This window comes from Cognaticolwellia aestuarii (genome assembly GCF_002000025.1).
GTDB classification, from domain to species: Bacteria; Pseudomonadota; Gammaproteobacteria; order Enterobacterales; family Alteromonadaceae; genus Cognaticolwellia; species Cognaticolwellia aestuarii.
On the sequence record NZ_MUZV01000004.1, the window covers coordinates 230,686 to 288,356 of the forward strand.

General features: G+C 39.3%; 52 protein-coding genes (2 of these 52 only partly in view). 9 read left to right on the top strand and 43 right to left on the bottom strand.

The genetic code is table 11. The features are described 5' to 3' along the window. The 19 genes from acpS to rpoE all read right to left on the bottom strand — a co-directional run. Positions 1-170, bottom strand: the beginning of a protein-coding gene (gene acpS / locus B0169_RS07990) for a holo-ACP synthase (protein ID WP_077285430.1). It extends 211 nt beyond the left edge of the window; 170 of the gene's 381 nt are visible here — the first part of the coding sequence; the start codon lies at positions 168-170; the stop codon falls past the left edge of the window. Between the two features lie 24 nt (positions 171-194). Next, entirely contained in the window at positions 195-932 is a 738-nt protein-coding gene (gene pdxJ, locus B0169_RS07995; protein ID WP_077285431.1) for a pyridoxine 5'-phosphate synthase, read from the bottom strand. 211 nt (positions 933-1,143) lie between these two features. Beyond that, positions 1,144-1,830: a DNA repair protein RecO gene (recO, locus tag B0169_RS08000; RefSeq protein WP_077285432.1), complete on the bottom strand. Its 687-nt coding sequence runs from the start codon at positions 1,828-1,830 to the stop codon at positions 1,144-1,146. Between the two features lie 87 nt (positions 1,831-1,917). Continuing rightward, a complete protein-coding gene (gene era, locus B0169_RS08005; protein ID WP_077285433.1) occupies positions 1,918-2,829 on the bottom strand; it encodes a GTPase Era in 912 nt (303 codons plus the stop codon). A 31-nt stretch (positions 2,830-2,860) separates the two neighbouring features. Next, on the bottom strand, positions 2,861-3,550 hold the full coding sequence (rnc, locus tag B0169_RS08010; RefSeq protein WP_235838516.1) for a ribonuclease III: 690 nt from the start codon (positions 3,548-3,550) through the stop codon (positions 2,861-2,863). 2 nt (positions 3,551-3,552) lie between these two features. Beyond that, positions 3,553-4,491, bottom strand: coding sequence for a signal peptidase I (gene lepB / locus B0169_RS08015; protein WP_077285434.1), 939 nt, complete (start codon positions 4,489-4,491; stop codon positions 3,553-3,555). Positions 4,492-4,707: 216 nt separating this feature from the next. Further along, complete coding sequence (lepA, locus tag B0169_RS08020) at positions 4,708-6,498, bottom strand: translation elongation factor 4 (RefSeq protein ID WP_077285435.1); 1,791 nt, start codon at positions 6,496-6,498, stop codon at positions 4,708-4,710. Between the two features lie 238 nt (positions 6,499-6,736). Continuing rightward, entirely contained in the window at positions 6,737-7,480 is a 744-nt protein-coding gene (locus B0169_RS08025; protein WP_077285580.1) for a sterol desaturase family protein, read from the bottom strand. Positions 7,481-7,534: 54 nt separating this feature from the next. Continuing rightward, entirely contained in the window at positions 7,535-8,227 is a 693-nt protein-coding gene (locus B0169_RS08030; protein WP_077285436.1) for a CDP-alcohol phosphatidyltransferase family protein, read from the bottom strand. Between the two features lie 8 nt (positions 8,228-8,235). Then, positions 8,236-8,883 carry an ATP-binding cassette domain-containing protein gene (locus tag B0169_RS08035; protein ID WP_077285437.1) on the bottom strand — a complete coding sequence of 216 codons (648 nt, stop codon included), beginning with the start codon at positions 8,881-8,883 and terminating at the stop codon, positions 8,236-8,238. Positions 8,884-8,950: 67 nt separating this feature from the next. Continuing rightward, on the bottom strand, positions 8,951-10,645 hold the full coding sequence (locus B0169_RS08040; RefSeq protein ID WP_235838517.1) for an ABC transporter permease: 1,695 nt from the start codon (positions 10,643-10,645) through the stop codon (positions 8,951-8,953). Positions 10,646-10,649: 4 nt separating this feature from the next. Continuing rightward, a complete protein-coding gene (locus B0169_RS08045) occupies positions 10,650-12,047 on the bottom strand; it encodes an ABC transporter substrate-binding protein (RefSeq protein ID WP_235838518.1) in 1,398 nt (465 codons plus the stop codon). Beyond that, the gene (locus B0169_RS08050) at positions 12,034-12,807 is read right to left on the bottom strand and encodes a DUF547 domain-containing protein (RefSeq protein ID WP_235838525.1); all 774 of its coding nucleotides are present in this window, start codon (positions 12,805-12,807) and stop codon (positions 12,034-12,036) included. The genes B0169_RS08045 and B0169_RS08050 overlap by 14 nt, the downstream gene beginning before the upstream one ends. 86 nt (positions 12,808-12,893) lie before the next feature. After that, positions 12,894-15,071, bottom strand: coding sequence for an FAD-dependent oxidoreductase (locus B0169_RS08055; RefSeq protein WP_077285440.1), 2,178 nt, complete (start codon positions 15,069-15,071; stop codon positions 12,894-12,896). Between the two features lie 11 nt (positions 15,072-15,082). Beyond that, positions 15,083-17,392, bottom strand: a complete 2,310-nt coding sequence (locus tag B0169_RS08060; RefSeq protein ID WP_077285582.1) for a TonB-dependent receptor — start codon at positions 17,390-17,392, stop codon at positions 15,083-15,085. A gap of 333 nt (positions 17,393-17,725) precedes the next feature. Further along, positions 17,726-18,199 carry a SoxR reducing system RseC family protein gene (locus B0169_RS08065; protein ID WP_077285441.1) on the bottom strand — a complete coding sequence of 158 codons (474 nt, stop codon included), beginning with the start codon at positions 18,197-18,199 and terminating at the stop codon, positions 17,726-17,728. Continuing rightward, on the bottom strand, positions 18,196-19,158 hold the full coding sequence (locus B0169_RS08070; RefSeq protein ID WP_077285442.1) for a MucB/RseB C-terminal domain-containing protein: 963 nt from the start codon (positions 19,156-19,158) through the stop codon (positions 18,196-18,198). The genes B0169_RS08065 and B0169_RS08070 overlap by 4 nt, the downstream gene beginning before the upstream one ends. Further along, positions 19,155-19,748: a sigma-E factor negative regulatory protein gene (locus B0169_RS08075; protein ID WP_077285443.1), complete on the bottom strand. Its 594-nt coding sequence runs from the start codon at positions 19,746-19,748 to the stop codon at positions 19,155-19,157. The genes B0169_RS08070 and B0169_RS08075 overlap by 4 nt, the downstream gene beginning before the upstream one ends. A gap of 73 nt (positions 19,749-19,821) precedes the next feature. Further along, positions 19,822-20,400, bottom strand: coding sequence for an RNA polymerase sigma factor RpoE (gene rpoE, locus B0169_RS08080; RefSeq protein ID WP_077285444.1), 579 nt, complete (start codon positions 20,398-20,400; stop codon positions 19,822-19,824). Positions 20,401-20,620: 220 nt separating this feature from the next. Here rpoE and nadB point away from each other — a divergent pair, with 220 nt between their 5' ends. After that, positions 20,621-22,216, top strand: a complete 1,596-nt coding sequence (gene nadB, locus B0169_RS08085; RefSeq protein WP_077285445.1) for an L-aspartate oxidase — start codon at positions 20,621-20,623, stop codon at positions 22,214-22,216. Here the strand turns inward: nadB and B0169_RS19730 are convergent. Together B0169_RS19730 and B0169_RS08095 are read right to left on the bottom strand one after the other, a co-directional pair. Beyond that, positions 22,206-22,715: a protein YgfX gene (locus B0169_RS19730; RefSeq protein WP_412842117.1), complete on the bottom strand. Its 510-nt coding sequence runs from the start codon at positions 22,713-22,715 to the stop codon at positions 22,206-22,208. The two genes, nadB and B0169_RS19730, sit on opposite strands and share 11 nt — an antisense overlap. Beyond that, positions 22,648-22,899, bottom strand: coding sequence for an FAD assembly factor SdhE (locus B0169_RS08095; protein ID WP_077285447.1), 252 nt, complete (start codon positions 22,897-22,899; stop codon positions 22,648-22,650). Before B0169_RS08095 ends, B0169_RS19730 begins: the two co-directional genes overlap by 68 nt. A gap of 196 nt (positions 22,900-23,095) precedes the next feature. On the opposite strand from B0169_RS08095, the gene ygfZ reads away from it, so the two are divergent. Beyond that, the gene (ygfZ, locus tag B0169_RS08100; RefSeq protein ID WP_077285448.1) at positions 23,096-24,064 is read left to right on the top strand and encodes a tRNA-modifying protein YgfZ; all 969 of its coding nucleotides are present in this window, start codon (positions 23,096-23,098) and stop codon (positions 24,062-24,064) included. Between the two features lie 8 nt (positions 24,065-24,072). After that, a complete protein-coding gene (locus B0169_RS08105) occupies positions 24,073-24,561 on the top strand; it encodes an FKBP-type peptidyl-prolyl cis-trans isomerase (protein WP_077285449.1) in 489 nt (162 codons plus the stop codon). A gap of 165 nt (positions 24,562-24,726) precedes the next feature. Here the strand turns inward: B0169_RS08105 and B0169_RS08110 are convergent, their stop codons facing one another. The 6 genes from B0169_RS08110 to guaB form a co-directional block, all read right to left on the bottom strand. Beyond that, positions 24,727-26,697, bottom strand: coding sequence for a RecQ family ATP-dependent DNA helicase (locus tag B0169_RS08110; RefSeq protein ID WP_077285450.1), 1,971 nt, complete (start codon positions 26,695-26,697; stop codon positions 24,727-24,729). Between the two features lie 119 nt (positions 26,698-26,816). Continuing rightward, positions 26,817-27,653 carry a nidogen-like domain-containing protein gene (locus B0169_RS08115; RefSeq protein WP_077285451.1) on the bottom strand — a complete coding sequence of 279 codons (837 nt, stop codon included), beginning with the start codon at positions 27,651-27,653 and terminating at the stop codon, positions 26,817-26,819. Between the two features lie 556 nt (positions 27,654-28,209). Continuing rightward, a complete protein-coding gene (locus B0169_RS08120; RefSeq protein WP_077285452.1) occupies positions 28,210-29,721 on the bottom strand; it encodes a protein adenylyltransferase SelO in 1,512 nt (503 codons plus the stop codon). A gap of 73 nt (positions 29,722-29,794) precedes the next feature. After that, on the bottom strand, positions 29,795-30,145 hold the full coding sequence (locus tag B0169_RS08125) for a RidA family protein (RefSeq protein ID WP_077285453.1): 351 nt from the start codon (positions 30,143-30,145) through the stop codon (positions 29,795-29,797). A 191-nt stretch (positions 30,146-30,336) separates the two neighbouring features. Beyond that, on the bottom strand, positions 30,337-31,914 hold the full coding sequence (gene guaA / locus B0169_RS08130) for a glutamine-hydrolyzing GMP synthase (RefSeq protein ID WP_077285454.1): 1,578 nt from the start codon (positions 31,912-31,914) through the stop codon (positions 30,337-30,339). Between the two features lie 240 nt (positions 31,915-32,154). Next, a complete protein-coding gene (guaB, locus tag B0169_RS08135; RefSeq protein WP_077285455.1) occupies positions 32,155-33,627 on the bottom strand; it encodes an IMP dehydrogenase in 1,473 nt (490 codons plus the stop codon). 189 nt (positions 33,628-33,816) lie between these two features. On the opposite strand from guaB, the gene xseA reads away from it, so the two are divergent. Beyond that, positions 33,817-35,166 carry an exodeoxyribonuclease VII large subunit gene (gene xseA, locus B0169_RS08140; RefSeq protein ID WP_077285456.1) on the top strand — a complete coding sequence of 450 codons (1,350 nt, stop codon included), beginning with the start codon at positions 33,817-33,819 and terminating at the stop codon, positions 35,164-35,166. Here the strand turns inward: xseA and B0169_RS08145 are convergent. From B0169_RS08145 to B0169_RS19620, 13 genes are all read right to left on the bottom strand, one after another. Beyond that, positions 35,150-35,833: a PilZ domain-containing protein gene (locus B0169_RS08145; protein ID WP_077285457.1), complete on the bottom strand. Its 684-nt coding sequence runs from the start codon at positions 35,831-35,833 to the stop codon at positions 35,150-35,152. The genes xseA and B0169_RS08145 overlap by 17 nt on opposite strands. 180 nt (positions 35,834-36,013) lie before the next feature. Continuing rightward, positions 36,014-37,489 carry a ribosome biogenesis GTPase Der gene (gene der, locus B0169_RS08150; RefSeq protein WP_077285458.1) on the bottom strand — a complete coding sequence of 492 codons (1,476 nt, stop codon included), beginning with the start codon at positions 37,487-37,489 and terminating at the stop codon, positions 36,014-36,016. Between the two features lie 158 nt (positions 37,490-37,647). Continuing rightward, positions 37,648-38,850, bottom strand: a complete 1,203-nt coding sequence (bamB, locus tag B0169_RS08155) for an outer membrane protein assembly factor BamB (RefSeq protein ID WP_235838519.1) — start codon at positions 38,848-38,850, stop codon at positions 37,648-37,650. Positions 38,851-38,870: 20 nt separating this feature from the next. Further along, positions 38,871-39,509, bottom strand: coding sequence for a YfgM family protein (locus B0169_RS08160; RefSeq protein ID WP_077285460.1), 639 nt, complete (start codon positions 39,507-39,509; stop codon positions 38,871-38,873). 9 nt (positions 39,510-39,518) lie between these two features. Continuing rightward, entirely contained in the window at positions 39,519-40,793 is a 1,275-nt protein-coding gene (gene hisS / locus B0169_RS08165) for a histidine--tRNA ligase (RefSeq protein WP_077285461.1), read from the bottom strand. Positions 40,794-40,942: 149 nt separating this feature from the next. Further along, positions 40,943-42,061, bottom strand: coding sequence for a flavodoxin-dependent (E)-4-hydroxy-3-methylbut-2-enyl-diphosphate synthase (ispG, locus tag B0169_RS08170; RefSeq protein WP_077285462.1), 1,119 nt, complete (start codon positions 42,059-42,061; stop codon positions 40,943-40,945). A 47-nt stretch (positions 42,062-42,108) separates the two neighbouring features. Further along, positions 42,109-43,140 (bottom strand): RodZ domain-containing protein, encoded by a 1,032-nt coding sequence (locus tag B0169_RS08175; RefSeq protein WP_077285463.1) that lies wholly within the window; start codon positions 43,138-43,140, stop codon positions 42,109-42,111. A gap of 12 nt (positions 43,141-43,152) precedes the next feature. Beyond that, positions 43,153-44,337: a type IV pilus biogenesis/stability protein PilW gene (pilW, locus tag B0169_RS08180; protein WP_077285464.1), complete on the bottom strand. Its 1,185-nt coding sequence runs from the start codon at positions 44,335-44,337 to the stop codon at positions 43,153-43,155. Between the two features lie 41 nt (positions 44,338-44,378). Further along, positions 44,379-45,524: a dual-specificity RNA methyltransferase RlmN gene (gene rlmN, locus B0169_RS08185; protein ID WP_077285465.1), complete on the bottom strand. Its 1,146-nt coding sequence runs from the start codon at positions 45,522-45,524 to the stop codon at positions 44,379-44,381. A gap of 278 nt (positions 45,525-45,802) precedes the next feature. Beyond that, on the bottom strand, positions 45,803-46,234 hold the full coding sequence (gene ndk, locus B0169_RS08190) for a nucleoside-diphosphate kinase (RefSeq protein WP_077285466.1): 432 nt from the start codon (positions 46,232-46,234) through the stop codon (positions 45,803-45,805). Between the two features lie 209 nt (positions 46,235-46,443). Further along, positions 46,444-48,138 (bottom strand): NAD-dependent malic enzyme, encoded by a 1,695-nt coding sequence (locus tag B0169_RS08195; RefSeq protein ID WP_077285467.1) that lies wholly within the window; start codon positions 48,136-48,138, stop codon positions 46,444-46,446. Positions 48,139-48,287: 149 nt separating this feature from the next. Further along, on the bottom strand, positions 48,288-48,488 hold the full coding sequence (gene iscX / locus B0169_RS08200; RefSeq protein WP_077285468.1) for a Fe-S cluster assembly protein IscX: 201 nt from the start codon (positions 48,486-48,488) through the stop codon (positions 48,288-48,290). 24 nt (positions 48,489-48,512) lie between these two features. Next, the gene (locus tag B0169_RS19620) at positions 48,513-48,644 is read right to left on the bottom strand and encodes a hypothetical protein (RefSeq protein WP_268875713.1); all 132 of its coding nucleotides are present in this window, start codon (positions 48,642-48,644) and stop codon (positions 48,513-48,515) included. Positions 48,645-48,842: 198 nt separating this feature from the next. Between B0169_RS19620 and B0169_RS08205 the strand changes: the two genes are divergently transcribed. The 3 genes from B0169_RS08205 to B0169_RS08215 all read left to right on the top strand — a co-directional run bounded on the left by B0169_RS08205 (position 48,843) and on the right by B0169_RS08215 (position 51,527). Beyond that, positions 48,843-49,088, top strand: coding sequence for a DUF2164 domain-containing protein (locus tag B0169_RS08205; protein ID WP_077285469.1), 246 nt, complete (start codon positions 48,843-48,845; stop codon positions 49,086-49,088). A 112-nt stretch (positions 49,089-49,200) separates the two neighbouring features. Further along, positions 49,201-50,406 carry an NnrS family protein gene (locus B0169_RS08210; RefSeq protein ID WP_077285470.1) on the top strand — a complete coding sequence of 402 codons (1,206 nt, stop codon included), beginning with the start codon at positions 49,201-49,203 and terminating at the stop codon, positions 50,404-50,406. A 167-nt stretch (positions 50,407-50,573) separates the two neighbouring features. Beyond that, on the top strand, positions 50,574-51,527 hold the full coding sequence (locus B0169_RS08215) for a D-2-hydroxyacid dehydrogenase (RefSeq protein ID WP_077285471.1): 954 nt from the start codon (positions 50,574-50,576) through the stop codon (positions 51,525-51,527). A gap of 20 nt (positions 51,528-51,547) precedes the next feature. Here B0169_RS08215 and B0169_RS08220 read toward each other — a convergent pair whose 3' ends face one another. Next, positions 51,548-52,885, bottom strand: coding sequence for an NAD(P)/FAD-dependent oxidoreductase (locus B0169_RS08220; protein ID WP_077285472.1), 1,338 nt, complete (start codon positions 52,883-52,885; stop codon positions 51,548-51,550). 103 nt (positions 52,886-52,988) lie between these two features. Here B0169_RS08220 and B0169_RS08225 point away from each other — a divergent pair, with 103 nt between their 5' ends. Beyond that, the gene (locus B0169_RS08225; protein ID WP_077285473.1) at positions 52,989-53,555 is read left to right on the top strand and encodes a GNAT family N-acetyltransferase; all 567 of its coding nucleotides are present in this window, start codon (positions 52,989-52,991) and stop codon (positions 53,553-53,555) included. A 62-nt stretch (positions 53,556-53,617) separates the two neighbouring features. Here B0169_RS08225 and B0169_RS08230 read toward each other — a convergent pair whose 3' ends face one another. Then, positions 53,618-55,165, bottom strand: coding sequence for an aminotransferase class V-fold PLP-dependent enzyme (locus B0169_RS08230; RefSeq protein WP_077285474.1), 1,548 nt, complete (start codon positions 55,163-55,165; stop codon positions 53,618-53,620). 1,355 nt (positions 55,166-56,520) lie between these two features. Next, positions 56,521-56,967: a hypothetical protein gene (locus B0169_RS08240; protein WP_077285476.1), complete on the bottom strand. Its 447-nt coding sequence runs from the start codon at positions 56,965-56,967 to the stop codon at positions 56,521-56,523. 567 nt (positions 56,968-57,534) lie between these two features. Between B0169_RS08240 and B0169_RS08245 the strand changes: the two genes are divergently transcribed. After that, positions 57,535-57,671, top strand: the start of a protein-coding gene (locus B0169_RS08245) for a transposase (RefSeq protein WP_077285477.1). The gene runs 880 nt beyond the window's last position; only the first 137 of its 1,017 coding nucleotides appear in the window; the start codon lies at positions 57,535-57,537; its stop codon lies off the right edge, out of view.

Genomic DNA, 57,671 nt, shown 5'->3' on the forward strand with positions numbered 1-57,671 from the left:
TTACCAGCCCATCGTTTCGCGAGGAAACGTTCGGGCTGCTTTAAAGTAATATAATGTTGGTACTCACGCGCGGTTAAGATGCGTTTTGCTAAGCGCTGCTGAGCATTATCAGACATTTTTGCAATGCGCCTAATATCAACAATATCGTTTCCTATACCTACAACAGACAAACGTGAATCCTTAATATAATTAATTTACGCTAAACCACGCGCTTCAAGCATTAAACGTTTCATATCTCGAATGGCTTTATCTAAACCATCAATTACCGCTCGAGCAATAATTGCATGACCTATGTTAAGCTCGATAATTTCAGGTATCGCAGCAATAGGCTTGACATTAAAGTAGTTTAGCCCGTGCCCTGCATTAACCTTCAAGCCAAGAGAGTGAGCATATTCAATACCTTCAATTAAGCGTGCAAGTTCTTCCTGTTGCTCTGTCTCATTTTTGGCTTCTGCATACTGGCCGGTATGAATTTCGATGTAGGTAGCTTTACTAAGCACTGCAGCATCAATTTGCTTTTTATCTGCATCAATAAATAAGCTAGTTTGTATACCCGCCTCAGCAAGACGAGCTACAGCAGCATTAATCTTATCCTGCTGCCCCGCAACATCTAACCCGCCTTCAGTAGTTAATTCTTCTCGCTTTTCAGGTACTAAACAACAAAAGACTGGTTTTACTTCGCAGGCTATAGCTAACATTTCCTCAGTCACAGCCATTTCAAAATTCATCCGGGTATGCAAAGTCTGCTTTAGTACATAAATATCTCTATCTTGAATATGACGACGGTCTTCACGTAAATGAACAGTAATACCGTCTGCACCGGCATGCTCTGCTACAGAAGCGGCATAAACGGGATCAGGATAGTTTGTGCCGCGTGCTTGTCGCAATGTGGCAATATGGTCTACATTTACGCCTAATAAAATATCTTTCATACTCTCAATCTCTCATCTTGTTAACTACCCTGCTGACGATAATAATCTAGGCTTAAGGTAGTCAATACTCTTTTTGCAGCGACTTTCCTGATGTTTATGCGGAACGCACTGGCAGTAGATTCACTATTTTAAATAGTGATTTATTTTATAATAACAATGCTAAAACGAGTTCAGGTTATCATAATTATTTAAAACATCGGCATTAACAAAACTACACTTTCTTGCTAAATAGTTTGCGACTATTTAACGGTACCCCACCAAGTAAGTGATTGATAACTTGTCTCATTAAGCTCTTAAAAGTCATTAAAACCACAGCCTGAGATAAATCTCGTTCTGCAATAGCTTGTAAATGCCAACGACTATAACAAGGTTGTTTTAACTTAGTGTAAGCAGGAATAAAGCCTTCATCGGGTAAATAATAAAAGCTCTCTGCACTATGCTCAAAAACTAGTGTAAAATCAAAAGAAACACCCAGTTCTTCCATTAACATCAGCTCAAACTCTCGCAAGCATACTTCAATGTTACTCGCTTGTGTTAACAATTCTAAACTGCTTTGATATTGTTGGAAAAGCTCGCCGCAAGCAATATTTTCTCCCAGTAATTTCACTAAGAGTTCATTAATATAAAAACCACTAAAAAGCGCATTCTGTTTTAATAGAAAGGATTTCCCTATTGGCTCTACTCGGGTTAAATTTTTTAAACTGTAATTGCCTTTCAGCGTCACTTTAATTGGTAAGAAGGGTTGTAATAGTGCTTTTCGACTCGACTTAGTTGAATGACCAATATAACTTAAGGCCGCGAGTTTGCCGTCATGCTCTGTTAATAAATCAATGAGCAACTGATTCTCTCGATAAGGTCGAGTATGAAGAACAAAGGCAGATTGCGTATTTTCTTGCATGTTAGTTACATTTTAACCTGGAAGTTAAAGCGTTAAGGGCAAAAGCAAGAGCTAACATCTAGAGAAAGCTCCAACTTTTTATCGTAACTAACCAGAGTAGTCATCGCCATAGCCTAAGCTTCGTAGCGCTCTTTCGTCGTCTGCCCAACCTGATTTAACTTTCACCCAAGTTTCTAAAAAAACTTTACGATCGAATAGGCTTTCCATATCGCGTCTTGCTTCTTGGCCAATGACTTTTAGTTTTTCGCCTTTATTGCCAATAACCATACGTTTTTGGCTACTTCTTTCAACGAGTACTAAGGCATTAATATGTAAAATACCTTTTTCATCAATTTTAAATTGTTCAATTTCAACGGTAGTTGAGTAAGGTAACTCATCACCGGTAAAACGAATAAGTTTCTCGCGAACAATTTCAGAAGCCATAAAGCGGCTAGAACGATCGGTGATGTAATCTTCAGGAAACCAAAAGTCCCCTTCAGGTAGTGCGTTAAAACATATTTTTTTAATTGTCTCTACGTTTTCACCTTTGCTAGCTGAAATTGGCACAATGTCAGCAAAGTTATGCATAGCACCAAGTTTCTGTAGGTGTGGCAGCAAACTATCTCTATCTTGTATGTTGTCAATTTTATTGACCACTAGTACACAAGGCGCTCCGCTACTTTTAATTTTAGTCAGCACCATTTCATCATCACTAGTCCAGTGGGTACCTTCTACAAGAAATACAATAGTCTCTACTTCTGCCAGAGTACTACTTGCTGCACGGTTCATTAAACGATTAATAGCGCGTTTTTCTTCCGAATGTAAGCCGGGAGTATCCACTAAAACCGCTTGGTGATTAGCTTCCGTTAAAATCCCTAAAATACGATGACGTGTTGTTTGTGGCTTGCGAGAAGTAATACTCACTTTTTGCCCAAGCAAACTATTTAAGAGTGTAGACTTGCCAACATTTGGTCGGCCAACAATAGCGATAAGACCGCAATAATTTTGTTCTGTTGTCATGATTTAATTATCAACTTAAATGTCGAACAAGCTATTTAGCTTTTTCGATTAATGCTAAAACTTGCAAAGCAGCTGATTGCTCAGCTTTGCGTCGGCTACTGCCTTTAGTAATCACTTCCTTCTCAAGTACACTAGTTGTACAGCGAACAGTGAACTGTTGGTTATGTGATTGCCCCGTTGTGTTAATCACGTCATATTGCGGCAAAGGTATTTTTCGCCCCTGCAAATACTCTTGTAAACGTGTTTTCGGGTCTTTTTGTTCATTACCTGGCTTAATATCAGCTAAACGCTGTTCGAACCAACTGAGGATAAGTGCCTGACATGTTGGTAAGTCAGAGTCTAAATAGACTGCACCAATAATAGCTTCGATAGCATCTTCAAGAATTGAGTCTCTACGATGACCTCCACTTTTTAGCTCTCCAGGTCCGAGAATTAAGTATTGACCTAACTCAAATCCACGTCCAACCTCAGCTAAAGTAACACCTTTAACTAAGCTTGAACGCATACGAGTTAAATCACCTTCGGCATGCTTTGGAAATTTCTTATACAAAGAATCGGCAATAACAAAGCCTAAAATTGAATCCCCTAAGAATTCTAGACGCTCGTTATGAGCCCCTTTAGCGCTTCGGTGTGTCAACGCTTGTAATAATAGCTTTGGCTCTTTAAAGCTATAGCCTATTTTTTTAGTTAATCGCGCGATGGCTGCTGGATTGTGTAACACGGCTATTCAATTCCACCAATTCTAGAAAGGCGTACGCCGGTTGGGATCCAAGTAGGCAAGAAGTCAGCTTCGGTACGTTCAAAATCAAAACTCATCCAAATCGCAACCGCTTCACCTACTAAATTTTCTTCTGGTACAAAGCCCCAGAAACGTCCATCAGAGCTATTATCACGGTTATCACCAAATGCTAAATAATGCCCTTTCGGTACCAAAAACTCATCTTGTTTTGTACCTGATTGAAAACAAATATTGCCTTCAGCTACACTACAAAAGTATGCAGCCTGCTGTTGTGCAGACACAGTATGATCAATCAAAATATCATGGCTTTTATTTGGCATTTTAGCGGTATAACGTGTTAATCCGTATGCTTCACCTTCACTATTTAGCTCTTGAATCACTTGTTCAAATTTCGGGCATTCTTTATCACTTTCCTGACAAGCAGCCTGAATGTATAGCTTTTTATTACGATAAACAATCTTATCACCAGGCAAACCAACTACACGCTTGATGAAGTCAATTTCTGGTTGAACCGGATATTTAAAAACAATGACATCACCACGTTCTGGTAAACCTACTTCAACAAACTTATGTCGAGCAACCGGATCTCGTAAACCATAATTGAATTTATTCACTAAAATAAAATCGCCATCAAGTAATGTTGGCATCATAGAGCCAGACGGTATTTGAAAAGGCTCATAAATAAATGAACGTAAGATCAGCACAAAGGCAATAACGGGAAAAATTTGTACCGGCGTATCAATATAAAATGGAGCTTCGATAATTTTTTCAACCACTCCTTCACTTAAATCACCTTCACATTGCGCTTGTGCGGCAACGAGCTTAAGCTGTCGTTGTGGTGCTAAATAAAATTTATCGGCTAGCCAAATAATACCGCTGATTACGGTAACTATGACTAAAAATAACGAAAAGTAAACTGCCATATTATTCCTATTTTACATTTAGTTAATGTTTAAACACTGTTGCTCTTGCAATTGATAGCGCGGTTACACTTGAAAAAGCAGGTTATCATGGGGCTTAATATCATGTTTGGTGGTTCCAAATACACGTTAAGCTACAAAGATAAGCGCTTTTTCAAGATAGCCAAATGACGATGGCTACCTAAAAATGAAAGTTCAACAACCTCTAGATTAACGAAATTAATTATCCAATTTAAGCACAGCTAAAAACGCTTCTTGTGGCACTTCAACATTACCCACTTGCTTCATACGTTTTTTACCATCTTTTTGTTTCTGTAATAATTTTTTCTTACGAGATATATCACCGCCGTAACATTTTGCCGTTACGTTTTTACGTAATTGTTTAACCGTAGTACGGGCAATAACGTTGTTACCAATGGCTGCTTGAATAGCAATATCAAACATTTGGCGATGGATCAGTTCTCTTAGTTTTTCTACTAACATTCGGCCACGAGGCACAGAATTAGATCTATGTGTGATCATAGCTAAAGCATCAACGCGATCACCATTGATCATAACATCAACACGGACCATATCTGCCGCTTCAAAGCGCACAAAGTGATAATCAAGCGATGCATATCCACGACTTGTTGACTTTAATTTATCAAAGAAGTCCATTACAACTTCAGCCATAGGTAACTCATAAGTTACCGCAACTTGATTACCATGATAAATAATATCTTTTTGCACACCACGTTTTTCAATACATAAGGTAATAACATTACCTAAATGCTCTTGTGGTACTAAAATGTTTGCTTGTACGATAGGCTCACGAATTTCTTCAATATTATTAATTGCCGGTAAGTCACTTGGGTTATCAATCGATAGGATGTCACCATTGGTACAAGCTATCTCATAATTTACCGTTGGTGCTGTGGTGATCAAATCGAGATCGTATTCACGAGCAAGGCGCTCTTGAATAATCTCCATATGTAGCATGCCTAAGAAACCTATACGGAAACCAAAGCCAAGTGCTGAAGAGTTTTCTGGTTCAAAAAATAGCGACGCATCATTCAAACTTAATTTGTTTAATGCATCACGGAAGTTTTCGTAATCATCAGAGCTGATCGGGAAAATACCAGCATAAACTTGCGGCTGCACGGTTTTAAAACCAGGTAATGCACTAGCCGCTTCTTTTTTAAGAATGGTAATAGTATCGCCAACGGGTGCACCATGAATTTCTTTAATACCGGCAATAATAAAGCCAACTTCGCCAGTACGTAAAATGCCAGTATCAGTTTGTTTCGGTGTAAAAATACCAACTTTATCAATAATATGGTTTTGCCCTGTCGACATTACCACCATTTTATCGCCTTTTTTCACCTCACCGTTCATGATTCTGACTAACGACACTACCCCTTGGTAGTTATCAAACCATGAATCGATAATAAGCGCTTGTAATGGCGCATCGGGATCACCGACAGGTGCTGGCACATTTTCAACAATAGTTTCTAAAACATCTTCGATACCAATACCGGTTTTGGCAGAACACTGCACAGCGCCAGTAGCGTCAATACCGATAATGTTTTCAATTTCTTCACTGACACGCTCAGGATCTGCTTGCGGTAAATCAATTTTGTTCAAAATTGGCAGAACTTCCAAATCCATTTCAATAGCGGTGTAACAGTTCGCTACTGTTTGGGCTTCAACTCCCTGTCCCGCGTCGACAACGAGCAAGGCTCCTTCACATGAGGCTAAAGAGCGAGAGACTTCATAAGAAAAATCAACATGGCCAGGTGTGTCGATAAAGTTTAATTGATAAACTTCACCATCTTTTGCTTTATAATCAAGCGTAACACTTTGCGCTTTGATAGTAATACCGCGTTCACGTTCAATATCCATTGAATCAAGTACTTGGGCTTCCATTTCACGTTCTTGTAGGCCTCCACAATGTTGAATAAGGCGATCAGACAACGTTGATTTACCATGGTCAATATGGGCAATGATTGAAAAGTTACGTATATGCTTCATTTTTAAGGGTTTCTTCCGTCATTGTAGCAGGTTTATTCTCTGAGGAGCCTGCTAGAGTACCACAAAGCAGCTTCTATACTTTGATTAGCATTTGATGGCTTTTGAATGGTTTAATAAAATTCTTAGCATTATAATCGAAATGAATGGCGATTGCTCGCCTTTGTTTTATGTCTCCAGATAAGCCTTAAAATGTACAATTTTACCTGATAAAAAGGCCTAACTGACTGCGCTAATTTGATTACTTGGATTTGTTTTTAAATGGCATGGTTAATAACCTTAGCAATGAGGCGTTCGAGTTTGTTGCTGGCCACTCTTTAAGACCTATGTCTATATCACAATCCTGCTTTTTAGCTTGCGCACGATAACTACCAAATATACGGTCCCAAAAAACAACACTAAAGCCGTAGTTACTGTTGGTTTCAGACACGACTTGGCTATGATGAATACGATGTAACTCTTGAGTAATAATAATTTTCCTAAACAATACTTCCAAAGACTTAGGCAAGCGGATATTGGCATGATTAAATAGCGCAAAACCATTTAATGCGATTTCAAAAATAATCACAGCCACTGCGGGTATACCCAGTATAAAAACCAATAGCGCTTTTAGTAAAATACTCAACACGATTTCAATCGGATGAAAACGCAGTCCTGTGCTAGCGTCGACATGACTATCGGCATGATGAACTTTATGCAAACGCCATAACCAAGGCACCACATGAAAAAGTCGATGTTGCCAATAAATGAGTAGATCTAATAATACTACGCCGATCACAACACTAAGCCAGTAAGGTAAATTCACAACATTAAATAAACCAAGTTGATACTCAGTGCAATAAATTGCGACACCCACGACACCAAGCGGTAAAACTAATTTTGCAGTTATTGAAGATACAATTAATAAAGTAAAATTACCTGTCCAACGATAACGTTTGTTTATTTTGCTTTGACGTGCAGGTAAATAGTTTTCGAGCAGTAGCATAATAAGCAAAATACCCAGAAAAAAACCTAACCTTAAGCTTGTTTCTGTCACGACTTACCTCTCATCATTATCAATATCAATATCAGCCGAGCTAACCGTGCTTGGATCACCGCAATGTTTAGTTAAAGATAATTCTTGCGACTTCAACGTTTTATAACCGCCATAAATACGAGTAAATACAGTAATAGCGGCTAGCAAAGCAAAACCGTATGCAAGCTCGCTAAAATAATGTGGCCAAAGACAAAAAGCGATAAATATTGCGATGGTTTCTGTTCCTTCAGTTAAGCCATTTAGATAATAAAAGCTTTTATATGAAAATTGAGGCCTATCAATGTCGAGTTTTTCCGCAGGAATAGCAAAAGCTAAAAAACTAGAACCGGTACCAATAAAAACAGACAGCAACACCGCAGCAGCCAATGCATTTTGCTCAGGATTAGCAATAGCAAAACCTAAAGGAATAGCAGCATAAAATAAAAAATCGAGACAAATATCTAAAAAGCCACCAGCACTGCTGCTGTTATTTTGTCGACGAGCCAATGCCCCATCTAAACCGTCAAATAGACGATTTAAAATAATAGCAATCAACGCCAGATGCCAAAGTTGAAAAGCTAACAGTGGTAATGCCAACATGCCAATAATAAACCCAGTAACCGTTAACTGATCGGCACTGATCTGACGCTTATCTAATAAACATACAATAGGGTTTATCAGTGGTTTAATCACCGGAGTAATATATTTATCTAACATACGCGGACCTATGAATGTTTAGGGGTTGCATCTAAAACAATAACTTTACCGTTAGCGGCGAGTGCATCTGACTCATCATGCGTGACAATAATTGCAGGTAATTGATGCTGACTAATTTGCTGAAAAACCAACTGACGTGTTTCTTGTCTTAGTTGACTGTCTAATTTACTAAAGGGCTCATCAAGTAATATTGCTTTAGGCTGACTCAATAACACTCTTAATAGCGCAACTCTCGCCTGCTGCCCACCTGACAAACTCTCAGGCCCTCTATTTTCGAGATTAACTAAACCTAAATCTTTCAAACCCTTAGCAATTTTTTCTCGGCGAACAGCTTTATCTTCTTTGGGCATTGCAAAAGCAATGTTATCAGCCACTGACAAATGCGGAAATAATAACGCATCTTGATATAACAGACCTAAACGACGTTGGTAACTCGGTAAATGGGTAATGTTTTTACCATTTAGGTATAACTCGCCATCAGCACAGAATCCATGCGGGAGCATACCTGCTAACCAGTTAAGCATAGTGGATTTACCACTTCCTGACGGCCCCATAATCGATAAGACATCGCCACCGGCTATGGTTTCATTGAGCGCTAACAATGGTACTTGATCACGCATTATTTTTAATTTATCTATCTGTAATGATGATGTCATCTTTTAACCAATACTTTATGAACTGTTATAACATTTATAAAAATCGAAGCAGAAAGGTCGCCTACAGCTACCATTTTCGTTTTAATTTAAGAATTAGCCAGACCATTAAAAATGCCATAGCCGGTAATATCATTTGCATTAATGCATACACTGAGCTAACACGGCGACTAGCACCGTTGGCTAAAGTGACGGCCTCTGTTGTCAATGTCAACATACGACCACCGCTTGCCAATTGGGTTGGTAAGTACTGACTAAAACTAATAGCTACCCCTAAGGCACTTGCTACCAAAATAGCAGCAAATAATTGCGGTAGCGTTACTTTAAAAAATACTTTAACCGGCGTCGCACCTAAACTAGCAGCCAGTTGTGCGTAACGAGGGTCTAAACGGCGATAACTATTCGCTAATGATAAAAAAACATAAGGCAAAACAAATAGTAAATGGGCAAATACAACATTTATAAAGGTTGAGTCACTATGTAATGCCTCTTGTAACCAGACCAAGCCAAACAAAAAAGCAATACTGGGAATTAATAAAGGCAAGTATATCAACAAGCTATGAAACTTAGTTAATTTAACTCGGTTTTGTTGCTCAAACTCTAAGGTAAGTAATGTTAGCACCACCGCAATGAAGGTAGAGAGTACCCCCACCAATACAGTGTTCATTAAAGGTATTTGTAATTGTAAAAGTGCCGATTGCCAATGTATTAACAACCATTGCTCAGGTAATAAGGCTGGAAAATGCCAGTATCCCGCAAATGACCAAATCACAAGTCCAGCCAGTGATAAGGCAATGACAAGAATCAGCAACACAGTCAATAACGCTACCGCTTTAGCTAAGATAATATCGCCATAATTTCGCTTGCCATTAGATAAACTCACATAGCTTACTTTTTTTATAGCTCGTTCGAGCAACCACCAAGTTGTTAGCACTAAAACCGTGACCAACAATTGTAATAAAGCGCCAGCAGAAGCTTGAATGCGCATAGACAAATCAACATCATGAAACCAGTTCATAATAGCTACAGCAAGTGTTGGTGGCGTATTAGGGCCGAGAATAAGTGGCATTTCAACACTCGCACTGGCATACGCAAGTATGGCTAAAAGTGGCAAACGCATTAATGGGTAAATTGTCGGCAGTACCACTTTAAAAAAAGCGGTTATCGGGTAATACCCCAAACTCAATGCTACGCGATATTGCGCTTGTATTTTGTTATTTAATGCCGGTTGAGCCATCGCATTTAATGTCATTAACATTAAAAATGGCAACTCCTTTAGTGTTAACCCTATGATAATGCTTATGCCATAAGGATCATGTGGTAACAACCAATCAGGTGCAATATGCCACTGGGTTAACCAAGGAGAAAATAACCGAGAAATCATACCTGAAGGTGTAATTAAAAATGCGATGGCAATAGCGGCAGCGGCGTGCGGGATCACTAAAATAGGGCTTAACATCCGCCTAATTCTTATTAACCAAGGACTATCAAAAAAAGTTGCCAACAATAATAATGTAAAAATAAACGCTAGCAAGCCACTCAATAAACTGGTGGAAAAGCTCAACGCCACCATCTGCTTTAAGCCAGGTGTTTGCAGTAGTTGGCTAAAACCTTGCAAGCCTAATTGTGTTTTCCCTAATGCCGGTAACCAACCAAAAGCTGGCAAAAGCACCCCTAATAATCCAGCAAATACTGGTAAGATCAAAATGGTGATGAGAACTTTAGGACTCAACCTCACCACAGTATTGAATAGAGAATTCAACATATGATTACTGTACGCCATAACGCTGTAACCACTCACGAGTCAGTAACTTCGTCCAACTTGGGTGGGGCTCGCTTAATGCAGTTATATTACTGTTAATAGGCAATGCGCTCGGGTGCTGGTTCAAGGTGTCAAACAATGATTGTTGCTGTTGAGTTAGTTGGCTCATATCAATAACCGTACTATCGCCCCACACCTCAGCTTGTTGTTTTTTGGCTTGCGCTTCAACACTTAGCATATAGTTAACCACAAGTTTTGCCGCATGAATTTGGCTTGTGTTGTAAGGTATAGCCAAGAAATGAATATTGCTTAAGCTGCCATCTTGCATAACATAACTACGTGTGTGCTCGGGCAGATCATAGCGCATAACCGCTGCAGGAACTTGCGCGGCGGCAAACGTAAAGCCTAAACTCAATTCGCCATCACCGACTAATCGTTGTAAAGCGGTACCGCTAGTCACAAAATAGCGTCCTTGGCGCCACAGATATGGATGTATTTCATCCAAAAATTGCCATAATTTCGGCAGCAACTGTGCTTGGCTTTCTTTCGTTTGTGCTTGGTATAAACGATTTTTGATTGAGGCTGGTTGATGCTCATTCAGCGTCATTAAAGCATACTTTAAAAAACTCAAAGATAAAAAATCAGGTGGTTTAGGATAAGTAAAGCGCCCAGGGTTTTGCTTTGCCCAAGCCAGCATCTGCTTAATCGTTTTAGGGGCTTGTGCAGTAGATAATGAATGCTGTGCCCTATTCGCCTTTGGCGTACTTTGCACAAAGTCATGAACTGGTGGAGCATAATAAAAGGTTAACGATGCTTGTCCCCATGGTGCTTCCATACCTTGGGTTGGTATACCAAAATCACGCGTCATGGCAGGATTTTTATTTGGATTAGTCAAAGAAAAGTTAGGTAACTCACCGACCCAATCTCGACTTAAAAGTCCGTATTGCTGCATTGAAGCAAAATTTTCACCATTGATCCAAACAATATCAATGCGTCCGCGATCATCATTACCTGCTGACTTTTCCGCTAACACCCTGCTAACAGCTTCACTAGTATCAATTAACTTCACATGTTGTAAATCGATATTATATTGTGCTTTCACCTTGCTTGAGAGCCATTGAATATAACGATTAATTTGTGCATCACCGCCCCAAGCATGAAAATATACCGTACGATTTTTACCTTGTTCTATATGCGTTTGCCATAACCTATCTTGGTTTATCAGCGCTAGAGGCACTTGTTTTTCTTGCTCAACTTTTGCCTCATCGCCCCCTTGGGTATAGCTTAACGCACTACTGACATTAACAAACAGCAAAAGCACTGCAACACCAACTTGTCGAAGTAATCTCGCTTTTGTTATTAATCTAAAATTAGCAAACAACATACCTGCTCTATCTAGCCACATTCAGTTGCCAGTCATAAGGTAAGTAATCCACGTCCATTTTTTTTGCTTTCAGTAAAGCTTGTTGCTCTGGCGTTAAGCCTAATGGCTCTGCGTATAAGAGTATAAAAGCCGACAAGGAGTCGCTAGCGCGAAACCCCAGCGAAAAATCTTCTTGATACCATTTAAAAATGCTAGAAAGTTCCATCTCAGCTTTGTTGAAACGGTTACGGGTTTTATCACTTAAAAAGCGCACAGTTTGCTGCTCTAGTTGCTGCGCTAACTTCTCAGCTGTATAAGCTTCTTCACGTAATGCTGGGCAGCCAATGCTGGCACAATTTACGGCAAAATGAATACGTGGATCGCCGTATTTATTATCACCACGAATTAACTCATGCTCAATATTATCTAAACTGCGAGTTTCACCAAGTAGTGGAATAAACTTCTTACTCCATGGCGAACTAAAAAAACTACCCAGATCTTTTATCGATTTAATATCAGGGTAAGCCGATAAAATAAGCTCAACTGTCCATGCATTGTAAGCATTGATCAAAAACGACAATTGCTGAGGTGCAGGCCATTGCTCAAATGTTTGCTTATCAATCTTGCCAAGCGCTGTTAAATAAGCCGTTAGCTTTGCATGATCTGTTTTCATGCCAGCATAATTCACCTGGCTTGAATGACCGTCATTTATTGGCGAAACATGTTGAGTTAATAATGCCTGCCATGGTTGATGCAAGGCTTCTTGCGCCGTAGTAACGGCGCTAAAAACGGCGCTCAGCATCAACAACACAACTGACGGCAAAACTTTAGCCCGTGTAATTGCTAGTATTACTGTCGCCCTTTGGTTGTTAAGGTTTAGCATGGCTATTAACCTCTTCTCCACGTGTGGAACTTCTCTAACCAGTTTAAAACAGTTTCTGGTGCATGATTACGCTTCCATTCACCTGCGGCGTATTTATTGCCTTCAGCCCACGTTGGGTAGCTGTGAATCGTGCCTAAAATCTTGTTTAAGCCTAAACCATGCTTCATGGCTAATACAAACTCAGCAATTAAGTCACCGGCATGTTCAGAGACAATAGTAACGCCAAGTATTTTATCTTTACCTTTAGGTGTGATCACTTTAATAAAACCATTGGCAGCACTATCGGTAATTGCTCGGTCTAACTCTTCAAAGTCAAAACGGGTAATTTCATAATCGAGACCTTGTTCAATGGCTTCTTGTTCGTTTATGCCTACACGTGCAACTTCTGGGTCAATAAAGGTTGCCCATGGAATAACACGGTAATCAACCTTAAACTTCTTAAAGGTGCCAAATAAAGCATTAACTGCAGCGTACCAACCTTGATGAGCGGCAACATGGGTAAATTGGTAAGGACCAACAATGTCACCCGCGGCAAAGATGTTCGGGTATAAGGTTTCTAAATATTCATTAGTTTGAATAGTACGGTTAGTTTCTATTCCAAGCTCTTCAAGACCGTAGCCTTTCAAGCGAGCAGAGCGGCCAACAGCGCATAGTAACTGGTCGTATTCAATGGCAATTTCTTCTTCTTGCTCTGAACCTTGTTCGTGCTTAAGGTTTTTCACAATGATGAATTTTTTACCGTCACGTTGTTCACAACGTAAAGCTTGGTGCGAAGTTAAAATATTCACGCCACTTTTTTGTAATGATTGGCTAGCAAATTCAGAGACTTCAAGGTCTTCTCTGATCATGATGCGCTCAGCCATTTCAATTTGTATTACTTGTGAGCCCAAACGAGCGAAACTTTGCGCAAGTTCACTACCAATAGGACCGCCGCCTAATACCACTAGTTTTTTCGGTGCAGTATCAAGTTTGGCAAATTCTGTCCATAAAGTATCACTAGTCACATAACCACTAGTTTCAATACCTGGTAATGATGGCACAAATGGACGAGCACCGGTGGCAATAACAATACTACGAGCGGTTAATGTTTGCATGGTGCCATCGTTAAGCTTAATTTCTACAGTCCACGGATTAATTAATTTCCCGTAGCCTTTGATCACTTCTACACCTAAGTCTGTGTAACGTTCAACACTGTCGTGTGGCGCAATATCGGCAATCACTTGATGTACACGTGCCATTACTTTCTTAAAAGAAAACTGTGGCGTTGCGTTCTCTAAACCATAGTGTTCGCCATGGGTAATTTGGTCGACTATTTTGGCACTTTTAATGATTGCCTTACTCGGTACACAACCATAGTTTAAACAGTCTCCGCCCATTTCGCCGGCTTCAATTAGTGTTACTTTTGCTTTTACAGCGGCTGCGATATAGCTTGTTACCAAACCACCCGCACCAGCACCAATCACCAATAAGTTACGGTCAAAGCTTTTTGGTTTTTGCCATTTTTTATAAACTTTACGTTGTTTAATTTTGTTAACAATCGCTTTACCAATAAGCGGTAATAGCCCAAGTAACACAAAAGAGAAAATAAGTTTAGGTGACAATATGCCCGATAAGCTGTTTATTTCTGCTAACTGTGTACCTGCGTTAACATATACCACCGTACCAGCAAGCATACCTATTTGACTAACCCAGTAAAAAGTCCAAGCTTTTATGCCGGTAACGCCCATCAGTAAGTTAACTAAAAAGAACGGAAAAACAGGCACTAAACGTAGAGTAAAGAGATAAAAAGCACCTTCTTTTTGCACGCCTTCATCAATGGCTTTTAAGCGCTCTGGAAACTTGCTTTTGATGCTATCGCGTAATAAGTAACGAGATACCAAAAAGGCTAATAATGCGCCAAGGCTTGACGCGAAAGATACCAAGACAAAACCTTCCACTAAACCAAATAAAGCGCCTGCTGCTAAAGTCAAAATAGCGGCGCCAGGTAATGACAGTGCAGCCACTAAAACGTAAAGAGCAAAAAAGCCACCAACAACTAATAATGGTGATTGTTCACGCCACTGGCCGAACTGATCCATTGAGCCTTTCAATCCCTCTAATGTCAGTAATTGATTGAGGTCGTAATGAAAAAACAAAGCCACAAGCGTGATGGCAATAACTAATAATAGTATTTTCTTAAACATGAAAAGCGTCCTTAGAAACTGTGCGTTAAAGTGAGTTTGGCATGAACAGGTAGTTCAGGAAAAACTAAGGTAGAGCCAAAATATCCGCCTTCAAACACTGGGCGCCAATTCTTTTGGTTGGTGACATTATTAATATCAAAACGTAGTTTAGTTTGTTCATTAATACGGTAACTCGTATTAATGCCTAGCGTGTATTGGTCACGTATATTGACCGTGGCTAAAAAATCCAGTGGATAACTTGAAGTATATAATGCGGCAAAGCCTGCTTGCCATGATTCAGTAAGATAAATTCCACCATTAACACTTAATGTTTGCTCCGGAATGCCTTGTACTCGTCGTTCAGAAGGAGCGAAAGCCGTGAAGTTTGGTGCGCCTACGCTAGTACCTTGAATAATATCAGGGCGAGAGTTATCAAAAGCATCAGCAATTTGGCCAGAGTTTTGGCTGCTTGAAGAGTTATCGTAACGAGCATCAAGGTAGCTATACCCTATGTTAAACCAATAAGGTGCAGCGTCATAAAACACTTGCAGTTCAACACCTTTGGTTTTTATACCTGTGTTGCTGCCATCGCGATTACGTAAACTACGACGTTGATTAAACACTGAGCCATCAACATACCAAGCACTGTTATCAGGAATATACTTTATACCCACTTCATTTAATGTATTTTCAGTGGCAAAGTTTTGCTCACTAATTAAGTTATCAGCGCCAAGTGAAGTACCACCGGCCATACTATTTGAAGTTGCTTCGTTGTAACTTGTTGCAGCATAAACGGTTAAGTCAGCATTTAGCTTGTAATTAATGCTCGCTTGGCCAGAATGCAATATCTCATTAATGCTATCTCGTGCCGCTATTTGTCCGGTAGGAGCAATAGGGTCGCGCGCTTCAACATCATAAAAATCAATACGATAACCAAAATTTGTTCGTAAGCGTTCGCTCCACTGGCTGTCTTGCTGAATGGCAAAACCGGTTTGCCAGCTTGTTGAGTCAGTGGTATCTGATAACGAATAATCGCCAGCGTTATCATTATTAATATCATACTGACCACCCGGTGAGACAAATAAGCCAGGGCGAAGTTCTACTAATCTAGATTGCTGTTCAATAGTTAGTGGAATACGACGATTTTCAAGTGAACCGGTTAAATCAATAGGATCATCAGCTTCAGTGGTGAATTGACTATAACCGCGTACTTTATTGTAGCGCACGTCAAAGGCTAAAATAGTTTGTTGTTGGCTATTCCAATCATAACTTAGTTCAAGGCGGTTTTGCGCGGTATCAGCACCGTCTATAATTTCCACAAAACTATTTTGCGCAATTTCATCACGCGTTAAATGTTGATAATAAGTGGTGTTTTTTAAACGTATTTGGCTCGTTAATTCACGCGAGTATATGCTATGTAGTAAGAAGGTTTTCGCTTCGTTTTCATTATCAGGATCGGTTAGTACCGTACTGCGAGCAATTTTTACTTGTCCTGTTGGTGATACTACTGCACCAGCACCGGGTACGGTGCTACCGTTAGGCTGCACACCTTGACCGGTTATATATAAGCCGCTATCAATTAATGCTTGTGTTGGTCTATTAATACCGGCATTGTCGGTAAATTCAACTTGGTATAATTCAAAGTTGATATCCCATGTGCTTTGGCTGTCAGGTAATAAACGAAAGGCCGCATAAAAGCTATCACTTTTAAAACTTGAATAGTCATAAAAGCTGCCATTATCAACATGTTCAGCGCTAATTCTAAAGCCACTTTCACCTTCAACAATCGGAGCAGCAATATCAAGTTGTGCACTGTATTGATCCCAACGACCAGCAGTAAGTTTTACTTTCGCTAGGCTTTTGTCAGTTGATGCGCGTTTAGATTGTAAATTTACAAAGCCACCATTGCGTTGGCTACTACCAAACAATACCGGTGGTGCACCTTTGATCACATCAAGTTGATCTACTGAGTTAAATGATAGCGGTACACCAAAACCGTTATTACCAGCTTGACGACGCATACCGTCTTGAAAAAGTTCGCCTAATTGCCCACGCAAGGTAGGTAAGCTTGGTGCGCCAAAGCCGCTTGCAGCATAACTACTTGGTGTAACGGCTAAAATGTCTTGTAAGTCAGTTATGTTCAACTGCTCCATCATTTCGTTGGTGATGGGCGTCATTGATCGTGCGATATCGGCTAAAGCTAAATCATCACCAAATGGTCCATTTATCGCAGTGTTTTTAGGAGAGAAGCCATGATTAATGATAGCTTGACCCGAAACCTCGATCACCTCAATAGCTTTATCTTCTGCACTAACAACCTGCCCGTAAAAAAGAAGATACATGCCAATAGTGATTGAATGGTATTTGCCACGAAAAAGAGAATTAATTTTCAATCTATCCATAAAAGAACTGTTACTTTTGCCGTTAAAAATATGATGATAGTTAAGACCAAGTGACAGTGAAGTAAATTTCATTTTTTATAAAAACCAGTAAAAATAAAATCAATGCTACAAGTCATCCGGGCAACTCTGCTTATACTTAAGACTAGCAGCATTGTTATTGAAAGTAGTTATTAGCCTTAGTTTAAATAATAGTAATATATGCTAATTGTGACTTTTTTAAGAAAGGTATAAACGAGAAGAGCAAGCTAAGAGTCGAAATCAAGCTTGCCAACATTAGTTAATATGAACGACAGGGATTTTCTGTTTATCAACGCGCAGAATTTTAGGTGCTAACTTGGTACAGTTTTCTGATTTACTTTGTTGTTTTTTAGCCAGTAGAAAACCAACAACACCGCCCATTATGGCGAATACAATAGCAAAAGCTTCATGCGCTAAATAATTTGCATTTATCAAATACTGACCGCACCATGCAGCGATAATTAGCCCCAATAAAGGCCATAAATATACTTGTAGTGCCGATGATAATAAAGCTGACTCATTTAAGCCAATAATAACTTTGTCACCTAATTGCAACGGCAGTGTTGAAATTAAATTCATCGAGAGTTTTTTTTGTGGAAATGCTTTTGCTACTTGACCACTACCACAATTATCAACTTGCTGACAGCCACTACAAGCAGATTTAATATCGCTAGTAACCGTAACGTTATTATCATTAATCGCCACAACAGTAGCTTGTTCTTCGATCATGGTGCAACCTGTGGTGTAAGTACAACTGAGTCAGCAATAGCTTTGGCCGTTTTAGCCGGTATTTTACCTACAACACTGACTTCAAAACCATTAATAACTTGGTTCAAAACCGCTGTTGCGCCATCCATTACATAATCAGTAGCACGTTGGTTGCCATCACTTGGGTTAACGTATACTGAAACATCTATCAATCCGTCAGTAAAAAGCATAAATTCAACTGGTTTCTTTGTCGCTGAAATGCGATGACGGTTAGCATTAATACGTGCGAATCCTTCTGGTAACCAGTTGACTTGCCACTGTAGCTTTTGCTCTTGATAACCTTCTGGTATTTCGATGGTTTTTGGTAATGTTGTTTGCTGTAATTGTACTAAACTTTCACCTAACTCTGACGTGATATCCAGATGGGTAAATTGTATTTGCTCAAGTAATTGTCCAGTTCGATTCACTAAGGCAAGCTTTAATAACATGCCAGTCTTTTGATCTAACCACAACCAATGTCCATAGCGGTACGGGTCCTTAGAGACAATACGAATGAGCTGTGCTGGACGACCTAATACACGACTACGACCAACAGAAATAAAATCATATGTTTGCGCAAGCTTACCAACGTCGCCACGTAAAATAGCCGGAATAGGACCGCTTATTTGCTGTGAGGTAACTGAATAGGGAGGCAGCTCTGGTTCGATATAACTAACGGTATTTTTCTTGCGTAACACATCTCGGCGAGGCCCATTGAGTAAAGATAATATTTCTAACTCATCGCCACTTTCATCAACACCATGAAACCAATGATAAGGCTCGGCTTGATTATTTTTAACGACCACAAAAGACGTGCTAAAGTTAAGCGTTTGTAAAGAATTGGCTAGACGTTCAAGCCAAGGTTCAGCAGGTTCATTTTCAGCAGCTGCTACTGATGTGCTAATGCTAACCATTAGCAACAGACTAGATATTAATTTCATTTAGCTGGTTCTTCAGCCTTTTCTTGTTGAAGTGTGTTATTTACATCAACTGAACTCAATTTTATTTGTTGTTGATGATCTGATAATAGTGCTTGAAAGCGTCGTTGTTGCTCAACAAAAGCTTGCTTTTCACTGGTACGACTATTCGGTTGAAAGTTTAAGCTAACTGGCTCGGCAATACCACCCAGTGGTATAGGTTTTACAACTTGAGTAATCGGTAATGCATCATTGCTATCAACAGCATTCTGTTGGACACCCATTACCATCAAACCCGCAGCAGATGCAGCTATCGCCATCTGGCCAAAAGGTTTAGCAAACTGAACAACCTTGGCTTTAACCTTACTCGTGAAATTATTAGCAGTACGAGGGGCTAAAATAGTCGGTTCGTCTGCAATAGCGGCAGCAATTTGTGATGATAACTCGAGATTAATCACATCAGAATTTTCACCGCGCATCACATCACCCATTAAATGATAACGTCCCCAGGTCGCTGACAGTTCAGAGTCATTGAGCAATTCCTCAAATAATTCATCATTGGCTTGATAGTTATCAACAACCGACGACACTGTCTCAGACTTATTTTCACTCATAATGACACCTTAAAACTAACATTCATTAATTACGACTGCCTAATAAAAAATAGATTAAACAGTCCTACTCATATTATTGCTGCAACAATGGCTTAATTTTTTTATCTACAGCATCACGTGCTCTAAATATTCTCGAACGTACAGTCCCAACAGGACAGTCCATAACCGTTGCAATTTCTTCGTAACTTAAGCCCTCTAACTCTCGCAAATTGATTGCTGTACGCAAATCTTCCGGCAATTGTTCTATGGTCTTAAAAACGACTTCTTTAATTTCATTAGTCAGCAATAACTTTTCTGGTGAGGCATTTTCTCGCAACGCATCACCAGAGTCATACATTTCTGCATCTTCAACTTCAATATCTGAACCAGGAGGTTTGCGCCCTCCAGCAACTAAGTGGTTTTTCGCACAATTAACTGCAATGCGATATAACCAAGTATAAAAAGCACTATCACCTCGAAAATTAGGTAAAGCTCGATAAGCTTTAATAAATGCTTCTTGTACTATGTCAGGTACATCACTATGGTTTTTGACATAGCGAGAAACCAAATTTGCTACTTTATGTTGGTATTTAATTACCAGCAGGTTAAATGCGTTTTTATCACCACGTTGTACCCGCTCAACCAACTTTTGGTCAACGTTCTGTTCGCTCATTTGAGCCGTATCTCCTACTCACCATTATTTAACTTATCTACATCTGGTTTACATCTGGCTCATGGCAAACGCAACAAGTAGGACTAGCCTTGTGTTAAAAAGTTCGATAAATATTGAAAAAAATTAAATTTTATTTATAAAAATAGTTTTATGCTGTTCTGTAACTACAATAAAAGTTAGTATTGAGTTATCAATTATTGTACCTCAATTCCAAGAATATATGAATCAACAACACAATTGTGACGTTTTAATTATTGGCAGTGGCGCCGCAGGATTATCACTTGCACTGCATTTAGCAAAAAATGCCGATGTTATTATCATCAGCAAAGGTCAAGTTAACGATGGCTCTACATTTTATGCGCAAGGTGGCGTTGCAGCTGTGTTCGATGAAAATGATAGCGTTGCATCACATGTAGCCGACACCTTAGTCGCAGGTGCGGGGCTCTGTGATGAGGCGGCAGTGCAATACACGGCTGAAAATGCTAAAAGCTGCTTAGAGTGGTTGATTGATAAAGGCGTTAGTTTTGATCAGGATGTGCCAACAGAAAACGGCGATATTCGTTATCATTTAACTCGAGAAGGTGGCCATAGTCACCGCAGAATTCTGCACTCAGCAGATGCAACCGGCGCGGCAATTCAGACTACCCTAGTATCGCAAGTAAAAAACCACCGTCGTATTCGAATTTTTGAGCGTTATAACGCTATTGATCTCGTTTACCAGCAAAACGAAAACAGTACTGAGCGTGCTTGTATTGGAGCTTATGTATGGAATCGAAATGACGAGCATGTTGAAAGCGTTTTCGCACAAAAAACAATTTTAGCAACGGGAGGCGCAAGTAAAGTTTACCAATACACTTCAAACCCTGACGTTGCCAGTGGTGATGGTATTGCCATGGCATGGCGTGCGGGTTGTCGGGTTGCCAATATGGAATTTAATCAGTTCCACCCTACCTGCCTATTTCATCCTGATGCTGGTACTTTTTTATTAACTGAAGCCTTAAGAGGCGAAGGTGCTGTTTTACTGCGCCCTGACGGTAGCCGCTTCATGCCAAGCTTTGATGAACGTGCTGAGTTAGCTCCACGCGATATTGTTGCCCGAGCAATCGACTTCGAAATGAAACGTTTAGGCGCTGATTGCATGTATTTAGATATCAGCCATAAATCAAGTGACTTTATTAAGCAGCACTTCCCGACTATTTATGAAAGAACACTAGCCCTTGGTATTGATATCACAAAACAGCCTATGCCGGTAGTACCTGCCGCTCACTATACCTGTGGTGGTGTAATGATTAACCAACAAGGTAAAACTGACGTTGATAACTTATACGCCATTGGTGAAGTGGCTTATACCGGTCTGCACGGCGCGAATCGCATGGCAAGTAACTCATTACTTGAGTGTTTGGTTTACGCAAGAGCCGCAGCCATTGATATCGAAAACAGCTTAGTAGCAGAAAGAACTTGCATTAAATTGCCACTTTGGGATGAAAGTAGAGTTACTGACTCAGACGAAGAAGTCGTTATTCAACATAACTGGCACGAACTACGGTTATTTATGTGGGATTTTGTTGGCATTGTCAGAACAACAAAACGCCTAGAAAGAGCTTTGCATCGCGTAGAGTTGTTGCAGAGTGAAATTGACGAGTATTACTGTAACTTCAGAGTCAGCAATAACCTATTAGAATTAAGAAACTTAGTACAAGTAGCTGAATTAATTATTCGCTCAGCCTTGGATCGCAAAGAAAGCCGTGGTTTGCATTACACACTTGATTATCCCGAGCTACTTAGTGAGGCTAAAATAACAACCCTTACTCCTTAAGATACTTTACACGCATGATTGTGCGCGCCAAGCGCGCCTGATCTTGCTTCGACAAGCTATCTTTAAAAATAAACAGCTGAGACCTCTGACTACCATTAGCAGTAAAAACTAGCCAATAGCCCCATAAGTTAAGCTGTGAACTCGCTGATAGCTTTACAGTTTTTCCTGCAAAAAATTGACACTCACCCGTTTTAAAAAGCAAGAAGTTTGTTATAACCTTATTCTTACTAGAGGTTATTAATAGTAAGTATTTTTTTGCTAGTGGGCTTGGCAATTGTCGATATAAATAAACAGCGAAGCAAAAGAAAAGCCCAATAACGGCGAAAAGCCAAAAAGTTAATCCGATGAATATCGCTAAAAAAAGGTAAGTAAACGCGAAGTAAAATAATAAATTAAATATCGCCCTATACAACGAAGGCGATACCTTAATATTATACTTTGACGCGCTGTAATATAAATTGCACCATGGCGTTGAGGTCTTTATCTTCACAAACTTCATGCCCCATAAACCAGGCGAATAATTCAGGGTCTTGACACTCTAATAAACGTTCGAAAATAGCTTTATTTTCAATAGATAAATCATCATATGCCTCTTCAACAAATGGCATAAAAAGCACATCTAACTCTAGCATTCCACGTCGACAAGCCCAACGAAGTCGAGGTTTATTATCCATTAATGTCATACATCACCCTAATTTAGTTAAATCTCGCTATATTCTAACAAATCAGCAGTAAAAATAGCCACGAATTGATCATAAAATTAATAAACACTCACTAAGTAAAGTAGCAGATAAAACAAGATAATTGCTTGTAATTTGAATAAATGTCCTCACTTATGATGTTAATAACCTTTTTCTGCATCATTGCCGGATAACCCATATGATAAATAATAATCTACCTAGTTATACTGAATTGCCATCAGCATTTGCAATTACGCTTGATAATATCAGTGCAATTACCCTGTCAGGTGAAGAGCAAGTCAAATATTTACAGGGCCAAGTAACCTGTGACGTTGATAAGCTAACCGATGAAAAGCTGCTTAATGGTGCACATTGTAATGCCAAAGGAAAAGTGTTTTCTGCATTCCGGTTACTCGCGCGTCAAGACAAGCTTTTACTCTTACAAAAAAAGGACTCTATTGAACAATCATTAGCTGAACTTAAAAAATTTGGTGTTTTCGCTAAAGTTGAGATAACTCAGGATAGTGAACATGCTTATTTGGCGGTTGTCGGTGAGCAAGCTTCAGTGAAATTAACTGAGCTTTTTCAGCAAATACCTGATGCATTAACGCCGGTTATTCAAGTTAATGACACCACCTTAGTTTATCTTGCTGGCAATATCAGTCGCTATCTTATTATTGATAATAGTGAGGCTATCTCAACAATTTCTTCAGCACTTAAGTTACCGGTATATAGCTCTATGTTGTGGGATTTACTCGAAATCACTGCAGGGTTTCCACTGCTTTCGACACAATATGTCGGCGAATATGTACCACAAATGCTAAACCTTCAGGCGATTAACGGCATTAGCTTTACTAAAGGTTGTTACTTAGGACAAGAAACCGTTGCTCGTATGCAGTATTTAGGTAAAAACAAACGTGCGCTGTTTGCCCTTGAGGGCATAGATGTCGTTGCCAAAGCAGGCGATATTATAGAGAAAAAGCTTGGTGATAATTGGCGTAAAGCTGGTGATGTTTTAGCCGTTTACCAAGCAGATAATAAACATAGCTATATTCAAGGTGTTTTAGCCAACGATATAGATGAAAGCACTGAGCTGCGCATTAAATCTCAAGATGCAACTTTAACCATACTCGCCTTACCTTATAAATTAAACACAGACCTTGACTAGGACATAATATGAAAATTACCGACAACAAAGTTGTTGTACTGCATTACGCAGTATCTGATAGCGAAGACACATTAATTGATAGTTCATACGATCATGAGCCATTATCCGTAATCCAAGGCTCTCATTACCTTATTCCTGGCTTAGAAGAAGCTTTAGTTGAACACCAAGCAGGAGATAAATTCGAGGTTGAAGTCAGTGCTGAAAATGCCTACGGACAACGAGAAGATGGCTTTGTGCAAACAGTACCTAAAGAAATGTTTGCCGGTATTGAAGATTTAGAGGTCGGAAGTCAGCTTCGCGCGACCACTGATGAAGGTGAACAAACCGTTATTGTTATCGACGTAACTGAAGATGAAATTACTGTCGATGGCAACCACCCTTTAGCTGGCATTGATTTAAAATTTGATGTCGAAATACTAGCCGTGCGTGATGCGACGGAAGAAGAATTAGCGCATGGTCATGTACATGCAGAAGGCGGTTGTGGTCATAGCCACTAGGCTTAAATGGTTAACGTTAAGCTCTGCTAATTGAACACACCTGTCTGCACTAAATAGTCTGATGACTATTGCTATAAGCATTAGATGAACGATAAAAGCAAATTAACTTAACCGTATACCTGAAATATAAAGGCACTGAAAAGTGCCTTTTTTTATGGTAATAGCTTACGCTAAGTAATCCACTACATGCTGTTTAATTTCGGCATAACGCATATGCTGGCAAACCCCAAAGTAACTCAACTTTCGCACTTTAGCACGAGTAAAGAGTGGCATACTCATACCAGATAAAAATCGGCAAATGGTTTCGCTAGACAGCTGTTGCGGTACTGCTAGACTAGTATTTTTTAGTGCCTCAAAATGCTCTTGTAATTGGCTAATTGCTAATGCAATCATGTCAGTGCTGACATTTGCCTGACTATTCGAATATGGCAATATAGCAACCTGACCACGACACACGGAACAATGACCGCAATTTTCGGGCGCTAATAAATCATCAAAGTAATCTGACAATTGCTTAGTTAAACAAAGATTACTTTGAAAAAACGCCACTAAGCGGCTAATGCGTTTAATTTCTGACTGTTCTTTTGCTAAAAAGTAATCATAAAGCCTTACCGCTAAGTCATGACTATCTAGCGCTGTACTATTAACAGCAAAAACTTCAGTGGCTTTTTTAGTTTCCAAAATAATATGCTGTTGCTCTGCTAAATACTCTAGTGCTGAAACAATTCTCTTTCTCGGCGCATTATAACGACTGTGCATTAATTCAAAGTCAGGTTCACCCCAGATTTTTTTCATTTTTGCACAGCTGAACACTTGCCTTAAAAACTCAGCTCTTTCAGGGTTAAAGCTATTTATAATTTGTTCTTTTGGGGTAACAAACTTGAATTTAAAGTCAGCAAAATAACTAAACTTAGCATCCAGAACACCGAGTAGCTCTAATTGAACCAACAAAGTTTTAAGTGGTAACTGCTTAATATTACTAGCATTCGATAAGGTAAGTATTTGTAATTCCCATTGTCCATATTGCACTTCACTACGAATGTTTTTTAAAACATAATCAATACTCGAGCGCTCTGGTGTGTCAGCATAAACAAAATTTTCTACTGTGTGTAAACCATCAAGATTTGCCAGTGTGTAACAAGCTGAGTTGCGCTTATCTCTTCCAGCTCGTCCAATTTCTTGACTATAGTTTTCAATTGATTTCGGTAAGTCGTAATGAATAACAAAACGAATATCTGCTTTATCGATCCCCATACCAAAAGCAATTGTGGCAACAACAATACGAACGTTACCTTGCATAAAGTCTTGTTGGACTTTTTGCCTAACATCATCTTTAAAGCCCGCATGATATGCTTGTGCTTGCAATCCTTGTCGTTGTAAAAAGTCAGCCACCTGCTCCGCAGTATGTTGTAAAGTAACATAAACAATGCCACTACCATCGTGCTGTGCTATCACATCAAGCAAGCGCTGATTTTTTTGTTTTTCATTAACAGGTAAAACCGATAAGTCTAAATTACTTCGATAGAAGCCTGTTTGAACAATATGCGAAGGTAATATGGCAAATTTATTTGCCATATCTTGCTTAACTTCTTTCGTCGCCGTTGCCGTTAATAACAGTACTAAAGGAATATTTAGCGCTTGGCGGTAACGCGGCAACTTGAGGTAGTCAGGCCTAAAGTTATGGCCCCATTCAGAAATACAATGCGCTTCATCTACCACCAGCATAGAAATGGCAACCGACTCAATAAACTGACGAAAACGTTCATTTTTAAAGCGTTCAACTGACACCATTAAAATCTTAATGTGTCCCGAACGAACATCTTGGGTAATTTTCTGGCTTTGTTCAAATGATAATGTTGAGTCAATGCTAGCGGCAGGAATTCCCTTTGCATGTAAAAATGCCAACTGATCTTTCATCAAAGCTAATAATGGCGATACCACTAAGGTTAGGTGAGGCAAATTAACAGCTGCCAATTGATAACACAGCGACTTGCCTGCACCAGTAGGGAAAATAGCTAAGGAAGAGTTTCCCTCAAGTAATTGCGATATTGTTTGCTCTTGCCCACTTCTAAACTCGTCAAAACCAAAGGTGTTTTTTAATGATTGCTGTAGTCTACTGTTTGGCATATTGGTCATCTAAGTAAGATATTTCAGGCCTCTAATATACTATTTCAGAACATAAAAAGCCCCACTTTAAAGTGAGGCTGATAACAAATATGTAAATTTACTTACACTTACTTATATATATCAAATCGTTATTTTTTAGCAAAACGTCGACTAATAAGCCCCATTAAACCTAACGCGAAAACGGCTAATGTAGAAGGCTCAGGAACCGATGTTGGAGGTGCAACTTGACCGTTTCTCACCTCAAAACGATATAAACCGGCAATGCCGACATTCGAAGTGTCGGTCAAAGCTAGCATTTGATCTTGATTGCCCGAAGCGCTTAATTCATTAAAGTCAGTGCCATTACCAGAGCTATAACCCGAACGAGCAACCGTACCACCTAAACCATTGACACCATCACTTGCGTTACCCGTTGTCCAGTTCAAGTCTTCATAGCGAAATTCAATATCAAAATCACCGCTACCTTGGTCAATCAAAGCTAATTGAAAGCTATTTAAAAGACCTGTTTGGCTGCTAAAATAGCCAACATCATCCCAAGTAGCGGTAAAAGTATTGTTAACAGTATCTAAATCCCAATAAACTAGGTTAGAGCCTGTTGAATTACCGCCTGGTGTTGCTGCTACAGCACCTCCTCTGGTATCAACATCAGCAAAAAATGGTGCAATAATAGGGTTAGAGGTATTCCCGTTTAAAGCCGGAGGCGTAAAGGTAGACAGCACGTTGTCAAAAGTAACATTACCGTTATTATTTAAATATAAGCCGGTATAACGGGTACCAAAAAAATTTAAGCCGCCAGAAAAAACACTCGACAGATCCAAAAATGCAGTTGAATCATCATCGTTTGCTGACAGCGTACCTTCACCAAAGCCGGCAGTTCCGCCCAAACCATTAGTAATGAGTGAAGCTGACGCTGACGCTGAGCCTAAAGCCAACACAGTGGTAAGTAATAATTTTTTTAAATTCAAAAGAAAATCCTTCTAGTATTACATTGATAATTAAAGTAAAAATATTTCAAATCTCTCGAAAGCAAAAATCATTCCCAAAAAAAATATCATTACAAAACAATAAGATAAAAACAAACCAGTATAATGAATAAGCTAAATGTAAAGAAAACAGACAGTTACCTCATTTACACAACTTACAGTTAATGACATAACTTTCTATTTCCCTCAAAAAACTAAGTTAATGCGTTAAACGTATTGCTAATGGTTCTCGTTAGGGTCAATAACTCTTCAGATCTAGCTTTAGTGCGCTAAACACTTAAATAACAAAGCTATACAATTAATGATTTAATGTTGGTGTTGATGTTTGGGGGGTACTGCAAATGATGGTGGCCTGAAAGCATGGATGAATTTTAAGATGAAAACGGCAATGAAACCGATAACCCCCCTAAAGCTAAACTTAATTGCAGTTTAGCTTTAGTTAGTAAAGCTAGAGTTAATAATGGATTTATCTCAAGATTGGTCGACCGCTTTTTGAGGTTTATTCAAGCCTGACGGAAGATTAATAAACACCTCGAGCTTAAGTACCACAGAAGGTATGATAATTTTCATCACCACCGCAAGGCACGTCTTGGTATTTTTCAGTGCTGGCTATATGACTATAAGGTTGCTGTAATACCGTTAAAAACTCATGCAAAGCTGACAAATCTCCACTTTCTTGAGCTGATTCTAAAACGGCTTCAACATGATGGTTTCTCGGGATAACGAGCGGGTTATTTCTTTCCATCAAGCGTTTTGTTGCCGCGACATCATCAGAAATTCGGCGATACCAACGTGCTAACCAAAGCTGCCATTGATCTTGCGCTTGAGTCTCCATTTTTTCGATATCATTAAGAAAATCATCAACCGCGGTTTGCGTTAAGTTTTCAGCTAAGTGATTAAAATGCAAGGTGTAATCTAATTGCTCATCTTGCATTAACCTTAGTAGATCATTAACCAGCTCTATATCACCTTCAGCTAACTCAGCAATACCTAATTTATTCACCATCATTTCAAAATAACGGTACTGTAGGTCATTAGCAAATTGCTGTAACAAAGGCGTGATTTTAGCTAACGCTATGTCTTCATCTTCGTTAACAAGTGGCAATAAGCAATCGGCGAGACGCGCCATATTCCACTGTATTATTTTACTTTGATTACCAAAAGCATAACGTCCATTTCTATCGATTGAGCTAAAAACGGTACCACTATGATAATTATTCATCATAGCGCATGGTCCGTAATCAATGGTTTCACCGGAAATAGCGGTGTTATCAGTATTCATCACACCATGAAGAAAACCAACACGTAACCATGAAACCACTAAGGTCACTTGTTTGTTGAGCACCGCAGTAAAAAAATCAAGAATATTTTCGCTACTGAGTAAAGGTTCATCTAGCTTTGAATTTTCTACTTTTACGAGTTTTATCTCAGGAAAGTGACGTTCAATAGCAAAGCGAGTGAGCTTTTTCAACGACTGAAAATCTTGCCGTGCAGCAAAAAACTGAAAGGTCCCCACTCGTATATGACTTGAGGCAATGCGGGTGACTATCGCACCGGGTAAAGCCCGCTCTCGATATACCGCCTGACCAGTAGCAACTACCGCTAAGCATCGTGTTGTAGGTACTCCTAAAGCATGCATTGCCTCACTCATAATAAACTCACGTAATGCAGGCCCTAGCGCACAACGACCATCACCACTACGTGAGAAAAAACTTGTGCCAGAGCCTTTCAGTTGTATATCCCAAGTACTGCCATACTCATCAGTTAAATCACCCAATAAATGCGCGCGGCCATCACCCAGTTGTGGGTTAAAGTGACCAAATTGATGTCCAGAGTACGCTTGAGCTATCGGTTTACTGCCCTCAATCAATTGGTTTCCAGAGAAATACTGTGCCAGTAATTCGTTATCTGCTTCTGCCGATAGGCTAATACCTAGAGAATCTGCTAGCGGATCATTCCAAAGCAACAACACAGGCTCGGCAACGGCAGTAGGTAGCGTTTCTTGGTAGAAATTCTTCCCTAGTGCATAATATTGATTAGAAAGGTTCAAAACTCACTCCGTTAATAAAATTCTTGCTATAAAGTAGTTAGCTATAATTGCCAACAGCAATATCTACTGCTATTTATATTTCAGCTGCAACCACTGAAATTTCAACTAATAAAGCTTCTCTGGCCATTTTAGCGGCTACACAAGCACGCGCAGGCGCAAAACCTTCGGGTATCCAAGCATCCCACACTGCATTCATTTGGGCAAAGTAACTCATGTCTTTAACATAAATAGTTGCCGATAAAAGATGCTTTCTATCACTGCCCGCTTGCAGTAATAATTCATCAACTTTAGCAAGCATGGTTTGCGTTTGCTCGGTAATATCTTTAGTCGCATCAGCCGCCACTTGACCACATAAATAAATGGTACCATTATGTTTAACAACTCTGCTCATTCTTTGTTTAGTTTCTAATCTTTCAATCGTCATACTTATTCTCTTAGCTTTAAAGCCCATAAAGTGAAGGCCGTTATCAATTAGGATGAGTTTATACCGGCCAATGAAAAAAACAAAACCCCAAAACTTTACAGTTTTGAGGCTTTATCTAAAGACCGTGTTAAATTAAGCCACAATGTGTTTTAACAACAACAGTAGCTTCATAATAAGTTATAACAACAAGCTTATTCCCACTCGATAGTCGCAGGTGGCTTACCTGAAATGTCGTAAACTACACGAGAAATACCATCAATTTCATTAATAATACGGTTAGAAACCAGTCCTAAGAAGTCGTAAGGTAAATGTGACCAACGGGCGGTCATAAAATCGATAGTTTCTACACAGCGTAATGATACAACCCAGTCATACTTTCTTGCATCACCCATAACACCCACAGAGCGCACAGGTAAAAACACAGTAAACGCTTGGCTTACTTTTTTATACAAGTCATGCTTGTGTAGCTCTTCAATGAAGATATGATCAGCACGGCGCAATAAGTCAGCGTATTCTTTTTTCACTTCACCTAAAATACGAACACCTAAACCAGGTCCTGGGAACGGATGACGATAAAGCATGTCATAAGGCAAACCAAGCTCTAAACCAATTTTACGCACTTCATCTTTAAACAATTCGCGTAATGGCTCTACTAAACCTAACTCCATGTCTTCAGGTAACCCGCCCACATTGTGGTGAGATTTAATCACATGAGCTTTACCTGTAGCTGATGCCGCAGACTCTATAACGTCAGGGTAAATAGTCCCTTGCGCTAACCATTTAGCATTTTTTAGCTTGCTTGCTTCTTCGTCAAATATTTCAACAAAAACATTGCCAATAATTTTACGCTTTTTCTCTGGATCATTTTCGTTAGCTAAACGATCTAAGAAACGATTTTCTGCATTAACATGAATGATGTTCAAACCAAAGTGGTCACCGAACATATCCATCACTTGCTTACCTTCATTTAAACGAAGTAAACCATTATCAACAAAAACACAAGTTAACTTATCACCAATGGCGCGATGTAAAAGCATAGCAACAACAGACGAATCAACACCACCTGATAAGCCAAGAACTACTTCATCATCACCCACTTGTGCTTTCATCTTGGCTATAGCATCTTCAATAATTGATGCTGAGGTCCACAGTTTTTCACATTGACAAATATCAACCACAAAGTGTTCAAGAATACGTAAACCTTGTTTAGTGTGGGTAACTTCTGGGTGGAATTGCACACCGTAAAAGTTTTTCTCTTCATTAGCCATTGCTGCATATTTACAGCTAGGTGTTTGTGCAATTGTTACAAAACCTTCAGGGATTGCCGAAACTTTGTCGCCATGGCTCATCCAAACATCTAATAAGGCATTGCCATGGTCATTCACACTATCTTCAATTGCATTAAAGAGTGCAGATTTGGCAATAACTTCAACAGAGGCATAACCAAATTCTTTATGTTCAGAACTTTCGACACCACCACCAAGCTGCTCTGCCATAGTTTGCATGCCGTAGCATATACCTAATACTGGCACACCCGCATTAAAAACAAATTCAGGGGCACGAGGTGAATCATGTTCAGTAACAGATTCTGGACCACCCGCTAAAATAATACCTGTAGGGTTAAAACCTTCAATTTGCTCTTGTGTTACATCCCAAGCCCAAAGTTCACAGTAAACGCCAATTTCACGCACACGACGTGCAATAAGCTGGGTGTATTGAGAACCAAAATCTAATATCAGTATTCGGTGATCATGAATGTCTTTACTCATGGTTGTTTTCCTACTTTTTACCAACAAAGGTATTGTTTATAAATAACAACACCCTGAACTTAATACCAGTACAGGGCGTTTGAATTTTTCATCTTTAACAACATTAAGTTTTGTTAAAGATTAATAATGTTTCTAGCGATACTACGTTGTGCATATTTTAGCTCAAGGCGATAGCGCGGAGTTGACGCTAGTCAATGAGCGCTTGTAACGCCGAAATTACGCTAAAATAACACACTGAGATTAACCCATACGGTAATTAGGCGCTTCTTTGGTGATGGTAACATCGTGAACATGTGACTCGCCCATGCCCGCCGAAGTGATCTTCATAAACTCAGGCTTAGTGCGCATAATTTCAATCGTCGAAGAACCGGTTAAGCCCATCGATGAACGCAAACCTCCCATCTGTTGATGGATAATAGCGGCAACGGGGCCTTTGTAAGCAACACGGCCTTCAATGCCTTCAGGAACTAGCTTGTCAGCTTCACCGTCCGATTTTTGGAAGTAACGATCGCTTGAGCCTTCTTTTTGGCTCATCGCACCAAGCGAGCCCATACCACGATATGACTTGTAGTAACGGCCTTGGTAAAGCTCAACTTCACCAGGAGCTTCTTCCGTACCAGCAAACATACTACCAACCATTACGCAGTGAGCGCCGGCTACTAATGCCTTAGCAATATCGCCAGAGAAGCGAATACCACCATCAGCAATGACCGGAATCCCTGTACCTTTTAAAGCTTCAACCGCATTAGATATCGCGGTTAATTGTGGTACACCAACGCCAGTTACGATACGTGTGGTACAAATTGAACCTGGACCAATACCTACTTTCACTGCGTCTACACCAACATCAGCTAATGCTTTCGCACCAGCACCTGTAGCAACATTACCAGCAATAATTTGTAAATCAGGATACTTAGCTCGCGTTTCAGCAACACGATCAATAACACCTTGAGAATGGCCATGAGAAGTGTCGATTAGCAGTACATCAACACCCGCAGCAACTAATGCATCAATGCGTTCGTCTGTACCTGCACCAACACCAACAGCAGCACCAACACGTAAGCGACCTAGCTCATCTTTACAAGCATTGGGCTTACTTTCGGCCTTTTGATAATCTTTTACTGTGATCAAACCTTTAAGGGTAAAGGCGTTATCAACCATCAAGATTTTTTCAATGCGGTGTTCATGCATTAAACCTAAAATTTCAGCGCGTGATGCACCTTCTTTAACCGTAACTAGCTTATCTTTTTTGGTCATTAAGGCTGAAACAGGTTTAGTTAAATCAGTTTCAAAGCGTAAATCACGGCCGGTAATAATACCGACAAGCTTATTTCCTTCATCAACAACAGGAAAACCAGAAAAGCCAAGCTCATCAGCTAAGCGCATAGTATCTAAGATACTTGCACTCGGGTTTACCGTTACGGGATCTGAAACAATACCACTTTCAAATTTCTTAACTTTAGAAACATTTTTGGCTTGTTCAGCAATAGTCATATTTTTATGAATAAAGCCTAAACCGCCCTCTTGCGCTAAAGTAATGGCTAAACGTGCTTCTGTTACTGTGTCCATCGACGCAGATACCATAGGTACATTTAAATTGATCTTTCGAGTTAATTTCGTTTTTAAATCGGCAGTATGGGGCAGTACCGTAGAATGAGCAGGTACCAGTAAAACATCGTCAAAGGTTAAAGCTTCTTGAGCAATTCTTAGCATCGCAACATCTCTCTAAAATGAGTGGTTAGGGAGGAAATATTGCGGCAGAATTTTAACCGTTTTCACTACTAAGGTAAACTTAAAATTGCAAATAAACGAAAATAAACTGTCGATGATTAGCGAAACAAATATATAATAGTGTCTAACTCCCCGATTATTAGCCTTAACAATAAAAAAAGTAACGCATTTATGGCTCAACAGCATATTTTACAAGTAAGTGAACTAACAAAAAAAGTACGTTTTATCTTAGAAAGTGAGTTAAATACTGTCTGGTTATGTGGAGAAATATCGAATTTCATTGCCGCTAGCTCCGGACATTGGTATTTATCACTAAAAGATCAAAAGTCACAAGTTCGCTGTGCCATGTTTAAAGGTAGTAATCGTCGAGTCCGTATCAAGCCACAAAACGGTCAACAAGTGCTAGTTAGAGCGAAAGTGTCACTTTATGAACCCCGTGGTGACTTCCAGTTGATTATTGAACAAATGGAACCAGCAGGCGAAGGACTTCTACGTCAACAATATCAGCTATTAAAAGATAAGTTGCACCGCGAAGGTTTATTTGAATTGCAGCATAAACAGGCAATTCCTAAATTAATTCAAACGGTAGGTATTGTTACCTCACCTACCGGTGCTGCAGTAAAAGATATCATCACAGTATTAAAAAGAAGAAACCCATTATTAAAAATTATTATTTATCCTGCGCTAGTTCAAGGTGAACAAGCTAAATTTGATATAGCCCAAGCCATTGCAATTGCTAACCAACGTAATGAAGTTGACGTGTTATTAATTGGTCGTGGTGGTGGTTCGCTAGAAGATTTATGGGCGTTTAATGAAGAAATAGTCGCACGTGCTATTTTTCAGTCAACAATACCCACTATCAGTGCTGTAGGCCATGAGGTAGACACAGCATTATCTGATTATGTTGCTGACTTAAGAGCGCCAACTCCTTCAGCGGCGGCAGAAGTTGTTTCTGCAGATATCGATGAACGTATTAATAAAGTCACTGAATTACTTAAGCGCGGACAACTCGCTTTACAACAGCAAATAAAACGTTCAAATCACTTATCAGTAAGCTTGGTTCATCGATTACGCCAAGTACACCCAGAACAACAGTTGCAGAATAAACAGCAAAAGTCTGATCAGCTAACCATGCGTTTACAGAGTCTAATTTCTCGTGAGTTTATACAACTTAAACAAAAGCCTAAGTATCTAGAGCAACGACTTCTCAATGCAAGCCCAGCACAACACATAAAGTATCAACAACAGCAGATGATGCAACTAAAAAGTCAGTTGATCAGTGCCCAACAAAGATTACTAACCGCTAAGCAAGCAAGCTTTTCCCATCAATGTGAACAACTGCATATCGTCAGCCCATTAGCCACTATAGCCCGAGGCTACAGCATTGCACGTGATGAACAACACAAAGTTATAAAAAGTATTAAGAATATTAGTGTTGACGATAATATTAAAGTAGAAGTTACAGACGGCGTAATGACAGCTCGTGTTATCGCTCTACAGGAAATTAATTCGGAGAAATAACCGCTTGCTGCAATAATTTAACCACTTGCAGTTTACTTGAATCATCAAATTTAACGCCCAACAGAATGCCATCACTTTGCACTTTACTGTTACAAATTTCAGCTTCTAGCTTGAGGTTTTTTAATTCTTGAAAGTCTTCAATGGTAATTTCTACCGGCTTATCATCACTTAACGTCAGTTTTTCGCCATTATTTATCATGAGTTGACAACCTGAGACCGATATATCAGATATAACTGAGTCCCAGTATTCTTCTTTAACTTTCACTTTTGCTTTAATATAGGTTTCAATTCTTACGGAAGAACGTAAATTTTGTAAGCTAACTTCACGTGGAAATTCAAGTACAATAATACGAGAAGGTATTTGTATAGTCTGCTTAATATTAGACACAAAAGCGACTACAGCACCTTCATGGCCTTCAATAAGTCCACGAACAGTAACGCCCATGCCTTGAGTAATATATTGTGAAAAGTTACCTAATTTTGAACTATCAGGATATTGTACTAAAACGTAATTTTTAGGCATATAACCAATAAAAGAAGAACGAAACTTGCCGCGTTGTCCCGCAGGGGTAGACATATCCAGTGTTACTGTAGCTCCAGGTTGTAATAAAGCTAAGTTGCGATTTAGTCGCCCCATTATTTCCATTTTTACTGAGTTATCAGACATGATTTTCCAAAATATTTAGCCTAAAACAATCAAGAACATACAAATTTATTAGCCATTTTACATTAGCGGAATACTAGCCTTAAAGCAATATGCTTTATTGGCTATATCATGATCATTCGCCATAAAAAAAGCTGATTATCTCAATCAGCTTTTTCATCAATAACATCGCAGAGTACTTAGTTAATCTTTCTTATAACCTTGTGTTGCTCGTGCCATTTTCTTTTGCTCAGTATAAGTTAATTTTTTCTTACCGGCGAATGGGTTAGAAGTTTCTCTGAACTCTATTCTTATTGGAGTACCCATAATTTTTAATGACTTACGATAATAGTTCATTAAATAACGTTTGTAAGAAATCGGTAAGTTTTTCGCTAAGTTGCCATGAATAACAATAATCGGTGGATTATAACCACCGGCATGGGCATATTTTAGTTTGATACGACGTCCTTGATGCATTGGTGGTTGATGATCAAACACCGCCATATCAAGAATTTTAGTTACCATTGACGTTGAAATACGCTTAGTCGCAGAAACAAATGCTTCTTCGACTGACTCATATAAGTGTCCAACACCAGTACCGTGGAGTGCGGAAATAAAATGAATACGGGCGAAATCAATAAAGCCTAATCGGCGATCTAACTCAGACTTAATACGATCTTTAACATGATCATCTAAGCCATCCCATTTATTTACCGCCAACACTAAAGAGCGCCCTGCTTCTAAAATGAAGCCAAGCAAGCTTAAGTCTTGATCGCTAATACCTTCTTGGGCATCAATAATCAGTAAACAAACATTGGCATCTTCTATTGCTCGTAACGTTTTGATCACTGAGAACTTCTCAACAATATCAGTAACATTTTTACGGCGACGAATACCTGCGGTATCAATCAAGGTGTAAGGGCGACCATTGTGCTCCATTGGAATATAAACACTATCTCGAGTCGTACCTGGCATATCATACACGACCACTCGGTCTTCACCCAAAATACGATTAGTCAATGTTGACTTACCAACATTAGGTTTACCAATAATAGCTAATTTAATCGTGTCTGTTTCTTCTGGCGCTTCATCAATATTTTTCTGATCTAAGGCTTCATTATCTATATTTTCGTCATACTCACCGTCAAATTCATCATTTTCTAGTGCTTGTGGTCTGCCTAGTTCTTCAATATGAGGCGTTAATGCCAAAGTTAATAATTGCGTAACGCCGCGACCATGCGCAGCCGCAATTTGATGTACTGCATCACCCAAACCTAAAGAGTAAAAATCAGCTACAGCAGAGTCAGCATCAATGCCATCTACCTTGTTAGCAACCAAAAATACTTTCTTGTCTTGCTTACGTAAATGGCTAGCAATACCCTGATCGGCAGAAGTTAAACCGGCTCTGGCATCAACCATAAATAAAACTGCATCGGCTTCATCAATAGCGATCAGTGACTGTTCAGCCATTAACGCATCAATGCCTTTTTCATCGCCTTCAATACCACCGGTATCAATAACGATAAAAGGGTGCTCTTCAACTTCCGCTTTGCCGTATTGGCGATCACGAGTTAAGCCAGGATAGTCTGCAACTAGCGCATCTCGACTGCGCGTTAATCTATTAAATAATGTTGACTTACCGACATTAGGTCGCCCAACAAGTGCTACTACAGGAAGCATGTTCACCTCAATTTTTTCATTCAACTCAATATAATCTAAAAAATTATATCCGTTTTATTAATAAACAACGGCTCCAGTGCACTTTACACTGGAGCCGTTTATAATTTTAGTCTAAATATTCAACCAGCTAATAAATTATCAACCGCTAATTAAATAATTTATTCTGGGATAGCAATCGCTTCTAAGTCACCATCGCGCGATTGAGCGTATAAAACACCATTAGCAACGGTTGGTGTCGTATAAATACCACTACTATCTACTTGATGACGTGCAACCACTTCACCTGTTGATTGATCTAGCCAATGTAGATAACCTTCAAAATCGCCAACTACAACATAATTGCCGATCGGCACCGGTCCAGTAACACCACGATTCATAAATGATAATTGGCTCCATAACTCTAAACCATTATTACGATCGATAGCATAAACATGGCCTTTAACATCCGTTAAAAATAAGCTATTACCGCTAATCGAAATTTCACGATACGACGAGTATTGACGTTGCCATAACACGCGACCTGAACGTAATTCAACCGCGCTTAAGTTACCACGCGAAGAGACAGTGTAAATATTTTCACCGTAAACTAATGGTGTTGAATCAACATCAACCACGCGCTCTAATTCTGTAGAACCTGTTGCTTCGCCAATATCAGCAGTCCAACCTTGACGCCCTTGTTCAAGCAAATAAACAGCAAGCGAACCATCAGCCGAGCCAACAATTACACCACCGCCAGAAATCACCGGGGCACTAATGCCTCGTAATGATAATGGCGGCACATCTTGCTCGATCTGCCAATCATCTTGACCATTTGAAGCATTAAACGCTTTCATAACACCCGAAGCGGTATTAACCACTAACTTACCAGAATCAAGTGCTGGGGCTGCAATAACCTCGCCTTTAACTTTACTCTGCCATGATAGCTCGCCATTTTCAGCTTCAAGCGCAGTTACAACGCCATTCTCACTGCCATAAAAAACTTTATTGATACCAGCAACTACACCGCCACTGATCAAGGCAGGCTCTTTATCATCGAAAAAACCGCGCTTGCTATCAACATCGCTTAAATCAGTTTGCCAAATTTGTTGACCACTATTTTCATCAAATGCATAAGCTTCACCGGCACGACTGACACTAAATACTTTTCCATATGCCACAGCCGGTTTTATACGTGAGAAGTAATCTCCCACTCCACTACCAATACTGGCATCCCATTTAACCGTAGGATTAAATAAGGCTGTAATTTCGGTTAATTCCGCAACCTTTAATTCTTCGTTTTCGTCATCCGTTGATGAACACGCAGAAATCCCTACCGCCAAAACGCAGATAGCAAGGAGTTTTTTGTTAAAGCGTTTACTCATAAACATGCTTACACCACTCTCTATTTGCTTAAGTCAATTACTTGCGCTAAGTCGTCTAGTTTCATTTGTAATGCCGGATTGCTACCTTCGCTTGCTTCATCAATTGCTGCTTGATAAGCAGTACGAGCTAAGGCTGATTTACCTTGTTTAAAATAAATATCACCTTTAACTTCTTCAACGTCGGCGGTAAATGAAGCAGGTAATTTTGCGGATAAAGTCGCTAAGGCTTGTTCATATTTCTCTAATTGCAACTGCACTCGCGCCAAACGCACTGTTGCAATGGCTTTAATGCCATCATCAACAGATTTGGCAATTGCTGTGTTTAAATAAGTTTCAGCTTGTGCCCAATCTTGTTTTTCAGCAGCTTCTTTTGCTAAAGCAATAGCCGTTAGCATGCTATAAGTTGAGTTTTCATTCTCTGCCATAAAAGCTTCACCTGCAGCAGTAAAGGCAGCACCATCTATCGATGCTTCTTCAAGCATTGTTTGGTAAGCTTCTGAAGCATTCACTTCTTGTTGTAGTTTGTGCTCATTATAATAATTAAGACCAATAAAACCGGCAAAACCTATGGCTAAACCTGCGATAATCGCATTGCCATTATTACTCCAAAACGTTTTGATTGCTTCGACTTGTTGTTCTTCTGTTTGATGTATATCCAAAACTAACCCTTAAAGTAAATTTGTTAAAAGATCGGCCACTTGCTCTAGTGGCAAACTTTGTTGTTCTTGTTGTCCGCGCAGGTATTTTACCGTGACCATTTTTTGTGCTATTTCATCTTCACCAAGAATCAAAGCAATTTGGGCACCCGATTTATCTGCACGCTTCATTTGTTTTTTCATATTGCCACCACCACAGTGGCATTGTAAGCGAATGTCTGGTACTTGATCTCGCCATTTTTCTGCTAAGCCGTTAGCGGTAATTTCAACGTCACTGCCAAGCATAATAACGTAAGCATCAACTTGTGCTCTAATATTATTTGCTTTTTCTAAACTGGTTAGCATCAGCACCAAGCGTTCAATACCTAACGCAAAGCCAAAGCCTGGTGTTGATTTACCACCAAGTTGCTCAACTAAACCGTCATAACGACCACCAGCACATATAGTACCTTGTGCTCCTAAGCTAGAAGTAACCCATTCAAAAACAGTGCGGTTATAATAATCTAAACCACGTACTAATCGGTCATTAATCACATACTTAACACCAGCAGCATCTAAACGCTGGCACACTGACGCGAAATGAGCGCTCGACTCTTCACCAAAGTAATCGGCTAATTTAGGTGCGCCAACTAATGCTGCTTGTACATCAGGGTTCTTACTATCTAAAACCCTTAATGGGTTAGTATGCATTCGACGCTTGCTGTCTTCATCTAACAGCTGTTCTTTTTCAGTTAAGAATGACACTAGCGCATCACGATATTTTGCACGTTCTTCGTTTGAACCTAAAGAATTCAGCTCTAGTGTGACAAACTCATTGATGCCAAGTTCCCGCCAAAGTCGAGAAGTTAACAAAATGATTTCTGCGTCAATATCCGGAGTGGCGATACCAAAGGCTTCTAAACCAAATTGATGAAATTGGCGATAGCGACCTTTTTGTGGACGCTCATGACGAAACATTGGCCCCATGTACCACAAGCGCTGCTCTTGGTTATAAAGTAAGCCATGTTGATTACCTGCACGTACACAGCTCGCTGTTCCTTCAGGACGAAGTGTTAAACTGTCGCCATTACGGTCTTCGAAGGTGTACATTTCTTTTTCAACTATATCAGTTACTTCACCAATAGAGCGTTTAAATAAGGCGGTAGACTCAACAATCGGCATACGTATTTCAGCAAAACCATAATTACTAGCTACTCGGCGCAATACAGCTTCTACCATTTGCCAAATACCTGTTTCAGAAGGCAAACAGTCGTTCATACCTCTAATTGCTTGAATTGCTTTACTCACGTATTTTTTCCCGCATGTTTATCTATTCAGTAATTTATTCAATTGCTCAGCAAAGAATAACTTTTATTGTTCATATTTTTTATCGCGTGCATTATAGGCAGTTTGCTATCAAACGTAAATAACAGCAAAGTTCACGACAGAGTTAATGATTACTCAACTTCTTTTATCTCAATTTTGTTACTCGCATCTAGTAGTTTAGCTTTAGCACGAATACGCTGTTCAAGTTGGTCAACGAGGTCATTGTTATCAAAACGCTCTTTTTGACGGATACCATCAAGGTAATAACCACTTTTTTTACTGCTCCCCGTTAAGCCAAGATCTGAAACAATTGCTTCCCCTGGTCCATTAACGATACAGCCAATGATAGAGACATCCATTGGGGTCATAATGTCTTCAATGCGCTGTTCAAGTGCATTTACTGTAGAGATAACATCGAATTCTTGACGAGAACAACTTGGACAAGCAATCAAGTTAATGCCACGACTGCGCAGTTTTAATGATTTTAAAATATCAAAACCAACTTTAATTTCTTCAATAGGATCAGCAGCTAATGAAACACGCAAGGTATCACCAATCCCTTCTGCTAGCAATAATCCTAGCCCTACCGATGACTTAACTGAACCCGAGCGTAAACCACCCGCTTCAGTAATACCTAAGTGCAGTGGGTTATCTATTTGCTTAGCAAGTAAACGGTATGCACCAACCGCTAGAAAAACATCCGAGGCTTTAACGCTAACTTTAAATTCATGAAAATTTAAACGATCAAGAATATCAACATGGCGCATCGCCGACTCTAGCAAGGCTTCAGGTGTTGGCTCACTGTAGCGTTCTTGAATATCTTTTTCTAAAGAGCCACCATTAACGCCGATTCTAATCGGGATATTATTATCACGCGCGCACTCAACTACTGCGCGAACTCGGTCTTCACGACCAATATTTCCTGGGTTGATGCGCAAACAATCGACACCATACTCAGCTACCTTTAGTGCAATTCGATAATCAAAATGAATATCAGCCACTAGCGGTATTTTAGTTTGGCGTTTAATTTCACGAAAAGCCTCTGCTGCATCCATTGTTGGCACGCTCACCCTAACAATATCAGCACCAACAGCTTCAAGGCTTTTAATTTGTGCCACGGTCGCTGCAACATCCGTAGTCAAGGTATTAGTCATTGACTGAACAGTAATAGGTGCATCGCCACCAACAGGTACATTACCGACCATAATTTGGCGGGATTTACGACGAATAATAGGAGATTCTTTAAACATAAGATGAATTCAATATTGTTACGTTAATTAAATGGAATGTTACCGTACTAAGGCTCGAGTGGTAATGAAAACTTGGCAATATTTCCAGCATTGAAAGTCGTCATATCAACCGAAATATCATTGTAATCTATTTGCACCAATTCAGGCTTGCCTAAGGTGACTGAAAAAGGTGCCTGGCCAGAAATTCGCATGACATAACCTGACTTTTTCACTCCCCAAGCAATTCTTTCACCCGTGGCATCATAAATATTAACCCAACAGTCACCTGAAAAAGTGAATACCACATTGGCTAAAGGCACCGTTAACTCATCATCAACAGTCATTTCGTTATCAGGTGCTAGTTCTGACGGGATTGTCGCTTCATCATTATTAGATGCATTTTCAACATTAAGCGAAGTCAGTTCATTTGGCTTAATTTCACTTGTTGTCTGGCTTTCATCAGCCGTTGTTGGCTGAGTGCTTGTTGGCGCGGCTATGGTATCTATCGTGTTGTTAAGGGTATTGGCTAGCGCTGCTTGCGGCTCGGTACTAAGCTCATCATTTAACTCACTAGCACTCTGAGATGTGTTAGCTGGCGAAACGTTAACTGGCGCTGTCATTTCAGTGGGTTCAGCTACTACCGGCTCTGGCTGTTCTGAAGGTGATTGCAGCCACCACACTACCGTTGCAGTAACTAAAATGGCCAATATTAGATAAGAAATCCACATCAGCATATTGTGTTCGGCTTGTTTTTCAGTGCCTTTAGAGAAGCTTTGCATTTCAGCACATTGACGTTGTGCAACACCTAACTGGTCATAACTATTTAAGATATCTTCTTGAGAAATATTAACCAGTTTGGCGTAACTCTTTAAATAGCCACGGTTAAAAGCCGAAGGTAAACTAAGATCAAATTGTTCGACTTCAATATTTTGTACTAATGAAAGTCTAAAATTTAGCTTATCTGCCACTTGCTGTTGGCTCAACCCTTTGTCTTGTCGTGCCTCTTTAAGCATTCGCCCCGGACCGACAACTTCAATATCATCAGAGATCCCTGATAATTGTTCTTCTTCATTTTTCAATATTATATGCTCTTGCTTCATCAAGCGTTACTCTTAGTGTTTCGCAGCTAATTTAGGGTCTGCGAGATAAAGTACATCACCAATTTTTAAAATATAAGGACTACGCAGTTTATTCCAACGCTTTAAACTATTCATCGCAACATTGTGCTGCAAAGCAACACTCGACAAGTTATCGCCTTGCGCTACAGTGTGAATAGGTAATGACACCATGGCTGCTTTGTTTTTTTCTTTTGCTTCAACACCTTGCTTCGCTGTCGGCATCACTGAATTTGCCATTATTGGCTTAAGACCACGGTTACTTAAATCTGATTTTTCTGAAATCGATACAACTTTGGGTGACAATACCACAACACGCTTTTTGTTTGTTGTATTTTTATCACCAACCAGTGAGTCTTGGTATTCCTCAGCTAATTTGTCAGCATCCAGTCGATATAGTTCATTTAAAATGTATTGTTTAGCCTCAAATGAGTACGGAAACATTTTAACCAGCATATTGCCATAATTTTTGGCAATAGCATTTTCACCTTGTTTTTTAAATATCTTAAAGGCAAGTGCCAATGCTTCTGCACTGAAGCGCCGCGTTGACTTTTCATAACGATATAAATAACGTTGGGCCAACTTATAGTCACTTTTCGCGTATTGTAGGCGCATCATTTGGTATAACGAACTAGCGCTATTAGGGCTATGCGCAATAGCTTTTTCAAAGTATGTTTGTGCTTTATTGAACTGTTTTGCTTTGAGTTGGCATAAAGCTAGATTTTCATAACTTTGTGCAACTAAGATATAGCTAGGAACAGCAATAGCTTTTAAAATTTGTTGTTCTGCTGCTGCATATTTTTCTTGTCGGCACAAAAACACGCCGTAATTATTCAAGGTATCAGCATCTTTACTATTAATATTTAAGGCCTGTTCATAAGCATCAATCGCGAGTTCTGCCTCACCAACCGTTTCATAATAGTGTGCAAATGCGGTGTATACTTGCACTAAATTAGGCGCAAAGCCCTTTGCTTTCTCTAAATTAAGCTTTGCTTGCTGGGTATTGCCCATTTTTAAATAACCTAACCCGAGAGATATTCGGGTCATGGCTATTTCATTATTACTGGTTTCATTTTCAATTAGCGGTGTACTTTTATCATTGCCATAGTTTTGCGTTACACAAGCAGTTAAGCTCATTGCACTTAGCAATACGAGAAAAACCGTTGATAATTTAGTTATCATAAAAGTATCGTCACTTAGTCAGGCATGATTTAACGTTAGTATTAAACCATTTTTACTGAAATTGATTCAGCTTTCACCTCTTTTTTTCCTGTTCGCTTGGTTCTATCTAAAACATCACCGGCTAATTGCCCACATGCTGCGTCAATATCATCACCACGAGTACGACGAGTGATCACCGTTAGACCATAGCTTTGCAGTACTTTATCAAAACGATCAATACGAGAATTACTCGAACGTTTATAAGGCGAACCAGGATAAGGATTAAATGGAATTAAATTAATTTTGCTCGGTAAATCTTTTAAAGCACGTGCTAATTCATGTGCCTGTTCCGTACTATCATTAACATGATCAAGCATGACATATTCAATCGTTGCCTGCTTATTCGCTTTTGAGCCATCAATATAACGTCCCGCAGCAGCAAGAAATTCTTCTAATGGGTATTTTTTGTTTATTGGCACTAACTCGTCACGTAAAAGATTATTAGGCGCATGAATTGATATTGCCAACGCACAATCTATCTTTTCTTTTAGCATATCAAGCGCAGGTACTACGCCAGAAGTACTCACCGTAACACGACGCTTTGACAGGCCATAACCTAAATCATTTAACATAGTGTCTAATGCAGGAATAAGGTTTTTCATGTTCAATAACGGCTCACCCATCCCCATCATAACAATGTTGGTAATTGGACGAGTACCGGCAATGCGGGTCGCACCAATATCATTAGCAACGCGCCATACTTGGCCAATAATTTCAGCCATTGAGAGGTTACGGTTGAAACCTTGTTGCGCAGTTGAACAGAAAGTACACTCTAAAGCACAACCAACTTGCGATGAAACACAAAGTGTTGCGCGACCATTTTCAGGGATCCAAACCGTTTCAACTTCCTGACCACCTTCTAAACGTAAAGCGTATTTAATCGTGCCATCGTTGGAAACTTGTTTTTCAGAAATTTCAGGTGCTTTAATTTCGGTATCACGTTGTAGCTTCTCACGTAATTTTTTATTCAAGTTGGTCATTAACTCAAAATCATCGTAACCAAAGTGATATATCCACTTCATAATTTGATCGGCACGAAATGGCTTTTCGCCAATAGAAGCAAAATATTCTCTCATCCCTTGATGATCAAGGTTCAGTAAATTAATTTTATGCTTCACAGGGGTTACTACTTCGGTTACATCACTCATGATTAAAAGTTTCTCAACACTACAAAATTACAGAATAAATTGTACATTTTTTAAACAAAATAAACAATTTAGTGGATCTATTCTAAACCTTAAAAAAGTTTAAACTAAATAAAAGTCAATGTTCTCAGTAGCCTGTATTCTGGCAAAAACATTCAATTTTATGTAGCCTTAAAATAGACAAAAGGACTTTACCGATTAACGGTAAAATCCTTCAAATTAATTTTCAAACCATACTAAGCGACCAGCTAAGCAGCTCGCTTATCATATAAAGTTTAAAATTAACGAGTACGTGGACAGATTTCTTCGTCAGAGAAGAAGTAAGCAATTTCACGTGCTGCTGATTCTAAAGCATCAGAGCCGTGAGCAGCGTTTTCGTCAATTGAGTCAGCAAGATCAGCACGGATAGTACCAGCAAGTGCTTCAGCAGGGTTAGTAGCACCCATGATTTCACGGTTTTTAAGAACAGCGTTTTCGCCTTCTAAAACTTGTACCATTACTGGACCAGAAGTCATGAATTCAACTAAAGCGCCAAAGAAAGGACGTTCGCTGTGCTCAGCGTAAAAACCTTCTGCTTTTTCTTTTGATAAATGTACCATTTTAGAAGCAACGATTTTTAAACCAGCAGTTTCAAAACGGTTGTAGATTTGACCAATTAAGTTTTTAGCAACTGCGTCTGGTTTTACGATAGAAAAAGTACGTTCGATAGCCATGATAGCCCTCTCAATAAAATTAGAATTAAATACGGTATAAATTTTGGCGCGATTATAGACGAATTAAAAGCAAATGCCTAGGCTTATCACTTTTCATCATCACAGTGTTGGATATAAGTAAACTAGAAAAAGCTGAACTAAAGATAAAGCGTCCATCTTGATAGGCGCTTTATCTTTACACTATTGCCAGTAATTCATTAGCTTAGGCGCTAAATACTGATGCGGCGGTATTGACGATATTGTGGTGTCCAGAAGTTAGCTTCAATTTTCTCTGCTAATTGTTCGTCAGACAGAGGCAATGCTAGCCCTTGTTCATAGGCAACTTTGGCCACAGCAAAAGCAATTTTTTTACTGAGATCAGCAATTTCAACTAACGGCGGTAATAGCTCTCCCATACCGGTATTAGCCAAAGGTGAAGCTTGAGCTAGCATTTCACTTGCAGCCATTAACATTTCATCAGTGATACGATCAATATTGGCAGACACTACGCCTAAGCCAATACCAGGGAAAACATAACTATTATTACACTGCGCGATTGGGAAAAGTTCGCCTTTATATTCTACGGGCTCAAATGGGCTGCCGGTTGCAATAATAACTTCACCTTCGGTCCAGTTAATCACCTGCTCAGGTGTGGCTTCGACTTGGCGACTTGGATTACTCAGCGGAAATATTATTGGTCTAGCACAATGCGATTTCATTGCTTTAATAATTTCTTCAGTAAATAAACCCGGTACACCAGAAACACCAATTAAGATCGTTGGTTGCGCACCGTGCATAACTTCTAATAACGAGGCATATTCACCTGCTACTTGCCATTTTTCGGTAGCGGCCGACTGTTGGGTAAGCTTCGCTTGAAAGTCACGTAACCCTGACATACCTTCAGTTAATAAACCGAAGCGGTCGATCATAAATATTTGGCTACGCGCTTGTTGCTCAGCAATGCCTTCACTGACCATTTGAGCAATAATTTGCTCAGCAATACCACAACCGGCAGAGCCTGCACCAACAAAGGCAACTCGCTGTGCTGATAACGGTACATTTTTAGTGCGACAAGCCGCCAATAATGTACCAACAGTTACTGATGCGGTTCCTTGAATATCATCATTAAAACAGCAAATTTCATCACGATAACGGTTTAATAATGGTGTGGCATTAGGTTGCGCAAAATCTTCAAATTGCAGTAATACATGTGGCCAGCGACGTTTAACGGCGCTGATAAACATTGCTAAAAATTCATCGTATTTTTCTTGTTCAATACGAGGGTGACGCCAGCCCATATACATAGGATCGTTTAACAGTTTTTCATTATTAGTACCAACATCAAGCATTACCGGTAAGGTATATGCTGGGCTAATACCACCACATGCAGTGTAAAGCGAGAGCTTACCAATTGGGATACCCATACCACCAATACCTTGGTCACCTAAACCAAGAATACGCTCACCATCGGTAACGACGATAACTTTAACTTTATTTTTAGTCGCATTACGTAAAATATCATCAAGTTGATGACGTTGATCATAAGAAACAAACAGGCCGCGTGAACTGCGGTAAATATCAGAAAATTGTTCACATGCATCGCCAACGGTTGGGGTGTAAATAATTGGCATCATTTCAGCCAAATGCGCCTGCACTAACTTAAAAAATAAGGTTTCATTGTTATCATGAATCGCACGTAAATATATATGCTTATTTAGGTTAGTATCAAAAGTACGGTACTGCATATAAGCACGTTCAACTTGCTCATCTATACTTTCAAAGCGTGGCGGTAATAAACCGGTTAAATTAAAGTGCGAACGCTCTTCTTCACTAAATGCACTGCCTTTATTTAGTAAAGGCGTTTCCAATAAGCTAGGGCCCGCATAAGGGATATATAATGGACGTTGATTTTTTTCAGATGTCATAGTTGAAGTATATTCTTATATTTTGAGTGAATGGTGAAAATTCACCACAATAATAATCGAGGGCACATTATAGCCAAATATCGACTTTTGAAAAGTGATATAGATTAATGATTCTACTTTAATCTGCTATTGAGCAAATGGCAGTTAAGTTAATCAGCTTCTGAAATCCAAGCCAACTGAATTGCTTCAAGTACACGCTCACCACAATGTTTTGGATCATCATCAAAGTTTTCTAATGCCAAAACCCATTGCATTAATTCTGGAAAATGTAGTTTCATCGGATCGACATCCGGATGTTCTTCTAGTAAGTCGAGTGCAATTTCAAGTGAGTCGGTCCAGCGATAACTCATGGTCTACCCCTTTTTAGTAATTCGTTAGTGAATGATCAAGCCAAACCAAAGTGCATCAGCGATTAACATCAAAATTAACCATAAAATGATCATTCTAGCTTTCCGGCAAAACTGGCAATCAGTATGCCACCATTGTTTAAACGACAATTTATTCATCAGCAGTTACTTAACTTAACATTAATATGGCACAGTTTATTTTCATTGGATTATTTACTAAGCGAAAGTAATTCCGCTAAAAAAGTAATTCCGCTAAAGTAAGTATAGTATCGTCATGACACTTCAATGTACTGCATCTTAGCTTGATGTATCATGACTATAAAGCATTCTAAACTTACCACGACCGGAAACCAATCAATGTCACCGATAAAATTTACTACCAACGAAAAATCATTGCTAATCGACAAATTACAACGCTACTTTTTGAAAGAACTAGATCAAGAGTTAGCGCAATTTGATGCTGACTTTTTACTTGATTTTTTTACCAAGGAATTAGGTGCGGTATATTACAACCGAGGCCTATATGACGCCCAAGCCTTAATGGCAGAAAAACTTGAGTTAATTTCTGAACAAATTGTTGAGTTAGAGCTACCGGTTACTTAACATCACGTAAATAGCGAAAGCTAACTGAACGTTAAATTATTTGATGTATGGCAAAGTAATTATTTTTGATTGCTTTATGATCGCCACAATATAAACACCTAAGGTTGCAGCTATGATGCAAATTACCGATTTAAACAAAGAACAACAAATAACACCGTTATTTAGATTAGGTTTTCGACCTTTCTTTTTGGCTGGCGCACTGTTTAGTGTTATCGCTATTTTATTATGGATTATGCTGTATAGAGGAGCTATAGACATTCAACCTTTGGGTGGCGGCTACTGGTGGCATATTCACGAAATGATATTTGGTTTCGGCTGTGCGATCATTGCTGGCTTTCTCTTAACAGCCGTACAAAACTGGACTGGGCTTGCGGGTGTTAAAGGTAAGTTATTAGCGGCTTTATTTTTTCTCTGGTTATTAGGTCGAGTAAGTTTATTATTACCTGATATTTTTGGTGCTACGCTAAGCACGATTATCGATCTAGCCTTTTTACCTTGTGTGGCTTTTATTCTAGCAAAACCAATATTAGCAATTAAACAATATCGTAATTTATTTTTCGTGCCTTTATTAACTATTTTCACTCTTGCTAATGCAGAAATGCACGCTAGCATATATTACCCAGCATCAATTTCTACCCAGTATGCCGGCTATGCTGGTGTTATGTTGGTTACCTTACTTATTTCAGTTATGGCTGGTCGCGTAGTGCCTATGTTTACCGCCAATGGGACCAAAACCACAAAAGCTACCCCATTAGCTTGGCTAGATAAGTTAACCAATGGGTCGTTGGCTTTGCTGACTATACTATTGTTATTACACCCTATTATTGGCGTAAATAACTTTTATATTGGTATTATTTTAATCTTCGCCGGCATCTTTCAAGCTATTCGTTGGTTGCGATGGCGCCCATGGATAACGCTAGGTGTGCCGCTACTATGGTCACTGCACTTTTCAATAAAAGCAATGGCATTTGGTTTAGCGTTACTGGGTGTCAGTTATTTAATACCTGAAATACCGAGCAACCATATTTGGCATTTAATTACTATTGGTGGTATTGGTGGTGTTATTCTCGCGATGATTTCGCGTGTATCATTAGGCCATACTGGTAGAACGTTACAGCCGCCTATGCTGATGTCATTAGCATTTGCCGCTATGGTACTCGCCAGCTTAATCAGAAGCTTTGGCCCTTGGGGCTTGCCAGAAAAAACCATGATGTTTATCGATATTAGTGGCTTGCTTTGGCTGATCAGCTTCACACTATTTGTAATTTTCTATGCGCCAATGCTGCTAAAGCCACGCGCTGATGGCCGACCGGGTTAAGTACTTCATTGCTGCATTCAGCGGCAAAAACAACAAACAGTTATTGAAAGCAAAACGCCTTAATAAAGAAATTTAGGGCGTTGATTGCTAAAAACAGTCGCTGATAGCATCGATCATTTCATGAATTTACGATAAGCTCCGCAGATAATATTATCTGAGTTATTGCCGTGAAAACTGTATTTTTAGACTACCAAACATTCAGCAAAGATAGTGATCTCACATCGTTGCAACAAGTTGTTGATGATTTAACCGTGTACGCTACCACCTCACCAGAACAGGTCATTGCCCGTTGTCAAAATGCTGAGGTTGTCTTAAGTAATAAAGTGCTACTAAATCGTGAAATACTCAGTCAACTTCCTAAGTTAAAGCTGGTTTGTATTACGGCTACAGGCATTAATAATATTGATATTAAAGCTGCACGTGCACTTAATATTGCCGTCACTAATGTCGGTGGGTATGCCAAAAACTCAGTTGCACAATATGTTTTCGCCCAACTTTTAGCTTATTACAGCCAAATTGCTCATCATAATGATAATTGTCAAAAGGGGTTATGGCAGCAAAGTGACACCTTTTGCTTACACGGCAATGGCAGTATCGAGCTTGCAGGCAAGTCTATCGCCATTATTGGTTACGGAGCTTTAGGGCAAAAGGTCGCCGAAATTGCCAGAGCATTTGATATGAAAGTGCTCATTGCAGAAAGACCTGATGCTGCAACGATACGACCTGAGCGAATGGCGTTTTTAGCGGCTATCGAGCAAGCAGATATTATTAGTTTACATTGCCCACAAACGCTAGAAACACAAGGCATGTTTAATGCGAAGTTGTTTACGCGCATGAAACCAAGCGCGATTCTGATTAATACTGCGCGCGGTGCGCTAATTAATAACGAAGACTTACTCAATGCCTTAAATAACGAGCAAATTGCCTGTGCGATTTTAGATGTATTAGAGCAAGAGCCACCACCAAAAGATCATATACTTTTAGCTGCGCAATCGCCTAAGTTAAAAATTACCGCTCATATCGCTTGGGCAAGCCAACAAGCACAGCAAACCTTACTTAATTTAGTCGCCGCAAATATATCAGCATTTAAACAAGGGTTGCGCACTAACCGTGTTGATTGATAAAGCTCAAAGCCGATATGCTAAAACCATTGATCTTTAATTTTTCCATAATGAAAATAACCCCATTGCCCTACTCTTCTTAACGGGGCAAAGGGAAATTTAGGCAAGGCACTATTATATAAAGGTAGATTAGGCACTGGCTTTTCAGCCACTTTTTCAGCTAAACGTTTGCCCGCTTGCACCGAAAACGACACGCCACTACCGCAGTAGCCCATACTGTAGAATACCGATTTTTCATCATTTTGATAAATATGCGGTAAATCATCTAACGCCATACAAATCCAACCAGACCAAGCGTAGCTATATTTAATATTTGCTAAAGCTGGAAAGCTGGTTTTAAGCACGGAAAGTAAACGTTGCGCGTAATAAGGATCATCGGCACTTTTACCTGTGATTGCACCTCTACCACCAAATAGTATTCTATTATCGGGTAACTTACGGTAATAGTACTTTAACGCTCGGGTATCCATAACCACATTTGAGGTTAAGAAATTACAAGCGGCTATTTGCTCATTACTTAATGGCTCTGTGACGATAATTTGCGATAGAACTGGCAAGGTTCTATCGCTTGTTAAGGCGTGAAAGCCCTTAGGTGTGTAGCCATTAGTTGCTATCACCACTTTTTGTGCACTTACAGTACCATTGGGCGTATGCAGTACTTGCTGATTATTCAACGCCTGCCAATGCGTAACTGGCGTAGCACAATGTACTTTCACGCCAGCTTGACGAGCTAATTTCTGATAACCCCAAGCCAGTTTTAAAGGATTTAAACCAAAACCGTCTTGATAACGAATCGCACCATACGCATTGCGATCATCCATATAGTGTTGGCGAACTTCAGCTTGCGAAAGTATTTCAACATCATAACCAAACATCTTTTGCTGTAATTTAGCTAATTCAACTAACTCTTTAAGTTTATTAGCTTTATGGGCAACTTTTATATACCCAGCACTCTGCTTATCGCAATCTATACCTTCATCAATTAGGCCGTTGACCGTATCGACACCGGCGGCCATTTCTTGATAAATTCCCCGCATGACCTCTTCGCCCCATTGCTTAGCCATTTGGCTATAAGACTTTCGGCCTGAAGACTTCAAAATAAAACCGGCATTTCGACCACTACACCCCCAAGCAGTTTGATTCGCTTCTAAAACATGTGCTTTGATGCCATGTTCACGCGCTAAATGTAAAGCACAAGATAAACCGGTATATCCGGCACCAATAATGGCAACATCAACGTCAATATCAGCAAGCACAGCGCCATCGTGCTCAGGTGCGATTCCGGATACGTCTGCCCAATAACTATTAGGGTAGACCTCATTACAACCAGGTGATAAATCGTGCAGGGGATCGTACATTTTCACTTCCAAAATCTGATGTTATATTAAGAACGTAGGCGCTTAAAGTATCGCAAAAAAAACAGTACAATACTGCAATATCAAACACAATCAAAATAACCTCATGAGCATAACTCTTAACTATCAACAATTAACCCCTTCAGATTTCGACAATATTATTCGTTTAGCCACTGACGTTCACGGCGAAGGTTATCTTGATCAAGCCAGTATGCAAGCCTGGTATGATAAAGGGCTTAAAAATGCAATCAACGCCGGCTTCGTGGTTTATCATGAACAACATTTAGTTGGGTTTCGTATTACTTATGCTGTTCAGCAATGGCAAATTGACCAATGGTGCTCACCAGACTTATGGCCAGTAGCGGCTGATCAGGTTTGCTATTTTAAATGCAACACGGTTGATGAAAATTATCGTGGTCATGGTATTGGTGGTGAACTTTTAAAACGCTCAATTGCCGCAGCAAAGTTACAAGGGGCAAGCGCTGGCGTCAGCCATTTATGGAAACAAAGCCCAGGCAATAGTGCGGTAAAATATTTTACTAAATGTGGTGGCATTTTAATAAAAAATCATCCTGATCGCTGGCGTGAACTTAGCTTAGCAGGTTATGAGTGCCCAATATGCCATAATGATTGTCACTGCGAAGCTGCAGAAATGATGGTGCTATTTGATTAGCCAAAACCTCAAAGATGATAGCTGACTGCAACATAAGCTTTGCAGCCAGCTTAATAGAGCAATTAACCAAACAGTTTTCGTAACACAGCAGCAGGATTGACCTTATTGACGCCCGTTTCATTGTCATTCGTTTCCGGCGAAATGATTGGTAGAGCATGAAAACACGCCAAGCTTGGAAATTCAACATCAAGATTATAATGTTCATAATCGCCAGAAGCAGGGTTAAAACGATAATCTTTACTCCAAAGCGCCAAGTTCTCGGTTACTTTATTAATTGCTTCCACGACATAAGCAACTTCTTCATCAGAGCTGGTTGGGTGAAATGAAGCTCGTATCCAACCGGGCTTTTCGGCAAAATCACCTAAATCAATTTGCTGAGTTATTTTCGAAGAAGTATCTTGATCAACATTTAATAAAATATGCCCGTAAGTACCTGCACATGAACAACCTCCGCGAGTTTGCACACCAAATTTATCATTAAGCAGCCGCACCACTAAGTTATAATGCGCTCCCGGTATGTAAAACGAAACAATCGCTAATCGATCTCGCAGTGTAGGCTCAAGCATAACAACCTGCTCATTTTGCGCTAATGCCTCCATCACATAATTTGTTATTTCAGCCTCACGTTGTTGAATTTTATCTACCCCCATAGCGTCTTTTAATTTAATCGCTAAAGCGGCTTTAATACACTGTAAAAAGCCTGGCGTGCCACCATCTTCACGCATCTCAATATTGTTAAAAAAACTGTGTTTTCCCCAAGGGTTAGTCCAGGTAACCGTACCGCCTCCCGGATGATCTGGCACTTTATTTTTGTACAACGCCTTATTAAACACTAAAACTCCCGAACTACCTGGACCACCTAAAAACTTGTGCGGCGAAAAGTAAATAGCGTCTAATGCTTGCTTCGGGTTACTTGGGTGCATATTGATATCAACGTAAGGAGCAGATGCGGCAAAATCTATAAAACACAAACCACCATGCTGATGCATAATTTCAGCCAACTGATAATACGGTGTTTTTATACCTGTAACATTTGAACAAGCCGAGAATGAGCCAATTTTCAGCTCTCTGTCTTGATATTTTTCTAACAAAATAGCTAAGTGCTCTAACGAGGGTAAACCATGGCTATCTGGCTCGACAATTTCCAACGTTACATCACACTCATACCAAGATGTTTGATTAGAGTGATGTTCCATATGGGTAATAAAAACCACCGGCCTTTCATTTTCAGAAAATGCCACTTGTGACTGCATACGCTCAGGAATACGTAAACCTAAAATACGTTGAAATTTATTCACCACAGCCGTCATACCTGCGCCAGCGGTGATCAAAATATCATTATCACAAGCATTTACATGGCGCTTTATTATATGCTGAGCATCATGATAAGCATGGGTCATGGCACTACCCGTTAAATTCGTCTCGGTATGCGTGTTAGCAACATAGGGCCCAAGTTCATTGGTTAAATAATCTTCAATCGGTTGATAGAGTCGGCCACTCGCAGTCCAATCGGCATAAATAATATCAAGCGTTTTACCATTGATTTTATGTTGTAGGTTTTGCCCAATAATGTGCTGCCGAAAAGGTAAAAAATAATTTTCCAATGACATACCGTATACCCTTAACGTTTTAGAATAAAAGTATATTAGCATTATTAATTATTTTTAAAATATAAAACCAACAAAAGCCATTTAATAGCAAATAAAACCTAAACTACCATTATTTAATGAAATTTAAATTTAATCACTAGTTGTTTTAAAATCAGAAATGAAAATAAATTTTAACAATACACATCAAATGAAATATTTTTCTCAAATACCCTGCTTTTTAGGTGAAAACAATGCTGAGGATCAGAGCAACGAGTGGATCTTCATTAATGGCTGAGACGAGCAATCACTAAATAAGATTGCTTGCTAATAAACACTTTTGTCATAAAGCGAGCTAAATTTACAAGTCCCCTCTGTTTTGTGTTCACTTTGATATGAAAGCAGACGTTGGCCTTGCCTTTCTAGCGACAAGTGATCCGACAAATAAGACTTAAATGAATTCAAAATATCAGACGCTAATGAGGTAAACAACATTGCTCACATTTCAACGAACCTGACCCCGCAGGTTTTCTTGGCTCTTTATAATCAGTGAAATACAGCTTACTTTGGTGCTTATTGCTTAAGTCGACATTGCCTCCTTTTATTTCTTTTATTTCTTTTATTAAAAATGATAAACACTTTTATCCAATATAAATAAAACTCGATAGTGTGTTTTGCATATCTTTATGTCCACATCTGCTCTTTAATATGGGTAAGAAAAAGAGAGTTAATACATTTATTCTTATTTATTTTTTTACGTTAATAATTTAACTGTTTATTTATACAGTTTTGTGTGGTTTCCTGCTTTCATCCAATAAAAAGGAAATATTCTCGTTTATGTCTTTGGCATAACGAGATGTTTTATTAGTAACTTATTGTAGGTAGTGAATAAATCAGGTATGTTTTGATTATCATAAAAATATGAAAGAAGGATTTTTTCCTTGTTTAAACAAGGATTATTTCCTCATAATAAGCTGTTAGCTGTTTAAGGTAGAGTATGAGTTTTCTGGGAATGATTCCCTTTATTATTGCAATCATTGCTTTTATCTTTGCATTTAAGCATTTTACTAAGTTTGTAAATGGGGCTTGGCGTAGAGGTTTTTCTAGTAAGCACTTCGTTTTATTTTTTGTATCTGCATTTATATTTTTAATTATGTTTTACATCATGACTGAATATCATGAAGAGTTAGGTATTAAATCTTCATGTGCAAGAAGTGCGGACTGTTTCCAACAAAACAGCTAACAAGAACATCAAACGGAAAAATTACAGTTGGCTGTTTTTCGTTCCTCAAACATTATAGCCAACTATAATTTTCCGCTTATGTAAGCGTTAGGGCTCTTAATTGCGTGGAATTTGCTGCTCTTTAGTTCTTTTTTATCTAGTTTGATAGTGCTTTTAGTTCTTCTATAATGTTAAGGGCACTTTCTGTGTTTTTAATATGCTCAGGAGAGCTTCCATTTGCTATAGCTGAAGCTAGTCTTTTACGCATAGATGCTAATAAATCATATTTAACTTCTGGATCTTGATTCATACTAGTAGGTGCCATTAAGTATAAGCCATCTGTTGAAGATATTAATTTATTGTCAGTTAGACTTGAAACCATACTGCCTATTTCGTTTTGTGATATATTTTTAACATCATACTCATCGGCAATTTTCTGCCAATTACTTTTGGCATTAAAACCTGCATTGCTTATACTCACTGTATCGGTTTTTGTTGTTGTTTTATTCTGAATAGTAGTGCCCGATGCGTGTTCCGAAGTATTAGAAGCTATATTTTGCATTTGATAAATTTGATTTGCTTGAGCATTATTATTTATGTGCATGAAAATTTCCTTATTAAATATAAAATCGACAGATGCGATGACATGGAAGCAAAAAACAAGCCAGCAATAATTCTTTGGTGGTGTTGGCTATGAGTGTATTTAGTAATGAATTTACTGTCTTGTGGGAAAATTATTGCCGCTTAAAAAGTTATATCGGAAATGTTTGGCACATAACCAAGCCCTAACAAGAAAATCAACAAGGACAAAAAACATTTGGCTTTTGCTCCTTCGTCGCTTATTTTAGCCAACTATTTTTTGCCTGTTATTTAGGCGTTATGCATTTCACCTAGTTTGGTGCATCATTAAGAAATTAAGGATAATAACTTGAAACAACATTTAAGTAATTTAGACGAACTTCTCCAGAAAGTTAGAAATTCTCACTCAAAGAACTATTTAAATGAGGCAATAGCCTCCTACAGAATAGGAGCATATCGAGCAGCATTAATTACGACTTGGATTGCTGTATGTGTTGATATTATAAATTAACAGGACACCCATCCCAAATTGAATAAACCGAACCTGTAGACTAAGCTCAAATGACCTTTTCTCATTTATATCAGATGCGTGATGGCTAGCCCCAGAAAGCAACAAATCAGTTTAGTGGATACACCTTATTATCACTGTATGACACGTTGTGTCAGGCGTGCCTTTTTATGTGGTGAAGATAAGCACTCAGGCCAAAGCTTTGAACATCGACGCGGTTG

What these genes read in the sequence shown, in the direction of transcription:
- pdxJ (WP_077285431.1), bottom strand. Translation starts at nt 932, where the DNA reads ATGAAAGATATTTTATTAGGCGTAAATGTAGACCATATTGCCACATTG.
- recO (WP_077285432.1), bottom strand. Translation starts at nt 1,830, where the DNA reads ATGCAAGAAAATACGCAATCTGCCTTTGTTCTTCATACTCGACCTTAT.
- era (WP_077285433.1), bottom strand. Translation starts at nt 2,829, where the DNA reads ATGACAACAGAACAAAATTATTGCGGTCTTATCGCTATTGTTGGCCGA.
- lepB (WP_077285434.1), bottom strand. Translation starts at nt 4,491, where the DNA reads ATGGCAGTTTACTTTTCGTTATTTTTAGTCATAGTTACCGTAATCAGC.
- lepA (WP_077285435.1), bottom strand. Translation starts at nt 6,498, where the DNA reads ATGAAGCATATACGTAACTTTTCAATCATTGCCCATATTGACCATGGT.
- B0169_RS08025 (WP_077285580.1), bottom strand. Translation starts at nt 7,480, where the DNA reads ATGCTACTGCTCGAAAACTATTTACCTGCACGTCAAAGCAAAATAAAC.
- B0169_RS08030 (WP_077285436.1), bottom strand. Translation starts at nt 8,227, where the DNA reads ATGTTAGATAAATATATTACTCCGGTGATTAAACCACTGATAAACCCT.
- B0169_RS08035 (WP_077285437.1), bottom strand. Translation starts at nt 8,883, where the DNA reads ATGACATCATCATTACAGATAGATAAATTAAAAATAATGCGTGATCAA.
- B0169_RS08040 (WP_235838517.1), bottom strand. Translation starts at nt 10,645, where the DNA reads ATGTTGAATTCTCTATTCAATACTGTGGTGAGGTTGAGTCCTAAAGTT.
- B0169_RS08045 (WP_235838518.1), bottom strand. Translation starts at nt 12,047, where the DNA reads ATGTGGCTAGATAGAGCAGGTATGTTGTTTGCTAATTTTAGATTAATA.
- B0169_RS08050 (WP_235838525.1), bottom strand. Translation starts at nt 12,807, where the DNA reads ATGCTGAGCGCCGTTTTTAGCGCCGTTACTACGGCGCAAGAAGCCTTG.
- B0169_RS08055 (WP_077285440.1), bottom strand. Translation starts at nt 15,071, where the DNA reads ATGTTTAAGAAAATACTATTATTAGTTATTGCCATCACGCTTGTGGCT.
- B0169_RS08060 (WP_077285582.1), bottom strand. Translation starts at nt 17,392, where the DNA reads ATGTATCTTCTTTTTTACGGGCAGGTTGTTAGTGCAGAAGATAAAGCT.
- B0169_RS08065 (WP_077285441.1), bottom strand. Translation starts at nt 18,199, where the DNA reads ATGATCGAAGAACAAGCTACTGTTGTGGCGATTAATGATAATAACGTT.
- B0169_RS08070 (WP_077285442.1), bottom strand. Translation starts at nt 19,158, where the DNA reads ATGAAATTAATATCTAGTCTGTTGCTAATGGTTAGCATTAGCACATCA.
- B0169_RS08075 (WP_077285443.1), bottom strand. Translation starts at nt 19,748, where the DNA reads ATGAGTGAAAATAAGTCTGAGACAGTGTCGTCGGTTGTTGATAACTAT.
- rpoE (WP_077285444.1), bottom strand. Translation starts at nt 20,400, where the DNA reads ATGAGCGAACAGAACGTTGACCAAAAGTTGGTTGAGCGGGTACAACGT.
- nadB (WP_077285445.1), top strand. Translation starts at nt 20,621, where the DNA reads ATGAATCAACAACACAATTGTGACGTTTTAATTATTGGCAGTGGCGCC.
- B0169_RS19730 (WP_412842117.1), bottom strand. Translation starts at nt 22,715, where the DNA reads ATGAAGTTTGTGAAGATAAAGACCTCAACGCCATGGTGCAATTTATAT.
- B0169_RS08095 (WP_077285447.1), bottom strand. Translation starts at nt 22,899, where the DNA reads ATGACATTAATGGATAATAAACCTCGACTTCGTTGGGCTTGTCGACGT.
- ygfZ (WP_077285448.1), top strand. Translation starts at nt 23,096, where the DNA reads ATGATAAATAATAATCTACCTAGTTATACTGAATTGCCATCAGCATTT.
- B0169_RS08105 (WP_077285449.1), top strand. Translation starts at nt 24,073, where the DNA reads ATGAAAATTACCGACAACAAAGTTGTTGTACTGCATTACGCAGTATCT.
- B0169_RS08110 (WP_077285450.1), bottom strand. Translation starts at nt 26,697, where the DNA reads ATGACCAATATGCCAAACAGTAGACTACAGCAATCATTAAAAAACACC.
- B0169_RS08125 (WP_077285453.1), bottom strand. Translation starts at nt 30,145, where the DNA reads ATGACGATTGAAAGATTAGAAACTAAACAAAGAATGAGCAGAGTTGTT.
- guaA (WP_077285454.1), bottom strand. Translation starts at nt 31,914, where the DNA reads ATGAGTAAAGACATTCATGATCACCGAATACTGATATTAGATTTTGGT.
- guaB (WP_077285455.1), bottom strand. Translation starts at nt 33,627, where the DNA reads ATGCTAAGAATTGCTCAAGAAGCTTTAACCTTTGACGATGTTTTACTG.
- xseA (WP_077285456.1), top strand. Translation starts at nt 33,817, where the DNA reads ATGGCTCAACAGCATATTTTACAAGTAAGTGAACTAACAAAAAAAGTA.
- B0169_RS08145 (WP_077285457.1), bottom strand. Translation starts at nt 35,833, where the DNA reads ATGTCTGATAACTCAGTAAAAATGGAAATAATGGGGCGACTAAATCGC.
- der (WP_077285458.1), bottom strand. Translation starts at nt 37,489, where the DNA reads ATGCTTCCTGTAGTAGCACTTGTTGGGCGACCTAATGTCGGTAAGTCA.
- bamB (WP_235838519.1), bottom strand. Translation starts at nt 38,850, where the DNA reads ATGAGTAAACGCTTTAACAAAAAACTCCTTGCTATCTGCGTTTTGGCG.
- ispG (WP_077285462.1), bottom strand. Translation starts at nt 42,061, where the DNA reads ATGTTTAAAGAATCTCCTATTATTCGTCGTAAATCCCGCCAAATTATG.
- B0169_RS08175 (WP_077285463.1), bottom strand. Translation starts at nt 43,140, where the DNA reads ATGAAGCAAGAGCATATAATATTGAAAAATGAAGAAGAACAATTATCA.
- pilW (WP_077285464.1), bottom strand. Translation starts at nt 44,337, where the DNA reads ATGATAACTAAATTATCAACGGTTTTTCTCGTATTGCTAAGTGCAATG.
- rlmN (WP_077285465.1), bottom strand. Translation starts at nt 45,524, where the DNA reads ATGAGTGATGTAACCGAAGTAGTAACCCCTGTGAAGCATAAAATTAAT.
- ndk (WP_077285466.1), bottom strand. Translation starts at nt 46,234, where the DNA reads ATGGCTATCGAACGTACTTTTTCTATCGTAAAACCAGACGCAGTTGCT.
- B0169_RS08195 (WP_077285467.1), bottom strand. Translation starts at nt 48,138, where the DNA reads ATGACATCTGAAAAAAATCAACGTCCATTATATATCCCTTATGCGGGC.
- iscX (WP_077285468.1), bottom strand. Translation starts at nt 48,488, where the DNA reads ATGAGTTATCGCTGGACCGACTCACTTGAAATTGCACTCGACTTACTA.
- B0169_RS19620 (WP_268875713.1), bottom strand. Translation starts at nt 48,644, where the DNA reads ATGAATAAATTGTCGTTTAAACAATGGTGGCATACTGATTGCCAGTTT.
- B0169_RS08205 (WP_077285469.1), top strand. Translation starts at nt 48,843, where the DNA reads ATGTCACCGATAAAATTTACTACCAACGAAAAATCATTGCTAATCGAC.
- B0169_RS08210 (WP_077285470.1), top strand. Translation starts at nt 49,201, where the DNA reads ATGATGCAAATTACCGATTTAAACAAAGAACAACAAATAACACCGTTA.
- B0169_RS08220 (WP_077285472.1), bottom strand. Translation starts at nt 52,885, where the DNA reads ATGTACGATCCCCTGCACGATTTATCACCTGGTTGTAATGAGGTCTAC.
- B0169_RS08225 (WP_077285473.1), top strand. Translation starts at nt 52,989, where the DNA reads ATGAGCATAACTCTTAACTATCAACAATTAACCCCTTCAGATTTCGAC.
- B0169_RS08230 (WP_077285474.1), bottom strand. Translation starts at nt 55,165, where the DNA reads ATGTCATTGGAAAATTATTTTTTACCTTTTCGGCAGCACATTATTGGG.
- B0169_RS08240 (WP_077285476.1), bottom strand. Translation starts at nt 56,967, where the DNA reads ATGCACATAAATAATAATGCTCAAGCAAATCAAATTTATCAAATGCAA.